We start from the raw sequence: 57193 nt of genomic DNA on the forward strand, positions 1-57193 counted from the left end.
TCAAACTTAGGAATTGCTGGAGCGCCGTGTGAGGTGAAAGTCTCACGCACGGTGTGGAACGGGGGAAAGCCCAAAAGAGAATGGAATCATATCAGATTTTACACTTAGTAGGCTACCTATCGTTATCTTCGGTTTCCTCTGTCATACGGGGGTTAGATCTTTTGAAAACAAAGCTTGCTGTGGTAGGGGATATCAAACGGTCGGGATCGGTTATGTTAGCTGCCACACCCTTATTAAAGAAAGAAGGGATCAAAACAGGAAGTCGTCTTCTCGACATTCCTAAAAGGAAAGATATCCATGTCGTGAATCCATCCATGGAGAGATATATCAAGGCTTCGAACTATATTTCTAGTTTGGTGTTACAGTATATGGATCCTGAAGATTTCCATGCGTATAGCATTGATGAGTTGTTTATTGATGCCACAGCTTCTTTGCATTTATTCGCTCGTACGCCAGAAGAATTGGCCCATAAAATCATCCATGAGATCTATCGCAAAACAAGACTGACAGCTACCGCAGGAATCGCTCCTAATCTCTTACTGGCTAAGGTGAGCTTAGATCATGAGGCAAAGCACAGCCCAACAGGGGTGGCTTATTGGTGATATAAGGATATTCCCTTTAAGTTGTGGTCCATTCATCCGATGAAGGATTTCTGGGGGATCTCGTCTGCTACGGAAAGGCGTTTGAATCGTTTGGGCATTCACTCCATAAAAGAACTGGCTCTTTCTTCTGTAGAGATGTTACGTAAAGAATTTGGCATCCTGGGCGAAGAGTTGCACCAACATGCGAATGGAATTGATTTTAGTCGTATTTCTGATGTGTACATTCCTAGCTCTCGTTCCTTTGGTAAGAGTCAAATTCTGTTTCGAGACTATGCAAATCGAAAAGAAGTGGAATTGTTGCTATTAGAGCTGTTAGACGATGTGTGCTTTCGTTTACGCATGCATCAAGTGGTGGCTCAAACTATCCATTTATCGATTAGCTACAGCAAACAAACAGGTGGAGGCTTCTCCAGACAAAAGAAAATGGGGCGAGCTTCGAATCTAAGCCAAGATATCTTTCCCTATTGTTTAACCATCTTACATACCTTTGATAATGGCATGCCCATTCGCTCCATTGGGATTTCGTTATCGAACACCAGCATTCAAGAAGAGGAGCAAATGAGCTTATTTGATGATATCGATCAGCGTGAAAGAGCCTATGCCCTTGCCAAAACGATTGATGAGATTCGAATGCGTTATGGAAAGAATAGTGTACTACGTGCGTCTAGTCACCTTCCTTATTCAACAGCTCGTTATCGAAACGGCCTTATAGGTGGCCATAAATCATAAGGAGGAAAAAAATATGGAATATAGAGGAATGAAAAAATGGCGCCCTTTTGCTACAATGCCAGAGCAATACATAGGCTTAAAAGAAATGATAAATAAGCAAGTAGAAGTAGCTCAGCCTATTTTAACAGAAGAGCAAATGGAACAGATGAATTTCACTTTGATTGAAGCCCTACATACAAATAAACAAGTGTACCTTACATATTATAAGCAAGACCAATGCATAACAGAAACCGGATTCATTCAGTTTGTTAATACATTAGAGGATTTATTTGTTTTTATAGATGGAGTATTTGGATTAAAACATAGACCGAGGTTAATTGAGTTACTAGATGTTCGCTTTGTTTAAAAAAGAAAAAGCTACCTGAGGCAGTAGCTTTTTCTTAAGAACATCATACTTTGAGATAAAAGGAATTGGGGTTCCTTTCTTTAGTTTGCTCTAAAAGTTGAATTTTATTCTTTTATTTTGAGTAAAAAAATAGAACACCAAAGGGATAATGATAAACTTTCACCATATCAAAAATTTTGAGAATTAATTTGCATAAAAAAACAGTCTCAAAGTAGAAGGCTGTCATCTCAATCTGCTTGATATAATAAAATTTCTTTATAATTTTTCTATAGAAACTCTTTTCATTAGTCGTTTTAATTTATTTTCCGTATCCGTTTCCTCTACTGGTGTGTAGATACTACACCGCAAATCCATATCCCCTTGTACTTGGAGAGAAGTTAAATTAAATAACATTTTTCCTGCTTTCGCATGTCTAAATTCAATAACCATTTCGGGAGCTTTACTCACTTGACTTTCTTTCCATAAGTCTTGGAATTCCGGGTGTAAATGACTCATTTCTTTAATAAACTGGTTGTACCATTCATCACCTAAATAGTGTCCATAATAGGTACGAAAAATAGCAAGAAAACCTTTCGCAAAATGCTCCCAATTGACAGCTAATGCTTTTAATTCTTTTCTGGTGAACACTAATTGAATTAGATTTCTTTGATCATTTGGGATTTGTTCAAAATCTAGAAAAACATGAGCAGCTGCGGAGTTCCAGCCCACAATATGGCAATGGCGATCTGTAACGATAGTCGGGCAATAGGTTAATTCAGCTAGTATTCGCTTTAAAGAAGGGCTAAGCTCTGATTGATCTTTTTTTGAATGAATAATTTCTGACTTTGTTTCTAATGCCAGATCATATAAATAGTCTCTTTCATCGCTATTTAGTTGTAGAGCTGTAGAGATGCAGTCAAGCACAATAGAAGAAACTTTTATATCCCTTCCTTGCTCTAACCATGTGTACCAAGTGGTACTTACCCCTGCTAATTGTGCAACTTCTTCTCTTCGTAATCCTGGTGTCCTTCTTCGGGTTCCAGCTGGTAACCCAATAGACTCTGGTTTAATTTGAGCACGCTTAGCTTTTAAGAATGCAGACAAAGCTTCAAGCCTAGTTTTATCATTCATTTTTAAAACTCCTCATCATACCAATTTACCCTAGTAGTAGTTATACTAGGATAAACAATCCCTTGTAATAGGATAAAAGGACTGTAAAATACAAGTATATTATTGATTTGGAGTGATGAAAAGTGGAAAGAGTTGTGATTACAGGTATGGGACTAGTCTCGCCTATAGGAAATGACATCAGAACATTTTGGAACAACCTAATTAAAGGAGCGTCCGGTATCTCCTCTATAGATACATTTGACGTTACTGACCATAAGGCAAAAATTGCAGGAATCGTTCGAGATTTTGATGCCGATGATGTTTTAGGAAAGAAAGAAGCAAGGCGTTTAGATCGCTTTTCACAATTCGCTTTAGCTGCAGCTGAACAAGCCTGGGCAGATTCTAAGTTAGATCTCAATCATATAGATCCAGAAAGGTTAGGCGTATACGTAGGTTCAGGTATAGGCGGCATTGAAACCTTAATTGAAAATGTTGATGCACTTAGACAGAAAGGTCCAAGGAGAGTCAGCCCAACTCTCGTACCAGGCATGATTTCTAATGCTGCTGCAGCACAAATTAGCATCAAGTGGAATGCAATGGGCCCTTCTATGTCGCCTGTTTCTGCTTGTGCCATTGGAAATACAGCGATTGGGGAAGCCTTTAGACTCATTCGTTCTGGGGAAGTTGATGCTGTGTTTGCGGGTGGAACAGAAGCTGCTATAACAGACTTATCAGTAGCAAGTTTTGGCAATGCTACCGCATTATCAACAAGAAATGACGACCCTACTCAAGCTAGCCGTCCTTTTGATGAAGACCGTGATGGATTTGTCATGTCAGAAGGAGCTGGAATTCTAATCTTAGAATCTCTATCTCATGCTTTAGCTAGAGGAGCAAAAATTCATGCGGAAGTCATTGGATATGGTGCAAGTTCAGATGCATACCATATGGTTGCTACACATCCAGAGGGTAAGGGTGCTTATCTTGCGATGAGGGCAGCTTTAAAAAATGCAAACATATCCCTTGAAGAAATTGATGTTATTAGCGCTCATGCAACAAGTACAAAGGTGGGTGACATTTCTGAAACAAAAGCTATTAAAGAACTGTTTGGAAAACAGGCTTATCAGATTCCAATAACAGCTAATAAATCTATGGTTGGTCACATGTTAGGAGCAGCTGGTGGAGTTGAAGCAATTGCTTTGGCAATGAGCCTTAAGGAGGGCATAGTTCCTCCAACAATTAACTTAGAAAATCCCGATCCATTATGCGATTTAGATTATGTACCAGGTATTGCTCGTCAAGTAAAAATAAATACTGGTTTATCTAATTCATTTGGGTTTGGAGGTCATAATGCAGCTATTGTTTTAAAGAAATACGAGTGAGTATATTTTTATGAAGTTTACATTCTTGATAAAATATAATTGCAAATTGCTATTTAAGTTGGAGTAAAGATAACCAAAATCGAATTCGAATGGTAAACCATTCCATAATTAATTGAATTTGGAAACGAAAAATGATTGATATGGTTTATTTAGCAACAAAAATGAAAGTTTGTCTCCATTCATGCCAAGAAAGCATTTCCTTAAGCTAATTAGAAAAAGTGAACAACGTGAAGGAAAAACAGCAGCAAGAAATAGATCTTGATAAAGTGTAGCTGGTATTTAGGACAGCAAAGAAAGCAGGAATTGGATGGCAGTTGTTATTATTTACTGCATGATTTTAGTAGGACTTATCTTTATCTATGGAGGATGGAAGCGCCTGTATGATGAAATGAGTTCAGCTCCTGACATATGAATAGTAGAAATTCTCTTTGTTATCATCGAGAAAATCTTTAAGATTTCATCAGAAAAACTTATGCATGTATCATTTATGGTTTTCGGGCCTGTATGGTCCTTGTTTTTCCTTTTTGTATTGATTAAACATGTATATTAGAATAAAAAAAGAAGTTACCAAGGGGTGACTTCTCTTTTATTTATCAGTATTACTCTGATAATTCTTCTCATTATATTTTACATTAATCGTTGTCCCAGGCCTCATTGATTTCAAAGAGTCAGTGATTTTTTATTGCTTTTTCCCTTGTTTTTCATATCCATTGTTACTTCTAACAAAAAGAGTAGAAAGACAGCTATAAGCTCCGTCATAGAGTGAACAGTAATACTTCTAATTAGTTCATCAGCCGTATGTATAGCAAACCAAGAAAAACTACAATCAATGACAAACCTTATAAGGAGTTTTCTTTTAGAACTTTCAATATGCTGAGAAAGTGTGTTAATAAGAAAGATTGATAGGAGATCAACTATAAACCCAATAATAAAAAAGAGTAATAGGAATACCAATAAAGATGAAAGTGAATCGTATTATACTCCCATTATTTTAAATAACCCCACAAATCCAAATACAAATGCTCATAACATTAATGAAATAGAATGTCCTTTTTGAACATTATAATATACATATTAGAGGAGGTTCAAATATGCCAGTATTATCATTCTTGCTATATGTCTTTGTAACCAGTTTTACCCCTGGACCTAATAATATTATGGCCATGTTATTTGCTAACAAATATGGTTTGAAAAAGACATTAAAGTTTTGTGTAGGAGTAGGTGCAGGTTTCCTTATAGTCATGTTGTTGTGTAGTTATCTTAATCTTTTACTCAAAAATTCCATCCCAAAAATTGAATTCTTTATGACTGTCCTAGGTGCAGGTTATATGATGTATCTAGCCATAAAAATTATTCGGAGTAGGGGTGATAATGAAAATAACAATGAAGATCGGAATAACAGTTTTTTCATGGGGATGCTTTTACAATTTATAAATCCAAAAGGCATTTTATATGGTATAACAGCTATAGCAACCTTCATCCTTCCATATCACAATTCAAACTTTAGCTTACTAATGTATTCACTATTTCTAGCTTTTATTGGCTTTATGAGTACATTTTGTTGGAGTTTATTTGGTTCATTTTTTCAAAAATTCCTCTCAAAGTATAGAAATCAATTTAATATAGTTATGGCTTTATTATTAATGTATAGTGCAGTCTCAATTCTTATAAAATAAGTTTCTGATTTATATTAAAAATAAAGTTTAATCTTAGAAGAATTTTAACATTGTAAATATTCATTTTATTAAAGAGTCATACTCGCGTTAGGCAAAATAATAACGCCCTATCGGTCGTTATAGCGTATATTTTGTACTTCATTATAGTTGGAGAGAAGGGGTTTCCCTTTTCTTTTTTATTTTTTAAGTAGCCGGGGCAAGCTTACTGCAGCAGCTACATAGTATCTAAAGAATTTCGACCTCATTACCTAATTGGTATCTATTTGGTAGCGTAACACATTAACATTTGTATAATTAAAGCCACCCTGAAAGAGTGGCTTTTTAGAAGGATTTTAGGTTTTTAAGTCCAAATAATAGGTTAATATTGACTTATAGAGCGACTGAAGAGTGTAGAAATATGCATAGCTCCCAGTTTGGACATTTCTGAAACAGAGACTTTAATCAAATCGCTAGTAAGACATAAAATATGATATTCGTTAATATTGAGGTGGTAGGGTTTAAATTGCTCCCAATCATTTCCAATAGCTCTCCATAATGCTTTACTTAATTGCATTAACTTTAAGTTGAATAATAATGCATCCATACACGTATAATCCTGTGACGTTTTTTCCATAATTCTACGCCCTTGTCTAGAGGTTAATTGAAATCTAATTTTATATTAAGTACCAAATAGTAATAAAAGTAGGCTTCAAAATGCTCTTCTAAATGCTTTAATTTAACCAGAGAATTAAAGTAAAATTATTTATTTAACCTTGTTGATTTAGAAGTGAATTGTTCTTTGTTTTTAAACATGTTAACTCCATAACCTGCAAGACCTCCAATAATTGCAGGGAATATCCAACCTAATCCGATATGGTAGAGAGGGAGATAGTAAGTAAATAATTGATCAATACCAGGGATGTGTAAGCCAAAATCATTTAATCCATCTACCAGGCTTACAACAAATGTTAAGAATAGGCTACCTTGGTATACCTCAGCACATCCTTTAAATAAAGAATGAAGGAAAGTCAAAAAGATTAGAACAATTGCTAATGGATAGAGAACTGTTAAAACAGGTACTGAAAAAGAAATTAATTGATTTAATCCAACATTTGCGATTATTGCGCTAAATACAGATAAGCTAATCGCAATTTTCTTATAAGAAATAGATGGTAATAATTTATGGAAATAAGAAGAGCATGAAGTAATAAGCCCTACACTAGTTGTCAGACAAGCTACTGTGATCATTAAGCCTAGTAGTACTCCTCCATATTCTCCAAAATAATAATCAGATACTTTTGCTAACACCGCACCTCCGTTCTCTAAATGTCCAAGCTTTTCTACACTTGAAGCGCCCATATATGAAAGAGCAGAATAGATAGTTGCAAGAATAATAGCAGCAATTCCCGTAGCTTTTAGGCACACAGTTATAATTTGCTTCTTTGTTTTAGCGCCTTTCTCTTTAATTGCATTGATAATAATGATTCCGAAAACGAAAGATGCAAGAGTATCCATTGTTAGGTATCCTTCTTGGAACCCATTAAAAAAAGAGTTTGTTATATATTTCTCTGTAGGTGCTTGAAAATTTCCAATAGGATGAATAAAGGCAACTAGAACTAAAATTCCAATGAATGTTAATTTAATTGGCGTTAAGAATTTTCCGACAATATCGACAATTTTCGCGGGATTGAGAGAAAAAAAGCATGTAATACTGAAAAATATAATGGTAAATACAAGTAAAGCTATAGAACTAGAGCTTTCAGAAATAAAAGGTTTAAGTCCGATTTCAAAAGAGACGTTACCTGTTCGTGGGATAGCAAATAAAGGTCCAATAGCTAGATAAAGAACAGTTGTAAATACTAAACCAAAGATAGGATGTACGCGACTTGCTAATGATTGTAAATCTTCCTTTCCGGAGAAACCAAAAGCTAGTACACCAAGTAAAGGCAAGCCTACCCCAGTAACTAAAAAACCCGCATTTGCTGACCAGATATTTACTCCGGCTGACTGACCAAGCATAGCAGGGAATATTAAATTTCCAGCTCCAAAAAATAATGCAAATAACATTAAACCAATGATTACTATAAAGGAAAACGGTACTTTGTTTGACACGGTGAAACCCCCATTAATAATATTCTTCATAAAAAATTAAATTTTCAGACAACTTACATTACAAATAACTTATCTTTTTTGTATTATAAACAGTCAAATTACATATTTCAATATAAAAAATAAACTTTTTTGAAAAAATTTAAAAAATTATTAATTTTCCGTTTGTTATCCATTATTAAAATAAAAATAATATTATAAACCAGGATTTTTATTCAAAACGCGTACATTAAGTATTATAACAACAAAAATTTTAAATAAAATCATAAATTGTGTTCAAAACGCGTATATTATCCTGTTAATTGATTTAATTGAATAATATGTAAGTAAGTTAAAAAATTTATAAATATAATACTGCGAAACTTATAAAGCTTTTTATTATGAGCTAAACATCTAAAGAAGATCTATATATAATTTCTATAAAAAAATTAGAAAAGAAAAAGATTTCCTTTCTCTTTTTTTATTTAATCTTGTTTTTTTCCTTTCTAGAACTTGAAACATACATACAATGCTCCTGTGATGGATTCTTGATATTTGTATTTTGGTCAATACTTCGATTTGTTGTCTATCTTATAAGACCTATAAAGTGCAAGAGAATAAGGCCCACGAGACCAATTAAGGCGGCATAACACTAAAAAATTTTTCAATTTAATATAGAAAAGCATAAAAACAAAAAAGCGTTAATTGGCTTCATTGCTAGAAATTTCTTTAAGACTTATAATCTCTTAATAATAGAAAGGAGAAAAATTTTATGAAACATTTTAAGTATTACATATTTTTGTTAGTAGGTACGTTTATTATTGCTTTATCCTTTACTTTATTACAGAATCCCAATCAAATTGCCTCTGGCGGTTTAACAGGTGCAGCTCTTATTCTTGGTTCCATATTGCATGTCCCTATAGCTATTGTTTTATGGGTAATCACGTTGGTTTTATTGGTGATTTGTTGTTCTTTTTTAGGCGTGCGGTCTATTATAAAATCGGTGATTGGTTCTTTATCAATACCTTTTTTTTGTTTACCTCACGAGTGAATTACCTCCCCTTACAAACGATCCTCTATTAGCCTCTATCTACGGTGGATTAGGGGTAGGAATAGGATTAGGTTTGGTATTTAGAGTGGGTGGGAATACCGGTGGCTTTACTTTAATTGCTCAGATTTTACATAAGTTGAAATCTGTTAAGCACAGTAAATCCATATTGATTATGGATGCAACTGTTATGATTGCAGGAGGACTTATTTTTTCGCCTGAAAAAGCCTTGTACGCTCTAATTGGGGCATTTTTGACGCGAAAGGCGATGGATATTATTTATGGGAAAAGTAAAGAATTCAAAGTAGCATATATCATATCATCTAAGGAATTTGAAGGGAGAATATCCGAGTCTGCCCTGTATGAATTAGATAGAGGTCTAACAAAATTATCGGGAGCAGGAGGTTATACAAACAATGAAAGAATTATTATGATGACGGTCCTAGATTCCTTAAAAATAAAAGACCTTAGATCTATGGTGCAAAAAATTGATCCTGGCGCGTTTATCATTTTTTGTGAGGCAAATGAGGTGTTTGGTGAAGGATTTGCTCAACCTTTTCAGCCTGCCTCTAGTAAAAAAACGATTTCTTCTAGCACCATTTAGAATGGAGAAAGCCTATATGTATCGAAGCTATAGCAAAAAGAAAAAGGTTTTTATCCTTCTCTTTTTTATTTACCTTGAAGTACCGATAATCAAACTTATGTACACTTTAGTAGAGAGCAACCTTTGAGGTTGCTTTTTTATTAGAATCTTCATTACTGAAAAAATTGATTAAAGTTCTGTAATGAAAATTGAGGACTTTTATTGTTGAATAAATAAGGCTTACGATTTAAGTGAGGAAGGAAAATAAAAAAAAGCTGCCAATAAAGCTAGGCAGCCCACCCTTAAACCTTCTCAACTATTCCTTCTATTTATAAATCTTATAAAAGACTTACTTATTTCTTTTGCTTGTTTGTTGATTTCTCATTATTTTTCCCTTTTTCAGAAGTTGTAATATCCGTATCTTTAACTTGACTTTCTGTTTTCTGATTGTTTACTGAGGCTGTAACCTCTTCAATCTCTTTGATAACAGGAGAAGTTGTCACTTTAAGTTGAGCTTCTTGTTTCTTGTTGGGGGAAAGTTTAACTTTCTCCTCTTTTGGAGCATCAGAAGCAATTGAAGCAGCAACTTCTTGATAACTTTGATCTACGTAATTATCCATGTTTTGATAAATTTCAGAGTCAGCAAGTTCAGGAACCGCGGGAAGTTCTGACTGTTCAATTTGTGCTTCTTCCTTTCGGACAGTATCCTTTATTTCTTTAATCTCTTGAATTTTACGCTTGCCAATGACCACTTCTTCCACAACCACAGGTCTCTTGGTTACTTCAATTCGCTCCTCCATAATAGGAATACGAATGATCTTGTTCTCTGTCAATGGGCTACCATCATACTGACCGTCTATGACCGGTCGACGTTCTACGTAGATTTCCTCACGCATAACCGGAACCTGGATAGTTCGTAATTCTTCTACAATTTCCTTACGAAGTTGTACTTCCCCAGTCTGAACACGTTCTTTCCTTACATCGAGTTGCTCTTCGCGAAGTTGCACTGACCTATGCTCCTCTGTCTCGTGTGGAACCTCGCTAGCCGTAGTATAAGAAGGAATTGTTTGAGTTTCATCCACATCAATTAGGACAAGAATTTTCCCTTCCTTTACATCCATTTCACACTGTTTTGCAGTAAAACTTTGAATGCCCATTCTAACAAGTTTTGAAGTTAGATCCCCAGCTTGTGTAGCAGTAGCCATTCCACCTGTCATCATGGTAAGAAAGCTATCCATCATCACACCTGCCAATGAACTTACAGCTGGCGTTCCAGCTTCTATCATTACATTTGTTTCGACCCCTAACTGTACAGTGTTACTTCTATCCTTTGCTACTACCAATATATCTGTTTCACGATATCCCTGACGTTTTAACCCCTTAATTGCATGTATCGCTTCTTGCTCCGGATGAAAAGTTCCTGCAACTCGTTTTCTCGTTCCCATTCTCCCATCTCCTTAAATTTTAATTAAACGAAAACTTATTTTCATATTTAATTCCACCCTCATTGTGTATATCATGTACCCAGTGGATTTCTATTTAAAACGTGATACGTGTGACTATGTAAATGGCACCTATATTATAAAATGGAGCAAGATGAAGTATAAGTAATATCAATAATAGGGAAAAAGTTAAGTGTTTTTATTGAATAAAGAACAAAATTTCTTTATGAGGAGTAATTTTAATGGATTATGGGCAGCTACGAACAGAGGAATGAAATTTAAAGGTTCTCATATCCAACAAACAAAAGATTTACTTGTTGGATATTTTGTGCAAAATTAGTTAGAACTTTTAATATTGATTAATTATAATAAAAAGGAAAAAACTATGTGTTATTTGTTCCAAGAAGGCGCCATCTTGGGAACAGCATAATACGTAGATTGTCCAAAATTAGTTTTATTGGGGAGAAACAACGATGAATCCTACACATAATCATTTAGAAAGTATAAGAAGGGAAGAAGGACAAAAACAGTTTCTTGAAAAAACCTTGAAGCTCATAGAAGTAGAAAATGGATAATCAACTTTATTTGTGCTATATCTCTCCTTGTAGCAATACTGTACTTTTCCTTTCACGCACCATACGCTTTATTTATTACTGTAATCTTACCGTTCGTATGTATAATCATCCAGATCGTACATAATACGTTAGATAAAAAAATAGAGCTACGCTTAAAACAGGAGCAAAGAAAGAGCATTTTAAACATAAATAAACCCTAAAATTTCTTGTTTAAGCCTTTAATAACTATCATGTTAAAATCCGAAATATTTTCTGGTGATGAAGATAATTTTTAATGGAGGGAGTGCAATAAAATAGGAAAGTTAAGATTAATGAAATAACAAGAAGTAGTTCTATAAAAAACAGCTTAAGACTTAACTTTTTGTGTCCAAATTATTGACTCAAATCCAACCTGTTTAAGACAAATCCTGTGATTAATTCATTAAACTGGTTCCAGCTTTTAGTAGGCAATTGATGACCCTGATGTGGTAAAACAAAGAATTCAGCTTGTTTACATTTATTTTCATAGTCTTTCATATAGTGAGTAGTCCAATCTTTTTTCTCCATCAGATTGTATAGTTAGAATTTGTTGGGAGGGAGCTACATTAAACCTCGGATTAATCGTTATTTCATTCCTCCATTCAAAGTTAAACCGTTCTTGAAGTACAGATATATCTGTCGCTAAAGAAAATCTTCCACACATATTCTCACCTCATATATATTTTAGCAATCATTAAAAAACAAAATCTTCGCTTGAAACCTGAGGCATCCGATTTACGGTTTTGCTACCTATAACATATTCGATAATCTCCTAGCGATCACCTACTGCGGTATATTTTCTTTTTATTAAAAATCTACATAATAATCGTGAGTTTAAAAACATGGAATAAGTTAAAAAATCAATTGTTTCTTATGAATGAAACATTTAAGATCTGGGTTCGTGCATATATAGATTGGAATTCATAGTTTGAGGGATAAATCATGAGAAATTGAGTATTACTGAATATATTTTCCAATAAAGGGAAAAAGATTAAAGTGATTATTCGAAGGAGGTTTTCATTTTGGCAGAGAATAAAGATGTCAATGCTTCAAACAGAGATGATATGAAACGTGAAACACTGACTACACGTCAGGGACATCCTGTAAGAGATAACCAAAACATTCGTACAATTGGAAATCGAGGTCCAGCAACACTTGAAAATTATCACTTTATCGAAAAGATTTCTCATTTTGATCGGGAAGAAGTTCCGGAGCGAGTCGTACACGCACGAGGATCTGGAGCATTTGGCTATTTTGAAACATATGGAAAAGTCGGGGATGAACCAGTAGAGAAGTATACTCGCGCGAAAGTATTTTCAGGTGCCGGCAAGAGAACACCGTTGATGGTTCGTTTCTCTACAGTTGCCGGAGCAAAAGATTCTCCGGAAACAGCTCGGGATCCACGTGGATTTGCCGTAAAAATGTACACGGAAGAGGGAAATTGGGACTTGGTTGGGAACAACCTAAAGATTTTCTTTATTCGTGATGCAATGAAATTCCCTGATATGATTCATGCGTTTAAAGCAGATCCAGCTTCAAACGTGCCAAATCCTGAAAGAATGTTTGACTTTGTTTCGCGTACACCTGAGGCTACCCACATGATTACATTTTTATTCTCTCCATGGGGGATTCCAGCAACATATCGTCACATGCAGGGATCTGGTGTAAACACCTATAAATGGGTAAACGATAAAGGTGAAGCTGTGCTAGTGAAATATCACTGGGAACCGAAGCAGGGAATTCGGAACTTAACACAAGAAGAGGCAAATACGATACAAGCAAAAAACGTGGGGCATGCAACACAAGATTTATACGAAGCTATTGAAAGTGGAGATTATCCAGAATGGGAGCTCTTTGTGCAAATTATGGAGGATGATTACCATCCAGAGCTTGATTTTGATCCCCTCGATGATACGAAACTTTGGCCTGAAGATAAGTTTCCATGGTTGGCAGTCGGGCGTATGGTTCTAGATCGTAATCCAAAGGATTTCCATGCAGAAATCGAACAAGCTGCCTTCGGTACTGGAGTTCTTGTGGATGGAATGGACTTCTCGGACGATAAAATGCTACAAGGTCGTACGTTTTCTTACTCAGATACACAGCGCTACCGTGTAGGTGCGAACTATTTAAAATTACCTGTGAATGCACCAAAAGTGCCTATTCATACGAACCAGCAGCGCGGTCAAATGGATACCCGTGATCCAAAAGAATCTGGTGATAATCCACATATTAACTATGAGCCTTCAATGCTTGGTGGCTTTCAGGAAGAAAGTAAGAAAGATCGTGTTCCACATCAACCAATGTATAATGCGGCCGCAATGAGTGCACCAATTGATCGTCCTAACAACTATGGTCAAGCAGGTCACACGTACCGTAGTTTTGAAGATTGGGAGCGCGATGAATTGATTAAAAATCTATCCGATGCACTTGCGATTTGTGATAAACAAATTCAAGAAACGATGATTTCTCATTTTACGCAAGCTGATGAAGAATATGGCCGCCGTGTGAAGGAAGGTATTGAAAAGAAACTACATGAAATGCAGGATATGAAAACTGCAAACGAGTTGCCTGGTCGTGAGGCAGGGAAATCAAAATATGGACAAGGTACATTAGCTGCAAATGAAGCAACAAAAGATGCTGTAAAGAAAAGTCACGAAGTCGATCCTTATTAGTTGGATTGCTCCATTAAAAAAGGAGGATATGACGTACGGGTATAGTGTAATTTTAAGGGAATATCTTGCCTAAATGTTATGGAGAAATTTTATGAAATTGCCGAGGCTGCATTTTTACCCGCATCTATAAATGAAGCAGAAGAAATGATTCATAAACAAACAAATGAGTTTTTAAAAATGGCTGAGGATGAACGAAAAATGTTGCAAGTGTTTGAGCAAGCTATTGGCATTTCCTCTCTCGTTTCAGAGAAATGGAAAAACATTCAGGAAAAATTTATTCAACGAATTTCACAAGACATTGCCTATGCGCAACGCAATGGATTAGCACGCAAAGAGTTACATAACGAGTTAGTAGCAAGAGGTTGGTTTTTCACTAATGAAATGTACCTTTGGGAAATTGTTCGTAATGAATATGAGCACCCTGTAGAACAAATTGCTAAGAATATCGCGTCTATTTATATTAAAGGACTCTATTTATAATTTTGGTGCGCAAATTGCATTTGTCTGAAACAAGTATATAATATCCCATTAATATTCGACTTTATGAAGCTAATCCAAATAGGTGATGAATGAATTTGACTTGATTTTGGACAGGGGGGTTCCCAAAAAATATTTCCTCATTACTTAACGATTATCTAATGGGTATACTTTCTTTTTTATTTTAATTCTGTTTTCATAATAGAACCCAAATTCTCTTTAGCTTGGTGCCTCTTTTGCACATAAGTCTTCCGCACTCTATAAAAGAAATCTCAGTTCAAGTCATAAATTTGAACTGAGGTTTCTTATTATCCTCGAACGATTGAATTTATTTTTTATTTACTTGACGTCCACTTTTTTTCTGGCTCTGGGAACTTGTGTTGCCAATTTGAAATTCATTACCTAATTCAACATCATTTCTTTTATCTTGCTTCTCTATTTGCTCTCTTGTCTGATTCTTTTTCTGTATCCCTTGTTTTGACATTACTTATCTCATCTCGCTTTCATCTAGTATTGTTTTTAATATGTGCAACTATAAGAAAAAAACATATAAATTAAATAAATAATTTGTTAGTTGCTTCTGAATCAAAGTCCTATTTACCACTAGGCCAACCCCAGCATATAAACAACTGAGCACATTTTACATTACTACCTACTCCTCACCTAATGCAGTAATTTTACTTTTTCAGTTTTAGGGTGGACAGACAAGCTTTATGGGAGTATTTTGATTTTGGAATAAGCGAGAATAGTATTGGGAAAAGGACACATAATTAGTAAAACAGTTACTGTTGTTTAATGTGTCAAGAGATGAAGATTTTACTCATTTTTGGAGGAAGTTGTAATGGAGAAAGATCAAACTTTGAAAAATGCGATGAATGAATGGGCACGTGTAACTCAGGACCCAGAAATTTTAATGACTTATGAAGTAAACCAGGAATTCGAAGTAGATGAAAAATTCACATTAAAAAAAGCTGAAAAACAAGGGGGAAAAAGAGCTGTTAAGAGAGTAGCGTTAAGAATGCTACAAAAAGGTATGGATACCCAAACAATATCTGAATTAACGGAGCTTACAGAAGAAGAGATTGAACAAATTCGTGAATAACGAATGTAAACCGAGGATAGGAAGGAATATATCCAAAACAAAGATTTTATGTTGTTACGATTAAAAAAGGGCTACCTCAAAATAGGAAAGAGGTAGCTTGCTCTACTCAAGCGAAAAATTGAATACATTGGTTGAGTTAAAACAACTAAATTATTTTAACATATATATAATTTTTAGTAAAACGCTATCATTTCCAGTTTTATCAGCTAATTTCCTCTGCTAAAATGGAATCATAGGGATGAAGATGGAAGGGTAGATGAGGCACATGAGTACGAGTTTATTGATAACTTTAGGGGTTATATTTTTGACAACAATAGCTATTGCCATTTTAATTAAGATTCCAGAAGAAGATTACACTGAATAATAAAATAAAAAGCTATCTCAAATAATGAAGGAGATAGCTTTTTTAGTAAGTAATGTTTAACTTACTAATCGACTTGTAAATTATTTTCTCGATTCCATCTCTAATAAAGAGGCATTATTTCAAGTAGCAAAATAAATTGTTTGACTACAAGGTAAATAATAAAGGGATCTTTTACAAATAAAATATTTTCAACGTTATTTTTATATGTAAGATAAAAGGATCTTTTTCCTGGCTTACATTGTTTTTTTAATTTGAACTATATACGATAAAATCCACTACTATTAAGTGTTTTAGTCCATGTATCTAACCTTCTATTTTTATCCTCTGAAATTAATTTTATATGTAATATATCTGACTCTCTTATCCCTAAGATATTCATCTCTTCTCTTAATGTCATTCTTTTTTTTATTTTGATGGTTCGCTCACTTCCATCTACTAAGGTGTAAACTCTGATTTTATTCATGTAACAGCTCTCCCTTTGATCAACTCATCAACAAATAACACAATGATTTTATGAAGTTATAGATTTTACCACAACAAAAACAAGCCCGACTACTATGTTTCTGATTTTTATTCTTCTTCATGTTCTAAATATCATTTTCCTGATTTTGAAGGAACAAAAATAATGAAACAACTCTTCCCCAACTGCCTTTTTATTTAAATAATTATAATCCCTTCCCGTTATGCTTTCTCTTTATAGCTAGTCCATTTTCTTTAAGGGAACCTGTACAAAGATCGATCCACTCACCATAACTATTTTGCGATTCTTCAAGTTCTTGTTAAAGACTTTGGGACAAGGGAAAGGGTTCTATCTCAAGATTTTCGCCACACTCATAACACCCTATAGAATCACCATGAAAATCAACATAATTTATATGAACTATGCTGAAATTTGTTTGTATTAAATAAGCTAGTTGGAGACATTGAATACCGCCTGCTTTATGCTCTATATACTACACTAAAAGTTTTGCAAATCCTTTAATAAGTTTTATTCATTTATCAAAGTTTCCTTTACTACTTAATGTCTCATTTAAAAAATTAAAATTGATTTTATATAGAGGAATTAGATGTATAAAAATTAATTAAAAACAAATACTGTCACTGTCATAAATAAAAAGGAGGCTAGATAAAGGTGGATGCACAAAGAGCACAAGAAATTGCCGATTCAATGGACATGGCCAAAGTAATATATAATGGGAAAAGTATTTACATTGAGCATGTAGACCAACAAAATGGAGTAGCTACAATTCATAACCTGGATGAACCAAATAATAAGCAAAGTGTTTCTATATTTGAACTAACAGAACAATAATTTACTCTTAGAATAAAAAAGCCGTTTTATTTAGGCTTTTTTATTTTTCTCCCATTTTTATGTATAGAGGATGGGAAGAAAAAATAAAGACATCAGAAAAGCTCTCATTAATGAGAGCTTTTCTGATTTGTATGGTTTCTACATATACTCGATAAAAGATGAAACATGTGCAAATATAAACTACCCTATAATCTTATATTTTGTCCAGATTAAAAGATGGCAAAATAAAAAGCTACCTTGGGTGCGGTAGGTTTTTCTATTTTGGGCTGTATATAGTACACACTCTTAGTTAAAGTAATGTCTCTTATAAGAATCAAATACAAAAAGAACCCTTGCAGCAGTAGGGGTCAGATACAGGATTCAGCTAAGGGTTCTTTTGTTTACTATGCAGCTTTTTATCCAAAAGAACCGCCCCAAACACAAAAAAAGCACTCACCAAAGTGAGTGCTTTTTCATTAAATAAACAATCCAACCATAATACCTGTTAAAATAGAGCCCATTGTTGCGACTAACAGCATTTTTAAGCCGAACTTTGCAACGCGTGAAGCTTGTTCGCCGTTGATTGCTTGGATGGTACCAAGAACAATTCCGATTGAGCTGAAGTTCGCAAATGAGATTAAGTAAGCTGATACGATCCCGACTGTTTTTTCAGAAAGGTGAGGCATCATTTTTTGGAAGTCAAGCATCGCAACGAATTCGTTTGCTACTACTTTTGTTCCCATAACGCCACCGGCTCTCATTAATTCATCTGCCGGAATACCCATGATAAAGGCAATTGGGTAGAAGATATAGCCTAAAATATCTTGAACGGTTAATCCGATTACGCCGTTTAATACGTAGTTCACTAATGCTAAAAGACCAACGTACGTCACAAGCATAGCTGCTACGATTAACGCAACGCGTCCGCCGTCTAGTGCTCCGTCACCGATTGCTTCAAACAGCGTGCCTTGCTTAGCAGGCGCTTTAATATCGACTTCATTTTCATCTTCCACTTTTACAGGTGCTACAATAGAAGAAACAATCAAGCCAGAGAATACGTTTAGCGGAAGCGCAATTAATACGTATTCAGCCGGAATCATCTGCATGTACGCGCCTAAAATCGAACAAGATACGGATACTAAAGATGTTGTTGTGACGATAAATAAACGGTTTGGGGTTAAACCTCCGATGTGGTTTTTAACCGCAATCAAAGCCGTTGTATCACCAAAAATCATCGCATTCACAGCTGTGAAGCTTTCAATTTGGGGAAGTCCGGTAATTTTTGAAACAAGTCCTCCAATATATTTGATCCCAAAGGGTAAAATACGAGAGTAGTTTAAAATACTTAATAATGCTGAAACGAATACAATCATAACTAACGTTTGGATAAAGAAAATGCCTTTTCCTGCAAGATCTCCAAACACGAACGAAATTCCGTCGTTACCAAATGATAAGATCTTTGTAAATACACTCGTAATAAAGTCAAGCACCTTGCGACCAATCGATGTATTCATCATAAAAGCAGAGATAGCAAGCTGAATGACAAGCATAACTGCGATGCCTTTGTAGTTGATAAGTTTTTTGTCGTTTGACATTAGGAACGCAACTGCTAAGACAATTACAATTCCGATAATTCCCATTAAAATTGACATTTACTTTTCTCCTTACATGTATTCTATATTTATAAAAGAGGGACGTGCATAGAAATGACTATGTAAATCGGCCTCTATTTTATATAAAAATCAGGACTTTCACGCTAGTTTTAGTAAAAATGGGCAAAATTTTTTAGGCCATTTTAAAAATGACGTAATTGTAAAATAATATTTACTATGTGCTATTATGTAAAAAAACATGCAGAGCTGACATAATAACTTATATTTCGACAGCCTCTACTATCTTAAATCATTTTGAACGAAAGAAAAAGAGGAAATGAAGATATTTTTAATATAATTGTGAAATATTTTTTAAACTTTCATGATATTGCCAAGATTTTAGTGAAATACAGGAAAAATAAGAGCCTCATCTTTAAAATGTGGTAAAATATGACGTAATTAATAAAGAAAAACGGGGAAGGGAGAGGTATGGATGAATCAACGTGAAATTATTCATTTAGCAACCGGCATGCCTGAGCAAATGGAGTATAGTCCTGATAAAGAAATGCGCACAGGCATATGCAAGAAGCAAGTAGACGAGACCTTTTTAGCAAAAGAAGGGTTTCAAGGTGACGGCGTAGCGAACTTAAAGTATCACGGCGGACCGGATCGTGCTGTGTGCGTGTATCCGTATGAGCACTACAAAAAATGGAACGAAGAGTTTGATACGGAGCTGCCAATGTCTGCGTTTGGAGAAAATCTTGTTGTGGCAGGCATGGTTGAAAAAGAGGTATGTATTGGAGACATTTATCAAGTAGGAGACGCCGTTATTCAAGTTACGCAAGGACGAAATCCATGCGACACGATTACAAAGCGAACTGGCGTTAAAGGGATTTTAAAACGAATGATTGAGACAAGCTATACCGGCTATCTTTGCCGCGTGCTCCAAGAAGGAACCATTACGCAAGATGCAGAAGTGAAATTGATTCAAGCTCATCCAAACCAAGTATCCGTATGGTTCACGCTTGATTTATATTTCCATCGTCCAAAAGATGTAGTAGGGATGAAGCGGGCTTTAGAAGTAGCTGAGCTAGCTGAAGACTGGAAGCATAAATTTCAAACGCGCATTGAAAAGGCGCTTTCAGTAGCGCAGCGATAAAAAGTAAATGCCCTCTAATCGTTAGAACGTATCTAACGATTAGAGGGCATTTTTTTCTTAGAAACGTCCGTATCCTAAGAAATGATCTTGATAATAAGAAACGTCTAAGTCAGCTACAGCTACACCGTGTGAACCGGCATGAATCATTTGGCCGTTTCCGATGTAGATTCCCATATGAGATGGACCGCTTGTGTATGTGTTTTGGAAGAATACTAGATCGCCTGGTTGTGGAGACGAAATTTTTGTCGCCATGTTCCAGTAGTTTGCTACGCTAGTACGTGAAATGCTGTGACCGCTATGGTTGAACACGTATGCGATAAAGCCTGAGCAGTCAAAACCGCTTGGTGTATTTCCAGCCCATTGGTAAGGTGATCCTACTAAACTACGTGCAACATTTACTGTGCTTCCAGAAGCCGTGCTTGTTGTTGGAGCAGGTGCTGGTGTGCTTGTTTCTTGTGCTGCAGATGTAGATGTAGATGCAGATGCTGTAGAAGTAGAAGGAGTTGATGTGCTTACACCTTTTACTTGGCTTGTTGTGTTTGGTTTACCTGATGCAATTGTTACATAGCTTGAGCTTTTTGAAATCCATTTGTTTGGTGCAATTTCAACTAAGCCGTTTGCTTCTTTTAAAATAGCAAACTCTTGGCCTTGTGTTGCAGTTCCAACTACTGGAGATGAAAAGCTAGCCTCTTGACGAATATTTAACGCACTTACGTTTACGATGACTTTTTGATTAGTAGTAGTAGTTGCTTGTTGTTGAGGTACGCTTGTTGGCATTACCTTTTCTTGTACGGGTGCTGGTGCAGCGCCTCCGTCATTTGCACTTGCTGAAGTTGTGCTAAATGTTAGGGCAGCGGGAACAAGTAATGCTGCTAACCCCATATTCATAACTGTACGATTTGCTTTCTTTAGCATGTTCTTTCTCCCTTTCCATAACTTGTTTTATTCACAACTGTGAGTCTATCAATCCTGACAGGAAAAGTAAACATCTAATTCCAAATTACGACATTTTGTAACATAGTTTTAATATTAAAGGGCGATATAAGTAGAATTGTCACCTTCTCTGTAATAATTCTGACAATTCATCTAGGTAGAAATGTTTAGGAGATTCATAGATTTATTAGAAAATATGTAAGCTGTATGGGATTTTTCTATTTTTACGTTAAAAAAGAAGGGAAAATCAAAAAATAGTGGCTATTTAGCTACTGTTTCTAGGGGATATAGTTCGATGGTAATATAGTTTACTATCTCATTAAACGAATAACAGGGTACAAATTTCAACTAATGTATATGGAGAGAATACTAAACCTAAATAAAAAAACCGTATTCGCAACCCGAATACGGTTTTTCGTTTATTCAGCGACTTCTGCTTCATTCGCTTTTAGCTTTTCATAAAATACGCCAAGCGAAGTCGTTACATACGGAACGAGCCATAATAACCCAATGCCAAGCGTAATCAGGCTTAAAATTCCCCAGCCGATAAAGCTTAAAAGGAGTAAAAAGTAGGACCACTTGTAGCCGTTCATTAACCGTCTGCTTTCAGTAATAGACTGATTGACCGAATAATCTGGGTTATCGCGGAATACGTAGTAAGCCTGTGAATAGGCAAGACTTTTGATGATGCCCGGAATGATTAATAAAATACTCCATAATACAGTATAAATAATAGTTAGCAAGTAAAGTCCGAGTGTTCTAAAATATAATCCTGCAGATGAAAACGAATCAAACACATTTTTTACACAGACGCTTTCTCCTCTCACTAAACGCAAAAGTACCCAGTAGTAAGAAAAAAAGAGCGGTACGAGCAGCAGAGATACAATATTAGCCAAGGTAGACTGTGAGTATTCGGTTTCGGATCCGCTTGGAAATCCATTGATCAAAAGGTCAATAAGCGCTGGAATACCGGCAGTAACCAAGTACGTAACGAACGTAAGCAGTACGGCGAATCCCCAGCGGTTTTTCAGCGCTGCGAGTGCACCTTGCTTCACTTCTTTTATTCTCATAACTTGATGTCCCCCTCTAGATGAGTTTATACAGTGAATTTAACCTGTATATTAGTCAATATATTAGCGATTTTTGAATATATGAATGCTTGCACCAATAAGTTGGATAAAGATTTTTCAGACTCTTGAAATTTGTGGAAAGCTATTTGAAATGGAAGTATAAGGATATTTCAAGTGAAAGGAGGAATGGAAATGACGCTCGTGTATTTGGTTGTTCTGGCAGCTGTCTATATCTTTCTGGATCTTTGCCTGCGAAAAAAGCTACATACAAAGATGAAAAAAACTATTGGAGAAGCTTTAAAGGAAGGCGTCCGCTGTTTGTCACAATCGAAATGGTGATGCTTGCTGCATTTTTAGTATTGATCTTTGTTATACCTCCAGCTTACGCCTCCGTTTTTATGTTTCTTTTCTTTTTTCTCCTGTACGTACTTCGAGGATTTGAAGAATGGAAGTTTGAAAGAAATCAAAAAGAGCACTACCACTCGTGGTTTGGTGCAACTTTTTTCTTATTTGGAACGTTTATATTAGTGATAACAGATATGTAAAACAAGAGAACGTAAAGAAGTTCTCTTGTTTTTTTATGTAAAGTATTGGACGATGGTTCCTTTCTCCTCTTCTACGTTAATGCGGGCATACGCGCCGTTAATAAGCGTGAGCTGAGGAGGGAGGTGACCGCAGTCGATATCATAGACAACAGGAATATGTAAATCAGAGGCAAGATCACGATACACATCTTCAGCGGTATAAAAATCAACGGGTTCATTAGCGCTGCTTCTCCCGAATAAAATGCCCGAGCAGTTGTCAAACCAGCCCGCTAGCTTAAGCTGAACAAGCGAACGGCGAAGGTCAGCAGTTGTCAGTTCACAGTTGTCAAAGTACCAAAAGGATAGGTAATCATAGTGGCCTCCTTCAAAGGTTTTAGCTTATTTTACCAGAGGGAGAAATCGTGAACAAGTTTATTTTTTATTTGAGTTAAGAGTATTGATAGGTTTTATAAAAAGAATTCGTATTAATAGATGTAAAAGCAAGCGGAAAGGAGCAATACCATGGAAGATGACTGGATCGTTACGTGTATATTGCATAAAAAAGAAAAAGGGCTGGAGCTGTTAATTGATCAGTACGGAGGGTTAATTACGTCCATTGTACGCAAACATTTAGGCACGCTAAAAAGCTATGAAGAAGAGTGTATAAACGACGTTTTATTAGCGGTGTGGCATCATATTCATCGCTTTGATTCGGAGAAAAATACGTTTAAAAATTGGGTTGCCGCTGTTGCCAAGTACAAAGCCATCGACTATCAGCGCAAATACATAAAAACACAGCACGAAGCACTTGGCGAGGCGGAAATTAGTGAAACAGAAGGAGTTCATAACGTTCAAGCAAACGACGTGGAAGAACTGCTGTGTCATTTAAATGAAGGAGACCGCGAGCTGTTTAAAGCGTATTACCTACAAGAAGTGGAACTTAAACAAATTGCTAAAAAGCAGCAGACCACGATCAGCAATTTATACAACCGGCTGTCACGCGGACGAAAAAAACTAAAAGCCATTTTCAAATGACGAATAAGGAGGGATAGGTATGAAAAATCAATATGACTTATTAAATGGGTCTTCTGTAGACTTTGATGAATATGAAGAAATCGAGCTAACAGCAAGCGAGAAAAAACGAATGAAAAAGCGCTTAAAACGTGAAATAAAGCCGGCGCGGAAAAAAGCGCGTCCGCTGATTGCCGCTGCTGTACTGCTGCTTGCTGTGACGCCTGTGATGATGCAAAATGAAACGGTATGGGCATCGGCTGTACGAATAAGTCAGCAAATTGGCCAGCAAATCGAGCTGTTTATGAATAAGCCGGAAGGAAGCTATAGCGGCTATAAAAAAACCGTAAATGAAACCGCAACGGACCAAGGCATTCAAGTAAAAGTAAATGAACTGATGCTTGATGACGGACAGGTACTGCTTGGGTTAACGATTAGCGCAGATGAATTTAGAAGAACCGCCCTAGGTCTTAACCGAAACACGCCAATTCGACCGGGAGAACTGCGCGTGAAAATTGGCAACATGTCGTTTTTTGATTCCGCTTCAAGCATTACAGATGAAACCATAAAAAATAAAGACGGAAGCTGGAACTACTTATATGCACTAAAATTAACGCAAGCGGACACGGACGGAGACGGGAAAATAGATGTTCATGGCTACAACGTGCTAGATCATATTGATCCAAACAAAAACTATCAAATTAGCGCTCAGTTCACAAGCCTCGAGTTTGAAAAGAACCCTGCCCAGACGAAAAGTGGGAACTACCGGGATTCTTATGAAGAGATTAAAGGAAATTGGACCGTACACACAAGCGTAAACGGCTCGAAAATTATTGCTGATACTAAAGTGTATCCATTAAACAAAGAAATTCCGATTAACGAAAAAGGAATAGAAGGCGTATTGTCCATCAAAGAAGTTCGCGTATCGCCCGTTTCGATTAAGCTGCACTATACGTTTACAGCATCAAAAGGAAATGCGCAATTTGGGACACAAGTCGGTGTTACTGTTAAAGATCAAAATGGAAGAGACCTGTTTGAAAGCGGAAGTGGAGGAGGAACAAATACAGTGCTGGAGATGGACGAAGAGTATCGGAATGATAAAGAAGTGGCCATACTTCGGATCGTTCCGTATGTAAGTGATCATGAAAAAGACTGGTCAAAGGATTTAACCTCGGACGCCTTTAATTTGAAGATAAATAACAAAGCACAAAAATAAAAAACAGATGCCTGCTACGTAGCGGGCATCTGTTTTTTTATCAAACATCCATTTTATTTAACAAGCGAAGAAACGTCTGTAATTCTTCATCCGTAAAATGTCCAAGCTTTTCACCATATTCTTTGGTGAGTACTTTTTCCATTTCTTCTGCAAAGGCTTTTCCTTTATCCGTAATCGATAAGTAGACAACGCGGCGGTCTTTTTGACTGCGTACGCGCGTGACGAATTCTCTTTCCATCAGCCGGTCGCTGATGCACGTCATGCTGCTGTTTGAGATGTGCATATGCTCTGCAATCTCAGAAACAATATGCTCGCCTTCTTTATACAGCAGGTGAAGCGCTAAAAATTCATTTAAAGGAATATATGATTTTAAAGTGGGGATAACAGACATCTGCATTTTTTTTGTTTGGTTTCGCATAGTTGAAACCACATCTTGTATAAGTTCATCTCGTGTATTCATAGAGGTTGTGTGCTCCTTTTTCCGTTCAAACAGTTCTTTTTCTCTTCTATTGTACCATATTGTTCATAAAGAGAAGTGGCAGGTTTTTTAGAAGGGAAAAGAGAAGTAGAACATATCTGTTGCGATAGAAAGGGGCTTGAGTGATGGAAAAGGTGATTGAATTTAAAACGACGCTGCTTCCTTTTGATGGAGCAAAAAAGCTCGTGAACGCAAACAATTCCGAAAGTGACTTATTATATAAAGAATATTATGATCTCGGAGACGGCAAGCAGCTGTGCACGCTTGTGTTTGAACGTTATTTTTTTCGCACCGGCGGCAGAGGATCATTAACGATTATTTTAGAAAATGTGTCCGGTCCAAACAAAGTAAAGTGTATTCCTTCAGGAAGCGCAGAAGGCATGTTGAATATTGACTGGGGAGCAAGCAAGGATTTTGTACGATGGGTAGAAAACGCACTGTCTACTTATACGTTGGAAGAACCGCAAAGATAAAAGCAAAGCTGGAGAAGGAAATAAGCTTCTTCAGCTTTTTTGTGAAGCGAATGACGAGTAGAGGAATGAAAAGATGTAAAAACTACTGTAGAAATAAGAACTTTATGTGGACAATGAGCATTTCTTCTCTTTTTAGCGGATAAATGGGTATAATATGAAATTGCAGGAAGTCGCACATTTACATAACAAAGGAGAACATAATGAAAAAGCTCAGCATTGTATTATTCGTTTTAATTATAGCTATAGTAGGCTGTTCAAATGGAAATGATTCAAGTTCAAAAGAAGTCAAAGGAACGATCGAAGCACCCCAATCAATTCAACCAAATGAAAAAGTGAAGCTTGAAGTCCTTGTGACGCAAGGAGATAAAAAAGTTGAAAACGCCGATGATGTACAGTTCCAAGTTGAAAAAGAAGGCTATATCAATCAAGAAATGACAAAAGCACCGCATGAAGGAAAAGGTGTCTATAGCACGGACTATACGTTTAAAGAAAACGGCGAATATACGATTACGGCTCACGTTACGGTAGACGGGGACATGAAAATGTTTACGAAAAAAGTGACGGTAGGCAAGTCTAAAGAGTAGAGCTTACAGATGAAGAAGTGATTTATATAACCACCGTAAAAAGAGAATGCCTCGCGCATTCTCTTTTTTTTATAGATGATACAAAAAAATATATAAATCAGCGATAAGTTCCTCTAGACTAAAAAAGTTTCCTGTGGTAAACTTTTGGTATCATTTTAAGTGAAAACTGAAAATTTTAAATAAATTATGCTGACATGTTCATTTTTCTGCACCAGCAGAATACCCTATTAAAAATCAACGAGCATATTTTTTTACCCTAAAAGTTGGTCTAATGAAAAAAATATAACCTTAGATAAAAAATGAGAAGGGATGAAAAATAGATGGCTAGTGTAAATAATTATCCATTGTCTACATTTACGACAGGTGAAACGGTACAGCTTGAGCGAATCGAGATCGAAGGTGCGTTAAAGCGCCGCTTGTTAGATTTAGGGTTTATTCCCGGAGCCATCATCAAAGTGCTTCAAAAAAGCCCGCTAGGAGATCCTGTTGCCTATCAAGTAAGTCATACAACGATTGGTCTTAGAAAAGAAGAAAGCTCAAAAATTTATGTGAAAAAAGTAGGTGACGACTGTGAGTAAGTATCGTATTGCATTAGCAGGAAATCCGAACACAGGAAAAAGTACGTTATTTAATGGATTAACCGGTCTCAAGCAGCATACGGGAAACTGGACGGGAAAAACAGTAGCCAAAGCAGAAGGGACGTTTGAACATCATAATCAGCTCTATACTATAGTGGATTTACCTGGAACGTATTCACTTTATTCAAACTCGGCGGACGAAGAAGTAGCGCGTGATTATATTTTATTTGAAAGACCTGATGTTACGGTTGTTGTTGTGGATGCAACGGCGATGGAAAGAAATCTTAATTTAGCTCTGCAAGTGATGGAGATGACTGAAAACGTCGTGATTTGTGTGAACTTAATGGATGAAGCAAAGAAAAAAGGAATTGTGATTAACGAAAAAAAGATGGCCGAATCGTTAGGCGTACCGGTTGTACCTATATCAGCTCGCAATAAAAAAGGAATTTCTAATTTGCTAGACGCAATAGAACAAGTTGTACGCGGGCAAGTCAAGCTTAATCCGTACCAAGTGCAGTACACAAAAGAAATTGAAGATTTACTAACGGAGCTAGCTCCTCAAGTTGCTTCTATTGTTGGAAATCAATTTCCTCTTCGCTGGATTGCTTTGCGGGTTCTTGATGGAGATACAACATTTTTAGAAACGATTCAGCAGCGTCAGCAGCAAGACATTGGTCATACAGAAAGGAGGAACAGCGCATATGGGAAATCCGTTAACTCCTGAAAACTCATTAGCGATGGAACAATTAACACGCTATGCTCAGCAGGCAAAAGAAAAAGATCATCGTTCGAATATGGTCGCAAGTATTTATCAGTCTTCGCAGCAAATATGTAAAAAATCAGTCGTGTATGAAGATCGATCAAAGCTTCAGCGCACGGAAAAATTAGATAAAGTCTTCACATCGCCGATCTGGGGATTTCCGATTATGCTTGGCATTTTATCGGTCATCTTTTATATCACGATAGCCGGTGCAAACGTTCCTTCTGGATTAATTGCAGAAGGGTTCAGCTGGGCGGAAGGGTATTTAACAGCTTTTTTTCAAGCGATGCATGCACCAGACTGGCTGCATGGAATTCTTGTGTTAGGGCTATTTCGCGGCACGGGGTGGGTCATTAGTGTGATGCTGCCTCCGATGGCTATCTTTTTCCCTGTTTTTGCACTTTTAGAAAACTACGGCTACTTGCCTCGCGTAGCGTTTAATATGGACCGTTTGTTCAAACGAGCAGGAGCACACGGCAAACAGTCGCTAACTATGGCGATGGGGTTTGGATGTAACGCCGCAGCGATTATGTCGACGCGTATTATTGAATCTCCCCGTGAACGTATGATGGCGATTTTAACGAATAATTTTGTTCCGTGTAACGGCAGATGGCCTACGCTGATTTTGTTAGCTTCTTTATTTATGGCGACCGGCTTTACAGGGAGCGCTAAAACCTTCGTAACGGCGCTTGTTGTAGTGGGGACGGTGTTATTTGGAATCGTTGTGACGCTATTGGTATCGTGGGGACTGTCTAAAACAGCATTGCGCGGGGTTCCGACACACTATACGTTAGAGCTTCCGCCTTACCGCAAACCAAAATTTGTTGATACGATTGTGCGCGCTACGCTGGATAAATCGCTATATGTGCTAAAACGCGCCATTATTGTAGCAGCACCCGCAGCGGTGTTAACGTGGGTACTGGCCAACATCTATATCGGTGATACAAGTATTTTAATGCATTTTATTCAGTTTCTTGATCCGTTTGCTCAGCTGCTAGGACTAGACGGTTATATACTAGCTGCATTTATTATTGGGTTGCCGGCTAATGAAATTGTCGTGCCGGTTCTATTAATGGCTTATTTGTCAACAGGTTCATTAATTGAAATTGAAGATGCGACCAGACTAAAGCAGATTTTCCTTGATCACCACTGGACGTGGCTAACAGCTCTTAACATGATGTTGTTTTCGCTCCTGCATTTTCCGTGCGGAACGACACTTGTTAATATTTATAAAGAAACCAAAAATGCAAAGTGGACGTTTCTAGCTTTTGCGATCCCAACAGTGATTGCGATTGGTGTTACGTTTATTGTCGCTCAAGTGGTGAAAGGATTTAACTTTATTTAAATGTGAAGTGTATATGAAATAAATAAAAATGCAGGGCTTTGCAAAGAGCCCTGCACTTTTTTTATGAGCCGCTGATCAAATAGATTTCTAGTGTTATAATGTAAATAAAATTTATATTTTTTAGGGGAAATGGTAATTTGTATGATATGTGTTTCTTTCATGGTACACATATATTTAACCTCTGGGGGAGAACAACTATGGTGAAAAACAAGGTAGCAGAAACCGTCTGCTGGCTGGCAATCCTTGCTCTCCTTATTCTCAGTATCGTGAATGTCGTTCATAAAGATACAAAACAAACGCTTCTATTTACAAAAGACGAACTCAAGTCTGGAGAAGTAAGCAAGAGCTGGGAGTCATTTCGAAAAGAACAGCAGCTGTCTAAGCACAAAGTAAAAATAGAAGACTTTCGTTTAACGCTAGATAAAGATCAAAACATATATTCTATGCAGTTTACAGTGATAAATCGTTCTGATGAAGACTCATATACAATGCTAGATTACCGTAAGTGTTTTTTATGTGAAACTAAGGCAGAGAATCAGTTAACGGTTACAAGTGAAAAAGTTGATCAGAAGCCTGTTCAATATGACCGATTAATGAACGCAGATGAGTTTTTTTCAAAGATAGAGATTCTTAATAACCAACATTTCTTTACGACTAGTCGTTATGCGTATACGCACCTTCATTCTTCCGGTGAGTATGAGAATACAGGTTATGACGGTCCTTACTTTGTTTTAGATGAGATGACATTAAAACAAATACAAACCCCTAATTCTTCGGGCAAAGATTATACCGGTTATAATATGCAAGTAATTGGAAGTCATAGTTCAGAAGGCTACCATACAAGCGACGCTACTACAAAAACGGTGATGATTAGGTAAGAAGGAATTCTGCAAGTCCTTTTTTGAGGGAGCAACAAAGGATGAGTTTGCGAAAAAATAGTTAAGGGGCTAAAGAGGTTAATAGACAAAAAAGCGCAGATAGAATGCTAAAAGGAGACTGACTGTGGGATTATTTTTCAGCAAAACAGATTCTAAAAAAGCTAGTAAGTATCAAACAAAACTATATTTCGGTTTCACCATCGTCATCATACTGAATGTGATCAACAGCTGGTTTCTAGACTGGTTTTGGCTTTATGTAACAACAAGTAGCGCTCTGATAATATTAGTGGTACTGCTGCTAAAAACACCTAAACATCATTCAAATGAAGAGTGGAAGCAGCTAGAAATAGACAAAGACGAGGCTTTTGAAAACAAAGTCAATCTTTTGATTATAAATGGCCGAAGAGACGTTGACGTTATTAAGTACATACGGAAAGAAAAAAATCTTGGCTTGCTTCATGCGAAGCAGTATTTTGATCGTATTAAAGCGTCAAGGCAATAATAAAAAACGACCTCTGACAAGAAGGGGTCGTTTTTGGATATATAGTTTATTCTTTCTTGCCAACCGTCACTTTTTACGTAAACATCTTCATGTCGCCTTTTATGGTAACATGAGCGGTAATTGTATATTCTCCGTCTTCTTCAAATGTATAGTCGGTGCTGTATGCGCCGCTACTCTGATGTTTTGCATCAATCATTTCTTGATTAATGTATCCTTCTTTTTCAACTTGAATCTGTACGGCATCTGCATTTTCTATCTTTTTGTCCCCTTGTGTAACGAGCACTTTAATAGATGTTTGTTCATTTGCTTTAATCGTTTGGGGCACTTCAATTGTTCCTTTTACTTCCTGTGATTGCTGCTCATTTCCTTTTGAACAGCCGACCACGGCAATGACTAAAACGAGCAGTAGCATACTAAGCTTTTTCATAAATATCTCCTTTTTTATCTTATATCCTGTTAGTAAATAAATGTCTCTATAAAACTTTATCACTGAAGTCATAAAATAAAATCATCACAATGAGTGATTTTTACGAGTGTTCATGTAAGAGAATTGAACATTTTGTTACAAAAAATAGTTTACTATCATAACAAGAGGAGAGGTGCTTTACAGCATTGTGTCTTGCGCTTAGGATTTAAAAAATAATAAGCTAGTAAAAGGAGAGAAAAACATGCTCATACTTTATGATGAGCTGTACGGAGAATTTGAAGCAGACGGCGTTCTTTTAGAACTGATTCAAAGTGACCCCGTGCAGCGGTTAAAAGGGATTTATCAAGGCGGAGCGAGCCGGTTTGTAAATAAAAAATGGAATACTACACGATATGGTCATTCCGTTGGTGTGATGATGCTTGTAAACAGACTAGGAGGGTCTTTGGAAGAGCAAGTAGCGGCTTTATTGCACGACGTTTCCCATACGGCATTTTCTCATGTGATTGATTATGTTCTTGAACAAAAAGAAGAAAATTACCATGAAATGATTTACGAAAAAATAGTGGCCGAGTCGTCTATTCCTCATATTTTAAAGAGCGCCGGATTAAATTGGCGAGATATCTTACTTGATGAAAGCCGATGGACGTTACTTGAACAGAAAGCTCCGCACTTATGTGCTGATCGCGTGGATTATACGCTTCGGGATTTATACGTATGCGGCGAAATTACTTTACAGGAAGTGCATGCTTTTTTGGATCAGCTTGTCGTATTTAATGAGCAAATGGTGTGCAGCAATTTATCAGCTGCAGAGTGGTTTTTGGATGCTTACTATAAAGAAGTGATTGGCTTTTTTATGAATCCCCTTAATATGTTTGGAAATTATCAGCTGACGGAAATCATCAAGCTCGCTTTGCAAAAAGATATATTATCTATGGAAGATTTTCTAAAGCAGGATGAAGATGTGGTTCGCTTGCTGAAAAACTCAGGATATAGGAGGATTGAAGCGATGTTATCTGCTCTTTTTGACAGCAAAGTAGAAAAAGGAACTGCGTCTTGTTATGATGTTCACCAAACGACAAAAATGCGCTGGGTTGATCCTCTTGTTGTCGTTTCAGGTCAGGTTGTTCCTATATCCGAGCTATCTATTAACGCTAAAAGAGTAATAGAGCAAGCAAAACAAACGATAGAAAAAGGAGTATATATCAACATTCACGCTCCGTTGTGAAGGGGAGAAAGCAATTACATAGATAAGGGGATGCAAATTATTATGCATCCCCTTATACCATAAAAAGTTTTGTAGGTCCCCAAAGGAAGACCTTGTGTCTACATCACTTAACGAACTTCATCACGCTTCGCATTCAATTCTTTAATGGTTTCTCCTTCAACTAACAGAGGCTGATAGTAGGTTTCGTTTGGCAAATCTTTTTTGCCCTGGAGCTTTTTAATGATCCAATCCGCCGCGTCGTGTCCCATTTGTTCCTGTGGATGCGTTAAAGTCGTTAAATTAATAGTCGCATTTTTAGCGATGTACGAATTGTCTTGACCAATAATTGACAACTTGTCCGGAATGGAAATACCAAGCTGTCTGCATACATTTACAACTTCTAATCCAACTTCATCGTTATAGCATACAAGGGCCGTCATTTCGTCTTGGTTTTCAGTAAGAAACGTTTTTAAATTAGCATACAAATCGAGCTTTGTTTCCGTATTAAAAGACAAAATATGCTCAGGCTGAAAGCGGAGCTTTGCTTCACCGAGTGCTTTTATATATCCCTTCATTCGGTACTTTCCCTGAAGATCATCCATTTTTGCAATGAGCCCAATTTGTGTATGTCCTTTTGAGATTAATTCGTTTGTGGCAAGGTAGCTTGACTGAACATCGTCTAGACAAAAAAACGGAACGTCCAATTCTTCGTAGTAGGCGTTAATCATTGTAAACGGAACATCTTGTTCTTTGAACGATAAATAATAAGAGATGTTTGGATTGTACAAATTGCTTTTTGTAGGTTCAACAATTAAACCGTCTACTCCATAGGAAAGCATCATTTCCAACGCTTTTTTTTCTTGTTCCACATCATTATTCGTACTCGCGAGCAACAGCGAATAATTATCTTTATTTAATCTGCTTTCAATTCCGCGAATAATAGAAGGGAAAATATAGTCGGAAATGTACGTGGTAATAACGCCAATCGTTTTGTTTGCAGAAGCCCCGCTAGCTTTTGATTGATACTGATTACTTACATAGGTACCAGATCCTTTTTCGCTTCTTAAAAATCCTTCATTCGACAGCTCTAAAATCGCTTTTCGAACCGTATGTCTGCTAACGCTATACGTTTCTTGCATGACTGATTCAGTAGGGATTTGTTCGCCCATGCTGTAATCTCCTGAAAGAATTTTACTTTTTATATCCTCAATAATAACCTGATATTTTGGCTTCATTTTTTCACTTCTTTCGTAGTTGTACACATTCAACTTTTTTTGTGTGTAAAATTTGTATGGACATATTTTATCATGAACATGAATAAATGAAAAGATTTCCCTAGTTTTTAATTGAAAGTAGAATAGTTTAGCAGTTGGATACCGATCGTTTAAAAGTTTAAAAGGAAAAGGTAAGGTATTTTTTATTATTTGTGTGTATATATAATTTTTATATTGACAAATGTACGTACAAATAAATATACTTAGGTTGTTAACAAATTCAAACAGCGTTACATAAAACGGAAAGCGCTTCCTTACTGCTATAGGTATTGTTATGGCTATCAGAAAGGAGATTAAATGTGAAAACAACTCAAGAAAGCATAAAACAAGCAATTGCTAAAGGGAATACTTCACTTGGAATTGAACTTGGATCTACCCGTATCAAAGCGGTGCTGATTGACGAAAATTTTGAAACAATCGCATCCGGAAGCTATGAATGGGAAAATCTCTTGGAAGACGGTTTTTGGACGTACAACTTAATCGATATTATTACAGGTCTGCAAAGAGCTTACCGTGAAATGAAACAAGAAGTTGAACGAAGCTATGGAATAACCATTCGAACAATTGGTTCCATTGGTATTTCAGCTATGATGCACGGATATATGGCGTTTGATAAAACGGGTGAGCTGCTTGTTCCGTTTCGAACCTGGCGTAATGCTACGACAAGCGTGGCAGCAAAAGAATTAACTGAACATTTTCAATTTAACATTCCTGAACGATGGAGCATTGCGCATCTGTATCAGGCAATCATAAATCAAGAAAAACACCTACCGCGAATTGATTTGATTACAACGTTAGGCGGCTATATTCACTGGCTGCTAACAGGCAGTAAGGCACTTGGCATTGGAGATGCTTCGGGGATGTTTCCAATTGATGAACGCACGCAAAATTACAGTGAAGATATGATGAAGCAGTTTGATGAGCTCATTTCTCACAAAGGGTATCCATGGAAACTGACAGATATTCTGCCTACGGTCCATACTTCAGGAGAACAAGCAGGCACATTAACAGCGATAGGTGCGAGCATTCTGGATCAATCTAAAAATTTACAGCCTAGTATTCCGTTTTGTCCTCCAGAAGGAGATGCGGGAACCGGAATGGTTGCTACAAATAGTGTAAGAAAGCGCACTGGAAATGTTTCAGTAGGAACTTCCGTTTTTGCGATGATTGTATTAGACAAAAAGCTTTCAAAAGTCTATCCAGAAATTGATTTGGTGACTACGCCAAACGGCAGTCCAGTTGGAATGGTTCATGCTAATAACTGCTCAAGCGACTTGAATGCCTGGCTCGGATTGTTTCGTGAATTTTCTGAGGCTATGGGGAAAAAAGTGGAATCGGATAAGTTATTTGAAGTGATGTTAAATAAAGCGTTAGAAGCTGATCCTGATGGAGGGGGCTTGCTAAGCTACGGCTATTTCTCAGGTGAAAATATTACCGGAGTAGAAAAAGGACGTCCATTATTTGTCCGTTCAGCAAAAAGTAATTTTAACCTAGCAAACTTTATGCGAACGCATCTTTTTACAGCTTTTGGTGCATTAAAAATGGGGATGGATCTTTTAGTGAAAGAAGAAAATGTAAAGATTCACAGTATTTTAGCGCATGGAGGGTTATTTAAAACTCCGGTAGTTGGCCAAAAAATGATGGCAGCTGCGATTAACACGCCGGTTTCCGTAATGGAAACAGCAGGAGAAGGAGGCGCGTGGGGCATGGCTATTCTTTCTTCTTATATGTTAAATAAAAGTGAGAATGAAAGTTTAGAAGATTTCTTGGATGATAAAGTCTTTAAAGAAGTTACCGCACAAGAAATTTATCCTGACGCACTCGATGTGAAGGGGTTTGAAGCATTTATCAAAAGATATAAAAAAGGCTTAGTCATTGAAAAAGCAGCTGCAGAACATCACAGTGAAGAACGGGAGGAGTTAATGTGCTAGACAAATTAAAAGAAGAAGTATTTCAAGCAAACGTCGATTTACCGAAACATGGACTGGTAAAGTACACATGGGGAAATGTAAGTGCGATTGATCGAGACAGCGGTTTGTTTGTGATTAAACCAAGCGGCGTTACGTATGAAAAGATGCAAGCGAAAGACATGGTAGTCGTTGATTTAGATGGCCGCGTTGTAGAAGGTGAGCTCAATCCTTCATCTGATACACTGACGCATGCCGTATTGTATAAACATTACCCGCAAATCGGCGGTATCGCACATACGCATTCAACGTGGGCGACCATTTGGGCTCAAGCAGGACTTGATGTTCAAGCAATGGGGACTACTCATGCCGATACATTTTATGGTTCTGTCCCGTGCGCGCGCTTTTTAACACAAAAAGAAGTGAATGACGGATATGAAGTGGAAACGGGCAAGGTGATTATTGAAACCTTTGAAGAGCGCGGTTTAGATGTGTTAGCGGTTCCTGGTATTTTACTTCAAGGGCACGGGCCGTTTACGTGGGGGAAAGATGCCAAAACGGCTGTAATGAACAGTGTAGTATTAGACGAAGTATCAAAAATGAATTTCTTTACACAAAAATTAAATCAGCTGGCTGAAGAGCTGCCTCAGCGTATATTAGATAAACATTATTTGCGAAAACACGGAAAAAACGCGTATTACGGGCAAAAACAGTAAAAGACGTACATACAGAAAAGGGGATTATCATGTTAAAAACTACTCAAAAAGAATTTTGGTTTATTGTTGGTTCACAGCACCTTTATGGAAAAGAAGCACTAGCAGAAGTAAAAGCACACGCGCAAACAATGACTAATGCTTTAAATGAAAGCGGTATCTTACCTTATCCGCTCGTGCTGAAGGATTTAGCTGTTAATGCTGATACAATCACAAAGATGATGAAAGAAGTTAATTACCGAGATGAAGTTGCCGGTGTGATCACGTGGATGCATACGTTCTCACCTGCAAAAATGTGGATTCGCGGCACAAAATTATTACAAAAACCGCTGCTTCATTTGGCAACACAATTTAATGAAAGCATTCCTTGGGAAACCATTGATATGGATTTTATGAACTTGAATCAATCTGCTCACGGTGATCGTGAATACGGTTTTATCAACGCGCGTTTGAACAAGCAAAATAAAATCGTAGTGGGCTACTGGGAGCGCCCTGAAGTACAGCAGCAAATTGCACAATGGATGGATGTAGCGGCTGCTTATAATGAAAGCTTTAACATTAAAGTTGCGCGTTTTGGTGACAACATGCGTAACGTTGGAGTAACGGAAGGAGATAAAATTGAAGCGCAAATTCAATTTGGCTGGACGGTTGACTACTTTGGAATTGGTGACCTTGTTCAATATGTAAATGGCGTTACGGAAGAAGAAATCAATGATTTATTTGCCGAATATGCAGACGCGTATGAATTTGTTTACGGTGATTATCGTGTAGAAGATTGGGAATCTAGCGTAAAAGTACAGGCAAGCTATGAAATTGCGATTAAACGTTTTCTTGATGAAGGCGGCTACAGCGCTTTTACCACTAACTTTGAAGATTTGTACGGCATGAAACAGCTTCCTGGTCTAGCAGTACAGCGCTTGATGGCACAGGGATACGGCTTTGCTGGTGAAGGAGACTGGAAAACAGCCGCGCTTGACCGCTTACTCAAAGTGATGAGCCATAATCAGTCAACGGGCTTTATGGAAGACTACACGTATGAATTAGCTCCCGGTCGTGAGTCAGTGCTTCAATCACACATGCTTGAAGTAGACCCAACGCTAGCAACAAACAAGCCAAAACTAATCGTCTCTCCGCTAGGAATCGGCAACCGCGAAGACCCGGCCCGCTTAGTATTTGACGGTAAACAAGGCGAAGGCGTAGTGGTTTCCATGGCTGACTTTGGTACGCATTACAAGCTGTTAATTAACGAAGTATCCGCATTTGAGCCGGAAGCTCCAGCTCCAAATCTTCCGGTGGCGCGCGTGCTTTGGAACATTAAGCCAAACTTCCAAGACGGCGTTAAAGCGTGGATTGAAAACGGAGGCGGTCACCATACGGTACTTTCATTAAATTTAACCACGGATCAAATTGTAAGCTATGCAAAGCTTGTTAATTTAGAGTACGTCATTATTAAGTAAGCATTCTTATTTCCAAGGGAGCGTTGCTTCCTTGGAAATGAAAATATGATGTAGCTTTCACTAATCGTGTGGACTATTCGTGAAAGAAAGTCGTTTTTAAGAAAGAATGAAAGCGTTTTAAATTCATGTGATAGGTAGCAAAACTAAGACAATAAAAAGGGGATATATAATCATGAGTAAAGTATCAAGTAAGTTTATCTTCTTCTTCGGCTCATTTGCCGGTATTTTATTCGGTTATGATATTGGGATTATTGCTGGTGCAGAAGGTCATATCCGTCAAGCATTTCATTTAAGTCCGCTGTGGCTGGGAATTGTTGTTTCGTCTTTAATGGGCGGAGCGATTATCGGTTCCATTTTAAGCGGTTTATTAGGGGATAAGTTTGGACGAAGAAAGTTAATTTTAATTTCTTCTATCATCTTTCTTTTAGGCTCAATTGGTTCAGCCATCGCACCAGAGGAAATTACGTTAACGATTGCTCGCGTCTTTTTAGGTACAGCAGTAGGAACGGCTTCTTCTTTAGTTCCTGCATATATGTCAGAAATCGCACCTGCTAATATTCGCGGGAAGCTTTCGGGTTTGAACCAATTAATGATTGTAATTGGACTATTATTAAGCTATATCGTAGCCTTTATTTTTGAGCCGGTTCCAAACAGCTGGCGACTAATGCTTGGCAGCGCCGGTATTTTTGCGGTCGTATTATGCATCGGTATGATAAAGCTTCCAGAGTCACCTCGCTACTTAATTAAAAATGGGATGGGAGATAAAGCGCGTGAAGTTTTGCGTACGCTTCGTCCCTCAGCAGCTGAAGTGGAAGCTGAAGTGTCTGAAATTGAAAGCGTAGCTGTGCATGAAGAATCAGGCATCAAACAGCTGTTTCATAAAAAATTTCGTTTAGCTTTAATTATTGGCGTCGGAATGGCAACTTTTCAACAGATTCAAGGCGCAAACTCGATTGTTTATTATGCGACAAGCATTGCCCGTCAAGTGGGTTTAGCCCCGCAGGTAGCAGCTGGTTTTACGGTCATTGTTGGGGTAATCTTCGTCGTGACAACACTTATTTTTCTGCAGTTTGTTGATAAATACAACCGCCGTACCATTCTTACGGTTGGCGGAGCGGGAATGGCCCTTTCCTTTTTTACACCGGCTATTCTTGGAGCAGTAGGTGTTAATGAAGCCGTAGTTAACTGGGTTACGCTAATTGCACTTTGCTGCTTCATCCTTTGCTATGCGTTTTCTTGGGCGCCGCTTACTTGGATCATTGTAGGGGAAATTTTCCCGCTTTCTGTACGCGGAATCGGTGCTGGGATTTCGTCTGCCTTTAACTGGACGGGGTCACTGGCAGTTGGGCTTGTGTTCCCTATTTTAGCTGATCAGTTTAGCTTAGGCGTTATCTTTTCAACTTTCGGGATCATTTGTATTCTCGGATTATTCTTCATACGTTTTGTAGTTGTCGAAACAAAAGGACGGAGCCTAGAGCAAATTGAAACGGACATGGCAGCTCGCTCTGAAAGAAATTCTTTGAGTCCGGTTGAGCGTAATAAATACGTCTAATTGTCGTAAACGTTTTAAATGTAAGAATCCTTTGCTATCTCAGCAAAGGATTCTTTTTTTACGTAATGTGAATGATTCATAGATACGATAAAGGTATCTTTTTTTTAAAGTCTTTCTATGATTTACAGTAAGACTTTTGGCATATTCTACATAATTCTTAAAGAAACCTTGTAGCAGAAGGCTCAGTCAAACATTATAATAGATAATGAATGATGATATATCCTCTTTATTTGTCATATATTTGTATTACATATGTAATTGAAGCAAAACATTCACTTGATATACTGTTTAACGACTTAACTTTATCTGAAAATTTACAGTGAAATACCTGTTTATAGAGGCTTAGAACATACACAGCAAATGGAGGAGCTATAATGGCAAACGAAAAGATGAAAGAAGGACTTGATCGTTTTATTAAAGAAGATTTAAATGACCTTTTAGGTAGACTGTTCCCTTTAATGGACCGGGAGTGTGCCGAGGAAAAGAGAAAACTTATTGAAACAGCGGTAGAGTACATTTACTCATCAGGATACCATCAAGGAGCAAAAGACTTAATTGAAACACATCGAAAAGATGATTACAAAATGTTAAGGCAAAAATTAGCGTCAGCACCTCCTGAAAACTGATTTTTTTGAAATTTCTTTTGACAATGTAAATCTAAGGTGTTAAGATAACTCTACATTCAAAACATTATAAAAAATTAAAACTCTTATTGAGAGAGGCGGAGGGACTGGCCCTATGAAGCCCGGCAACCATTTAACGATCCTGTTAAAAAGGTGCTAAATCCTGCAAAGCGTATAGCTTTGACAAATAAGAGAGGATTTCATAGATACTATGCCTCTCTATTACGAATAGAGAGGCTTTTTATTTTATGTAATCCTGTTTTGAATGTAACAATTTTATAAAAATGCATCAGGTGCTGTGTAACGAATGTACGCAGCTTAAAAGGGAAGACCGGTGAAAATCCGGCGCGGTCCCGCCACTGTAATGGGGAGCAACTTATTAACCACTGTTTCATTCTGAAATGGGAAGGGATAGGAAGCGATGAACCTAAGTCAGGAGACCTGCCTGTTGTATGCACTTAAGCTCTACGGGATATAGAGAGGAGTGAGGAATACGTGTTGAGAAAAACAGGCTATCTCAACTCTAGTTAACGATGCGTATCATCTCTCTTTTCATTTCGAAAAGAGAGATTTTTTAGTTTAGCGGAAAAAAAGAAACTACAGGGAGTGGAAAAAATGAGCAGTGTAAAAAGTTCAAACTTAGGTTATCCAAGAATTGGTGAAAAACGAGAATGGAAAAAAGCGCTTGAGCAGTTTTGGGCAGGAAAGCTGGAGAAAGATGTATTTTTGCAAGAAATTGAAGCTCTTCGCCTTGAACATCTTAAAAAACAGCGTGACGCAGGAATTGAATTGATTCCAGTCGGCGATTTTAGCTTATACGATCACGTGTTAGATACAGCGGTTATGTTTGGTTTGGTGCCAAAACGTTTCAATTATGACGGAGGGCCGGTATCGCTTGAAACGTATTTTGACATAGCGCGAGGTACAAAAGGTGCAGTAGCATCTACGATGACAAAATGGTTTAACACAAATTATCACTATATCGTACCAGAGCTTGACGAAGCAAAGCCTGCTCTTGTAGAAAATCGCCCGCTTCAATTCTACAAAGAAGCAAAACAAAAGCTAAATATCAAAGGAAAGCCCGTTATTTTAGGGCCAGTGACATTTGTGAAGCTGTCGAAAGGGTATAAAGAAAGTGAGTTTGAAAAAATAGTTGAACAATTTGTTCCTCTTTATGCGACTATTTTAGCTGAGCTACAGGCAGAAGGCGTCGAGTGGGTACAGATGGATGAGCCGATTTTATCTACAACGCTATCAAAAGAAGACCTGGCGTTGTACAAAGAAGTCTATCAATCTTTGAATGAAGCGGCACCGAACGTAAAGGTTATTTTGCAAACGTATTTTGACAGCGTTGATTACTACAAAGAAGTTGTGTCTCTTCCTGTTCAAGGAATTGGTTTAGACTTTGTACATGACCGCGGAGAAAATCTCACTGCGCTTAATAAATATGGTTTTCCAACTGATAAAGTGCTTGCGGCAGGAGTTATTGACGGACGAAACATTTGGCGTGAAAATTTGGACGAACAGATTTTAACGCTTAGTGAAATTGAAGAAGTAGTATCAAAAGACCGTTTGATCCTACAGCCTTCATCGAGTCTATTACATGTTCCTGTCACGGTGAAAAGCGAAGAAACCATTGATCCAATTTTAAAGAACGCTCTATCCTTTGCAGATGAAAAGCTGAAGGAAATCACGCTGTTAACAAAAGCGGTGCAGCAAGGAAAAGAAACAATACAAGAAGAGATAAATGTAAGCAAACAGGCCATTCAAGCATTAAATCAATCATCTTTCCGAAATCATCAGGACGTGCAAGAAGCGCTGAAGCAACTCAGCTATAAAGCGGAGCGTCAAGCACCGTTTGACGTACGTCAGCGCGTTCAAAAAGAGGCTTTTCAACTGCCGCTTCTTCCAACCACAACAATTGGAAGCTTCCCGCAAACAAAAGAAGTGCGACGCGAGCGTATGAAGTGGCGGAAAGGTGAGTTAAGCAATGAAGCGTATGAAGCGTACATTAACGATGAAATAAAAAAATGGATTGAAATTCAAGAAGACATCGGCTTAGATGTGCTTGTGCACGGAGAGTTTGAACGAACGGACATGGTTGAGTACTTCGGTGAAAAATTAGGAGGCTTTCAGTTTACTAAGTTTGGCTGGGTGCAATCATACGGTTCTCGCTGCGTAAAGCCGCCGCTTATATACGGAGATGTATTCTATCAGCAGGCGATGACGATAAAAGAAACGGTCTATGCGCAATCTCTAACAAATAAGCCGGTTAAAGGAATGCTGACGGGTCCAATTACGATTTTAAACTGGTCGTTTGTGCGTGATGATATCTCGCGCTACGACGTGGCAAATCAAATTGCGCTTGCTCTTAGAAAAGAAGTGGAAGCACTGGAAAGTCAAGGCATCTCGATGATTCAAGTGGATGAACCGGCGCTTCGTGAAGGACTGCCGTTAAAACGAGAAAACTGGGAAAACTACTTGAACGCCGCGGTGTATGCGTTCAAGCTAGCCACGGTATCCGTGCAAAATGATACGCAAATTCATACGCATATGTGCTATTCAGAATTCGAAGAGATTATCGATGCCATCAAAGCGCTTGATGCCGACGTGATTTCCATTGAAACGTCTAAAAGCCACGGTGAATTAATTTATGCGTTTGAAGAACATACGTACAATCAAGGAATCGGACTTGGCGTGTACGATATCCACAGTCCGCGCATACCAAAGCTTGAAGAGCTGACGCGAAACATCGACCGCGCCTTGCAGGTCCTTGATCCTACATTGTTTTGGATTAATCCCGACTGCGGCCTTAAAACAAGAGGAATCAGTGAGACGGTCGAAGCCTTAAAAGTCATGGTTGCTTCAGCAAAGCAAACAAGACAAAATTTATTGCAAAACGTTCAATCGTAAGGAATCAAAAAACAAGCAGTGTAGAGGCTACACTGCTTGTTTTTATAGGGTTTTAAAAGCCCAGAAATATCCATTGACACTTCCCGTACATTTTTGTATCTTTTTAAAGTGTTTTTAAAATCAGGGAGGTACAACATGAGTAACAACAGCACACAGCACGTTAAAATTGTAACAGCTGATCCATCAGCGCTAGGCCTATTCGGACTTGCCATGGTGACACTCGTTGCATCGTTTCAAAAGCTTGGGGTAACCGATGGTGTTTCATTGGTATTGCCATGGGCGATTTTTTTAGGCGGAATAGGACAGTTAATCGCGTCTATTCAAGATTTCAAACATAATAATACCTTTGGCGCAACTGCTTTTGGTGCCTTCGGGTTATTTTGGTTAGGTGTAGCCATGACATGGCTTATTCAGCTTGGAGCATTTGGGGAAGCGCTAGCAAAAGCAGCGGATCCGAAGCAGCTCGCATTTGCTTTTGTAGGCTACTTTATCTTCAGCGTTTTTATGACAGTCGGAGCAATGGGCACTCATAAAGTATTATTTATTATTTTTGTGTTAATTGATTTCTTATTTATCGGATTATCGCTCAGTACATTTGGTGTGTCATATGAATATACGCACTTACTAGCAGCAGTGTCAGAGCTATTGATTGCTCTGTTTTCATTCTATGGATCTGCAGCGGCTGTATTAAATACTCACTATGGTCAAGTTGTGCTTCCAGTGGGCAAGCCGTTTGGTGCATTTATAAAATAATCAAGACGTTCATTAAAAAATGAAGTAGGATTGAATTCTGTATTATGCAGAGGTCAATCCTTTTTTGTTTGAACGTTTTTATATATAGTAGAAAGAGATAGTTATATATAATAGTAGCTTTTAAATGAAAGGAAACGTTCCAATGATTATAAGACAAGTGCAGGAAAATGATTTAAAACAATTAATTACATTAGAAAACAAAGGTTTTACACCTGAAGAAGCTGCCTCAAAAGACGCGTTTATCACGCGGATTAAAACCATGCCTGATACGTTTATCGTTGTGGAAGAAAATGAAGAAATGATTGGATATGTGAACGGACCCGTTATTTCAGCGCCGTTTATCACAGATGATTTGTTTGAAAAAACGATTTCCAACCCTGAGACAGGCGGTCATCAAAGTATTTTAGGCATTGTAGTAAATCCACAGCATCATCATAAAGGAATTGCCAGTATGCTGCTAGGAGCGTTTGAGAAACAAGCGCGGGACAAACAGCGCTTAACGGTTACATTAACATGTAAAGAAGAATTGATTCCTTTTTACGAAAAAAACGGGTATGTGAACCAAGGAGCTGCAGAGTCTCAGCATGCAGGCGTGCAGTGGTTTAATATGAGTAAAAAGCTTTAATTTTCATGAAAAGCACAAGTTCTCCTTTAAGGAATTTGTGCTTTTTTTATTAGGTTTAACGAATGCATATAGTAGTAGGTATGTAAGAGACACTAATTTGTCAAACATATTTGACAAAAACAAGGAAGATAATATAAGATATGGATGTAAAAAGTTTTTTACATTTTAGAGATGAGTGATGAATGGTGGAAAACCGAATTAAAGAACTGCGTAAAATCAAACGAATGTCTCAAGATGAACTGGCAAAAGTATGCGGCGTATCGAGACAAACGATTAATGCAATTGAAAACAATAAGTATGATCCAAGCTTGACGCTTGCTTTTCAACTGGCCGAAGAGCTGGAAGCAACAGTAGATGAGCTGTTTTTATTTAGAAAATCATGATTTAGTTAAAAAGGAGAAGGTAATGTGAAGCAACGATCTTACTAGTAGGCGTTTTGACACTTCTGTCTTATAAGCGAACAATACATAAGTAAGTAGAAGATTAATAATACTTCTATCACTTCATATAAAAAAGATTTACAGAGCGATGGTGGTGAGATGAATGGAAAATCGAGTTGCAGGAGTAGCTCTTACAAGCACGGGAATGTTACTGTTGATGGTAACGTTAATACTTCCTGTTCCGGGATTAATATATAGCTTGCTTGTAGGGAGCAGCATTCTACTAAAGGGATGCGGAACTGGAGTAATAAAAAGATGCATCACCTAAAAGCAGGAGGCTATACAATATAAAACCTCATAGATGCAAAGTGATGTAGAAAAGGAGGCTTCTTTTGAAAAAAAGAGCAGTTATTATATGCGTACTTCTATTTATTGTAGTATTTTACTTTACATATACAGGAAAAACCTATCAGTTAAAAGATGTAATAAAAATAGACGAAACAAACGTTACGCGTATGGAAATAGATACGGACGAAGGGAAACGTGTGGTAGACGATAAAAAGAATATGAAGCAAATCGTACATTCTTTGTCGCAAGTGGAAGTAAAAAAAAGCAAGGAACGCGATCCGAAGTTTGACCAGGCTTACTGGGTAAAAATCATTGAAAATGGAAAAGATGCTTACGGCTTCACAATTTACGATGATGATTACATAAAAGCATTTAACTTTAAAAGTAAAAAGCAATATACGTATACTATCGTTAAAGATCAAAAAATAGACGTTAAAAAGCTGTTTTCAACTAAATAAACCTTGTATTGATAGGGAAAAGTACCATAAGCTTTTTCGAACCTACTAAAAAAGACAGCGCAGGCTGTCTTTTTTTTATTAAAGTAATAGATTGAAAATTTTGATTATTTAAAGCGGAATTAATCCTTGCCTATATAATTAATAAATGATTGTATTAGGTCAATATCAGGGTTAACCAATAGTGCTGGAAGAAGGCCGAATGTTAATAATACAAGAACGTTGGATCCAATAAAGATGCGAAGTGCTTTTTTGATTTTCATGATATTTCCTCCCTTTTTTATATTTTCGTATAAAAAGAGAAAAAAATCAATAGAAATGTGACGAAATTGTGAACTTTTTGTCTAATAGTCACGACTAGATCATAAAAACCCCCTCTTTGTACTAGACAGAGAGGGGGCATTATAAGTCATAAAGTATGTAGAAAAATTAAAAGTACATGCGCAGATTCCCAATGAAACGATAAAGAAAGTAGCATGAAAAGCCAATTAATATACATCCAGCCGCAACAGAAACCCATTTGATATAAAGCTGATTCAGCACTTTTCTAGTTCCAGAGACAATCGTCATTAAGCCTAGGTCATGAATTAAAATCCCCGTTAATATTCCTGCGGCAATCAGCAGGAAATGAAAAGAATGAGAGGATTGAAGGGAATTTGTCAGCACCGTCCCAAACACGCTCAGCCAAAAAATGAGATTGCTAGGAGAAATGGCAACAAAGATACCGTTCACATAAGAAGATGCAAAGGACTTTTTTACATGTTCTCCAGGAGCTGTTATATCATGATCTGCATGCTTAATGCTGTCGTAGCCAATATAGAGTAAAAAAAGCGCTCCTACAAGCCACATAATCAGTTGTATAAAAGGAGCCGATAAAAAAGAAGCCAGTCCAGAATAAAGGAGCACAATTAGTAATAAATCAACCGTCATGCCCCCAAGTCCGACAACCCATCCGTGAAGAAAACCATTTTTTAAACCTTGCTTTGTCATTTCAATCGTCACTGTGCCAACGGGAAGCGCGATGGAAAGACCAAGTAACACATTTGCTAAAAATAACGTCACCAAAAACAAAACCTCTTTCAATCTCGTATCTACTATCGTTCTCCGTTTAATTTGTCTTTCATTATATGAAAATATGTAATAAAATTCAATATTATGAATAAAAAAACACTTCAAGACGTAAGAGGAGGAAAAAAGTAAATGAAATTAGTTTGTGAATCGTTGGAAAAAGAAGACTACATGCAAGAACTTCCAGAGGTGAACTTTACACACCCTTTGATTCAACAAAAGGTTCGTGAACTTAAAAGTGAGTTGCCTCACTCTTCACTAGGGTACATAAAAAAAGCATATGAGTTTGTGAGAGATGAAGTTTCTCATTCATGGGATATTCAAAGTAGACGCATCACGAAAACTGCTTCAGAGGCTTTAGAAGAAAAGGAAGGGATTTGTTACAGCAAGTGTAATCTATTAGCCGCTTTGCTGCGTGCAGAAGGGATTCCGACAGGCTTTTGTTATCAAAGATTGATACTTGGAGATACGATAGACACAGGCTACTGTATTCATGCGTTAAATGCTGTCTACATCAAAAGCGAAGATAGATGGATTCGATTAGACGCGAGAGGAAATAAAGAAGGAGTGCAGGCCGACTTTTCGCTAAAAAAAGAAAAATTAGCTTTTCCAGTAAATCCTGCATCGGATGAAGTGGACTATCCGGTTATTTATACGAAACCTCATAAAGAAACGATGAACGTATTGTCTCAGCACGAAGACTGCTTGGATATGTATCTGCACTTTTTGCCTACGGAGTTAGAAAAAGAGGAGCAGTAGCTGCTCCTCTTCATCAGTCTAAGTCCTCTAACCATATTACATGCTTTCCTGTACGGTGGCCGACGGTCTTTTAAACGCAACAACAAACCACACAATATTCGTGATCAGTAAGCCTAAACAAGAAATCATTACACCTATGATTGAAGGTAAGTTTCCTGAGAAATTTTCTAACCCAAATAAAAACAGAGCCGGCATTAGTAATAGAGTACTAGCAGCTATTAAAAGTCCGATGCTACAAAAAGCGGCCATCACAAATTTTAAGAAATTGATTCCTGCCATATAAAAAGCTAGAGGCAACAAATATAAAAACAGAACCATACCAAGAGATAACCACAGCCCCACTGAACCGAACGTATTAACGTTTGGGCCTGAATCCGCTAGAGGAGAAAGTGAACCAAGAACCAAGATAAAGCAGAAAAATAAGGCAGAAAGTAAGGTGGTAATGACTACACTATTTTTTGTTGTATGATTACGCACTGTTTTTTAACCTCCTTTCCCTACAAATAAGTATATGGATTAATTTTACAATTAAAAGGTTTGTTAGTCACCATTTTTTTACAAAAAACATCTTAATAGGTTGAATAGTAATGAAAAGTAGATGGGTTGAGATAATACACGTGAACATATTTTTTGTGAGGGCCCGGATAGTGGGTTTGGTGCCAGTACTGCGTAAGCAGCGTTTGAATAGGGTGCGAATGAGGGGCTTCCCCGAAATGTCCATAGCAGATGCCGCTCTCTGAATAAGGAGAATACATAAAATCACCTGCCTATTTAAATGAATGTGTTACACGGTATGTTTTTATACTGATTAAAGTTCTTCTACAATGTAAAAAGGGCACAAATAGGTCGTTTGCTACATGAATGTTTATGTACAGTAAAAAAGATCTCTAAAAGAAAGAGGTCATTAGCTAAGCATCTGCATGTTCTTCATTTTGACGCCTTTGAAAATCCAAAAAACGAGTTCCTTGAAACGTCAGCATTCCTTCGTCGCCTTCTGCAAGCCTGCCGTATTCGCTGCCTGAAATAATAAATTCAGAGCGATCGGTGCTTTCAAACTCAAAGGTTACGTAGTAGGTTGTAGACGTGTGAGAATGAAGATGTTCGTGAGCGTGACTGTTGTGGCGGTGGACGTTTGTCCGTTTGCCCGTAATTTTTGCTTTTACAGATAGACGAGGAGACTGCTCATTTTTGCTCCACGTGCTGATTCCTTTAAAAATAGAAAATAAAAAAATGCCAATAATAATAACAAAAAACAGCATAACAAACGTAGGCATTCCGTTAAATAACGCATCGTCTGGAAAAAAAGCGCCTCCGCTTAAGTCATCGGGCGCATCACCTTCAAAAACAATTTCATCTCCCGACGGGTTATTTTCAAATATGATTTCATCTTCAAACATTCGTATTCTCCCTTACTATAAATAAGATTAGTGAATGGAAAAAGTTTCATCTTTGTAGTAGGCTTATGATAGGATAGCTAGTTACTATTCATACATATGAGTGAACAAGGAAAAGGAGAGATAAACATGGGGAAATACAAAGTCGTTATGTCTGGAAAAACGTGGCCAAATGCTTACGAAAAGCTAGCGGAGCACTGTGACATTCAAATGTGGGAAGGGGAAGGGAAAATTCCACAAGAAACGCTGCGCGATTGGCTTCATGATGCCGACGGCTTTTTTAATATCGGGCACATCACAGTGGATGAAGAGCTATTAGAAGCAGCGCCGAACCTGCGCGTTATTTCTCAATCAGGCGTGGGGTATGACAGTGTAGATGTCGAAGCATGTACGAAAAAAGGCGTGCCGTTTAGCAATACGCCAGGCGTGTTAGTAGAAGCAACGGCTGATTTAACGTTTGGTCTCTTGCTGTCGGCAGCCCGCCGCATTCATGAAGGCTATGAAAAAGTGAAACAAGGAAACTGGGAAACGGTATTCGGCGTCGATTTATTTGGAAAAACACTTGGTATTGTTGGAATGGGAGATATCGGAAGCGCCGTTGCGAGACGAGCAAAAGCATCGGGTATGAACATTGTTTATCACAACCGAAGCCGCAAGCATGAAGCAGAAAAAGAGCTTGATGCCGTATATCTTTCGTTTGAAGAACTGCTTCACACAGCTGACTGTATCGTATGCTTAGTGCCGCTTTCAAATGAAAGCAAAGGCATGTTCGGAGAAGCCGAATTTAAAGCAATGAAAAACAGCGCTTATTTTGTAAACGCAGCGCGCGGAGGATTAGTGGACACTGAAGCTCTGTATGAAGCGCTGAAAAATGAAGAAATTGCGTATGCCGCTCTAGATGTAACAGACCCAGAACCACTTCCAGCAGATCATAAGCTGCTGCAGCTTTCAAATGTGTTAGTGACACCGCATATTGGAAGTGCTACGTACGAAACGCGCAATCGAATGGCAGATTTAGCAGTCGAGAACTTGCTTTTAGGTCTTGAGAAAAAGCCTTTAGTGACGTGTGTGAATGAAGAAGTGAATTACAAGTAAGGAGAGATTTTTTGTTAAAAGCATTACAGGTTATTCTTTCTGTTGTTACCGTTGGACTAGCTCTTTATATCATGCTCACTCACAGCTACCAACTCCTTTCGTATTTAAATATACTGCTGGGGTGTACCATGCTAGTTTTAGGTGCAATTGAGTGGCAAAAGAGAAAGAAAAGCAGCGCATGGATTTTATTTTTAGTTGCGCTGTTCAGCTGGTTTGTCGGTATTTACCGCATGACGATTTAAAAACGCTTGGCATTTGCCAAGCGTTTTTTTTAATGAGCTTCTAGCTGTGTTTCTAACACTTTTTCAATAACGGAAGCTACTCCGTTTTCATCGTTCGTTAATGTGACATCATCAGCTAGCGCTTTAATCTCGGCGTGCGCATTTGCCATGGCAATACCTGTTCCAGCCGTTTGAAGCATCGACACGTCGTTAAAGCTGTCTCCAATGGCAATGCTATCATGAAGAGAGCCGCCGAGCTCTTTTACAACATATTTTAATGCGTTTCCTTTTGACGCATCTTTATGTTCAAGTTCAAAGTTATGATCAGCGGAAGATACAAGCGTCATGTCGTGCTGCTTGCTAAAATGATTCCAGCCTTTTTTTCGTTTTTCATCATCAAATGAAAAAGCTAATACGTTATAAAGCTCAGCGTTTGTATTTAAAATATCTTCATAGGATGCGACAAAGGCAAATCCCGTTTGGCTGTATTGTTTAGCTGCCGCGTGATGAAGCTTTTCTTCGTCCACGTTTTTATTGGCGCTTTTTACCCGGTCAATTTCAATGGCCAGCAGCTCTCGGCCCGAGTTTGGCGTATAAATCGCATGTTCGGCAAATACTTCATAATAAAATTCGTGCGCGTCCAGCCACTGAAGCGCTTCTTTTACGTGATGTACATCAATCGGGACAGAATGTCTTAGCTGTCCGTTCGGGTCATGAATAGTAGCTCCGTTTGCGGCAATCACCCAGACATCTGAAAGCTCAGCTTTTTTTAAAATTTCCTGTACGTCGAAGTAAGCGCGTCCTGTGGCAACCACGACTTCAACTCCGTGTTTTTGAGCTTTTTTAATGGCTTCTGCATTGATTGGGCTAATTTCACTATTGCTATTTAGAAGCGTTCCATCCAAGTCTGTAAAAATCATCTTCATATAAAATCTCCCCTTGGCTATTTATACTTGTTTTTGCATGTTTCATCTTGTTTATACTACAATAAACGAAAAAACAATGATAATCAAGCGTTTTTACGTTGTTTTTACAAAAGAAACAAGTATAATAAAGTAAAAAGCAGAAAGAAAACAGGTGAACAAGCAATGTTAAAACAAGAAAGACGCAAACAAATTATGAATTTGCTAGAAAAAGAAGGTCGAATTGTGGCCACTACGCTTAGCCAAACGCTGAATGTTTCAGAAGATACAATCCGCAGAGATCTGCGGGAAATGGATGCGCTTGGTCTGCTGCAGCGCGTACATGGAGGAGCGCTTCCGCGTTCAACGTCTGCGGTTGATTACAAAGAGCGAAAACACGAATTGATGGATGTTAAGCATTCACTTGCTGTTGCGGCACTTCCGTTAATTAAAGACGGACAAGTGCTGCTGATGGACGGAAGTACAACAAATATTCAGCTCGTCAAAGCTTTTCCAAAGAATTTAAACGTTACGGTCATTACAAACAGTCCGTTAATTACCGTTGCACTAGCAGAACATGCTTTTGTAGAAGTTGTTTCTCTTGGAGGAACGTTTCGAAAAGAATCAATGGTCACAGTAGGACAAAGCGTGGTTGATACGCTTAAGCAAATTCGAGCGGATCTTTGTTTTTTAGGTGTGTACGCAATTGATCCTAAAATCGGCATGAGCATTCCGCTGCTTGAAGAAATGCACATCAAAAGCCAAATGATAAAAAGTGCGAGTGAAGTAGCGGCTATTGTGACAGCTAAAAAGCTCAATACGTCTTCAACATACACGTTCAGTTCAGCCAACTCACTAGATTGGCTGATTACAGAAGAACATGTGAACGAAACCGTGTTAAATGCTTACCGCGAAATTGGCATCGAAGTTATCACAAACAAATAGTAGTTTTGGTAAGGAAGTATATGGTAATGTAGAGTAAAAAGGAGCTTAAGCCATGAGTGAACAAGTAGATGTTGCACATGAATTAGCGAAGCTTCAGCAAAGAGTCGAACACCTAGAGAAAAGAGTGGAAAAAGCAGAGTTCAAGCAAAGCGCTTTGCGGCCATTAGGGGAAGCCATACGATCGATTTTAATTGGACTATTCATTGTAGGACCTGTAGCAGCAGTCATTATTGGCGTTCTATCGGCACTATCAGGAAAATAAAAGACCCGTTTCTTTATCGAAACGGGTTTTTTATATTATTTTTTTCTGAAGCAGAGCGAAACTTGGTGCTGACAAAAATAATAATGGCTAACAGAATAACAATTGGCAGCCAAATAATTTCAAATTTATAAGCAGGCTCTGCAAGTGCGGCGATAACAGCTCCAAAGCAGTAAAATACAAGAGACAACGCGCGGAGAATCGCATCGGTTGTAAACGTTTTACGGTAGCGAGAGCTGCGCAAACGCGCCGTTACGTCTTCAAAGAAATTAGCAAGCGTCCCCGTTAATACGGTTGTTGAAATTCCGGCTACGCCAAGCTTTCGAGCAGCCGTTGTTTGAAGGCCCATTGCTGAGCTTAATAAGAAAATAAACAAGTAAGTTAAGTGTAAAGAAGGAGAAAACGAAGATAAAAGTGCAAAAACAAGTAAAATCAATCCTTCAATTCCAAGCGCGATTGTTACGGCTTTAGGCCAAAACGTTTTTTCTTTGTTTCCCACAAGGATCGCAGCGCCTACAACTCCTACAATAAAACCTCCTAAAGCTGTCAGGGAGTGAAAAACAGTGGTTTCAAGGGAGTTTCCGATTGCTAATCCAAGCAGGACGATATTTCCAGTCATATTTGCGGTAAAGATATGACCAAGGCTTAAGTATCCAATCACATCCACAATACCTGCTGTTACGCAAAGAACTAGCAAAATAATGTTTCGATAAGTAGAATTCCTCACGGTAAGTCATCCTTTCTTTTTATACCAACTAACTAGTTTACCGTGAAGGAAAAAATCTGTCCAGAGAGTTGTCTTACAAATTTTTAAGCGTGTCCCATCCAAAAGCTACTTCAGATAGAGATCTGCCATCAATGATAACGTCAGCTCGATCGATTCTTTTTCCGCCAAGAGCTTCATAAAAATGACAGGCGCTGTTTTGTTCAAAAGCCCATGTGAGCATCGTATGTATATTTTGGTTTACCAACTCTTGCGCCACTTCATGCATGAGCGCTTTTCCAATTCCTTTTCGCTGATGCTCTGCAAGTAAATACATTGCAGACAGCTCTCCGATATAGGAAGGGTACTTTTTGGTTCTCTCTTTACCATAAGAAGCAAAGCCGACAATCTGTCCATTTTCTTCTGCAACAAAAACAGAATTTGACTCCAACTGCTTTTTCCAGAGCGCTTTTCGCTTTTCAGCGTTCAACGAATCTAAAAAAGAATCCGGAACAAGTCCTTTATAAGTCGATTTCCAGCTGTTTACGTGTACATTAGCAATGCCTGCTTCATCACCAATTCTGCCTTGACGTATCATATGCTCACCTCGTTTTTTTTTCTATATTTTAACATAATTTTTACGCGGGCATCCCCGATTTTTCCTTTTTTGCTTATATATATAGTAGCCGTTTTACATAACAAAGGAGATGACGTGATGAGTAAATTATTATTAAAAGATCAGCCGTTAATCGTGCTGCCAGCGCTTGCGGTCAAAGTAGGAGTGAACGGAGCGCTGTTTCTTCAGCAGCTTCACTACTGGCTTGAAAAAAGCGTTAACGTGCAGGACGGATACACGTGGGTATACAATACAAATCAGCAGTGGCTGCAGCAGTTTCCGTTTTGGTCGCTTTCAACGATTCAACGCATCATTTCAAAGCTTGAAAAAGAAGGTCTGATTATAAAAGGAAAGTACAATCGCTCTAAATTTAACAACACGGTCTGGTACCGAATTGATTACAAGAAACTAGAAGAGCTTATGCCAAGCAGTGAGTTTGAAGAGCTCGAAGATGTCAATTTGACAGAAGGGAATAGTCAAATTGAAGCAGCGGAGACTGTCACAGTGACGGCTTCATTAACAGAGACTACAGCAGAAAATACAAATCAAATAAAAAGAGAAGAAGACGCGCATGACGCTTACGTACAAACGTTAGAAGCAGCTTTTATTGCTCGAAGAAACCGAGGAGTGTATCCTTCAGCGAGTGATTTGAAGCATATGTACGAAGTTGCAAAAAGCGAAATATCTATAGAAAATGCGCTATCTGGACTGCATGAAGCCTTTGATTACTACGTGCCTAAATACAGAGGTGATACCATTCGAGCATTTGCCTATATCAAACAGCATCTTTTTCATAAGCATTATTTAACATCACAGCGAGCGCTTGCGAATCAGCAGACTGAAAAGCCGCTTTCCTATGTTAATAATAAGCGTGTCATTCGCAAGGAATTGACGCCTGATTGGCTAAGAGAAAATGAAGAGACAGAGCTTCCAAACCATGTTTTTAAAGACGATGCTCATTTTGAAGAAGAAAAGAAAAAGCTTGCTGAAAGTCTTCGTGAGCTGGAGCGGGAATTAAAAAATAATTGAAAATACCACTGGACTTTTATAAGATGAAAGATAGTAAATCTTTTGAATGTGAAAGGTTTACTAGGTAAAAGAAAAGCCGCTTTTAAAGAAGGTGCGCCATAAACATGATAAAATTTTTGTTTTTGCTGTTCATGCCAACAATCTTTGTTTTTTTCGGTTTGTGGCTTATCCAAAATGTGTTGGTAACATTTGTTTGCTTTTACGGCTGGATGTTTATGATTTTATATGCAAATAATAAAATTAACGTAAAAGTAGCGCTTGCAAAAAAATCTCTGTATGTGGGAACTCTTAGCGGAGTTCTATGTGCCGCTGCTATAATTGGAAGTAGTATACTTTTTTCTGGTAAAATCTTTCATGAAGAAAGTATGCAAGGGGTTTTGCAAATATGGGGATTTAGCGGATGGAAAGTTACCATTTTAGCCGTCATTTTGATTTTTATTAATCCTGTTTTAGAAGAAATGTATTGGCGGGTGTATATACAAAATAAAGTAAAAAAGCGTATATCCGTACTTGCTTCAAGTGTTGTTACATCAAGCTTTTATACATTTTATCACGTGTTCATTATTCTCCCTGTTTTTGTTTTTCCGTTTCATTGGATTTCAGTAACGGGCGTCTTTTCAGCAGGTCTGATGTGGGCATATACAAGAGAGCGATATAGCGTCGAAGCGAGTATCATTAGCCATGCGCTAGTGGATGCGTCGATTATGATTGTATATGGATTATATGTAAGATGATGGTAGTATATCAAAAAAACATGAATCGTTATTCATTTATAACTTGTTTTCATGGTATAATAACAATAATAGTAAAATTTTATCAACACATTTGAATTGAAATAATGTATACTTGTAATACAAAGATTGAAGCGTTTACATAAATCGGAATACACACAGTTATACTGGAGCCGATGAACACTAAAAAAAGAGAGAGAGATAATTACTTGGAGGAGGAATAGAAGTATGTTTGTACCTATTGAGCGTAAAAAAGTGTCTAGTCAAGTGCTTGATCAATTAAAAAAGATGATTAAAGAGAAAACGTTCCCGCCAGAATCTCGTTTGCCGTCGGAACATGAATTGTCAAAAATGTTTGGAGTTAGCCGTGCACCAATTCGTGAAGCGCTAAGCGTTCTTTCTGCTAGTGGATTGATTGAATCAAGACAAGGGGGAGGAAGCTACGTAAAGCGTGTAAACTTAGTTGGCATGCTTGATCCAATGACGTTTGAAATGGTTGAAGCAGATCAGGTTCTTGAATTAATTGAAATGCGTATTATCATTGAGTCGCAAGCTGCAAGCCTAGCTGCGCTTCGCCGTACAGATGAAGAACTCATTGAAATTAAAGAATCGTTAGAAGCGTTTAAAAAGACGGTTCACAACAGTGAAGAAATTGGACATGAAGCGGACTATCGTTTTCACCATGATATTGTAAAAGCCGCTCATAATTCATTCCTTCTTCATGCAGTAGAAGATTTAGGTCATTTGTATCGAAAAGCGCTTGCTTATTCGTTAAACAAAAGCCAAAAAGAAAATCGCAAACAAACGGATGCCGACCATGAGCGCATTTTTGAAGCGATTAAAAATGGAGAGCCAGAAGAAGCAGCAGAAGCGGTTCGTGATCACTTAGAGCACGTTCGCCAAAAAGTAATGGTATCTCAATAATAAAAAAAACGATAGCCCGTGCGGTTATCGTTTTTTTATATTATTGAGAGTAAGGAAACAAAACACGTTGAAAACGAAAATTTACGCTTAAGCCGGTGCGAATGTGCCGGTTTTTTTGTGTAAAAGGAGAAAATATCTAATTATACTCTCAAATAATCAGAAAATACAGTATTGTTAATAATTTTATGACGTGGTATTTTATTAACAAATGTTACTTTTATTTACATAATTATGTTAGTAAAACTAACATTGGAGGAAGGGGATGAATGAGATGCTGTCATCAAGCGTCGGGTATTTGATTTTACTGATTTTTGGAGGCGGATTTACGGCCGTTACAATCATGATGCAGCGCCGTCAAGGAAAGGAAATGACGGCTGAACAGTTTAGTACAGCCGGAAGAAATGTAGGGGTTGGGCTGGCGAGTGCGTCCATTATTGCCGCATGGACATGGGCGGCTACGCTAATGATGTCTTCTTCCACAGGCTATCAGTACGGAATTAGCGGACCGTATTGGTATGCAGCGGGAGCAAGCATTCAAATTTTGCTGTTTGCAATTGTAGCGATTAACCTAAAGAAAAAAGCACCGAACGCTCATACGTTTTTGGAATTTATTGCACAGCGCTTCGACGTGAAAAATCATCGTTTAATGCTTGGCTTTGCTCTTATGACAAATATTATTGTGACCGCCATGGTTATTTTAGGAGGAGCCATTGCTTTAAATTCTCTCACCGGAATGAATATTTTTGTTGCCGCTTTTTTAATTCCTCTTACGTTTACCATCTACACCATGATTGGCGGTTTAAAAGCCTCATTTGTGGCTGATTATTTTAACACCGTTTTTATTTTCGTTATTTTATTTATTTTTGCTGCTGCCGTCTATTATAAGTTCGGCGTAACTAGTGTGTACGAAGGGCTGAAAAATCTGCCTTCGTCACAGCATATGCTCACAATGGCATCGGTGCCGGGCCTTCTGTTTGGAATGATTAATATTATTGGGAACTTTGGTACAGTTTTTGTGGATCAAGCTTACTGGCAGCGTGCCATCGCAAGTAAAAACAGCGCTGCGTCAAAAGCGTATATTTACGGCGGAATTGCCTGGTTTTCAATTCCTTTTGCTGTTGCGACTTTCCTCGGCGTAAGTGCGGCTGGTCTTGGAATTGCTGTTGATTCACCGGATTCCATCGCGCCCGTTATGGCGTCACACGTGCTTGGAAATCTAGGTTCTATTTTGTTTTTAACGATGCTGTTTATGGCGGTAATGTCGACAGGAGCGGCTGAATTAACGGCGATTACGAATATTATCGTAACGGACATTTACTTGCGTTCCATCAATCCAAAAGCAAGCAGCAAAAA

The 57193-nt window shown here is 37.7% G+C and carries 62 protein-coding genes, 3 pseudogenes and 2 riboswitches (1 of these 67 cut by a window edge); of the genes and pseudogenes, 43 read left to right on the top strand and 22 right to left on the bottom strand.

Going from position 1 to position 57193, the window contains the following annotated elements; translation table 11 throughout:
* Nucleotides 1-80 precede the first annotated feature (80 nt).
* Genes M3225_RS30000 through M3225_RS06570 form a run of 3 tightly spaced genes read left to right on the top strand, consistent with a single transcriptional unit; the run spans nucleotide 81 to nucleotide 1677 of the window.
* A complete protein-coding gene (locus M3225_RS30000; protein WP_251391893.1) occupies nucleotides 81-602 on the top strand; it encodes a Y-family DNA polymerase in 522 nt (173 codons plus the stop codon).
* A 39-nt stretch (nucleotides 603-641) separates the two neighbouring features.
* Entirely contained in the window at nucleotides 642-1331 is a 690-nt protein-coding gene (locus tag M3225_RS30005; protein ID WP_251391895.1) for a DinB/UmuC family translesion DNA polymerase, read from the top strand.
* A 13-nt stretch (nucleotides 1332-1344) separates the two neighbouring features.
* Nucleotides 1345-1677 (top strand): YolD-like family protein, encoded by a 333-nt coding sequence (locus M3225_RS06570; RefSeq protein WP_251391897.1) that lies wholly within the window; start codon nucleotides 1345-1347, stop codon nucleotides 1675-1677.
* Between the two features lie 255 nt (nucleotides 1678-1932).
* On the opposite strand, the gene M3225_RS06575 is transcribed toward M3225_RS06570, so the two are convergent.
* Nucleotides 1933-2787 carry a helix-turn-helix transcriptional regulator gene (locus tag M3225_RS06575; RefSeq protein WP_251391899.1) on the bottom strand — a complete coding sequence of 285 codons (855 nt, stop codon included), beginning with the start codon at nucleotides 2785-2787 and terminating at the stop codon, nucleotides 1933-1935.
* A gap of 122 nt (nucleotides 2788-2909) precedes the next feature.
* Here M3225_RS06575 and fabF point away from each other — a divergent pair, with 122 nt between their 5' ends.
* A complete protein-coding gene (gene fabF / locus M3225_RS06580) occupies nucleotides 2910-4145 on the top strand; it encodes a beta-ketoacyl-ACP synthase II (protein WP_251391900.1) in 1236 nt (411 codons plus the stop codon).
* 660 nt (nucleotides 4146-4805) lie between these two features.
* Here the strand turns inward: fabF and M3225_RS29885 are convergent.
* Nucleotides 4806-5108, bottom strand: a pseudogene (locus M3225_RS29885) (YrvL family regulatory protein); the annotation flags it as partial.
* A gap of 128 nt (nucleotides 5109-5236) precedes the next feature.
* Between M3225_RS29885 and M3225_RS06585 the strand changes: the two are divergent.
* Nucleotides 5237-5821: a LysE family transporter gene (locus M3225_RS06585; protein ID WP_251391901.1), complete on the top strand. Its 585-nt coding sequence runs from the start codon at nucleotides 5237-5239 to the stop codon at nucleotides 5819-5821.
* Between the two features lie 358 nt (nucleotides 5822-6179).
* On the opposite strand, the gene M3225_RS06590 is transcribed toward M3225_RS06585, so the two are convergent.
* Entirely contained in the window at nucleotides 6180-6404 is a 225-nt protein-coding gene (locus tag M3225_RS06590) for a hypothetical protein (RefSeq protein ID WP_251391902.1), read from the bottom strand.
* 155 nt (nucleotides 6405-6559) lie between these two features.
* Nucleotides 6560-7912, bottom strand: a complete 1353-nt coding sequence (brnQ, locus tag M3225_RS06595; protein ID WP_251391903.1) for a branched-chain amino acid transport system II carrier protein — start codon at nucleotides 7910-7912, stop codon at nucleotides 6560-6562.
* 748 nt (nucleotides 7913-8660) lie between these two features.
* Between brnQ and M3225_RS06600 the strand changes: the two genes are divergently transcribed.
* The gene (locus M3225_RS06600; RefSeq protein WP_251391904.1) at nucleotides 8661-8939 is read left to right on the top strand and encodes a YitT family protein; all 279 of its coding nucleotides are present in this window, start codon (nucleotides 8661-8663) and stop codon (nucleotides 8937-8939) included.
* Nucleotides 8896-9540 (top strand): YitT family protein, encoded by a 645-nt coding sequence (locus tag M3225_RS06605; RefSeq protein ID WP_251391905.1) that lies wholly within the window; start codon nucleotides 8896-8898, stop codon nucleotides 9538-9540. The genes M3225_RS06600 and M3225_RS06605 overlap by 44 nt, the downstream gene beginning before the upstream one ends.
* Before the next feature lie 332 nt (nucleotides 9541-9872).
* On the opposite strand, the gene M3225_RS06610 is transcribed toward M3225_RS06605, so the two are convergent.
* Nucleotides 9873-10964, bottom strand: coding sequence for a YsnF/AvaK domain-containing protein (locus M3225_RS06610; protein WP_251391907.1), 1092 nt, complete (start codon nucleotides 10962-10964; stop codon nucleotides 9873-9875).
* Between the two features lie 1074 nt (nucleotides 10965-12038).
* Nucleotides 12039-12218: an SOS response-associated peptidase family protein gene (locus M3225_RS06620; protein ID WP_251391908.1), complete on the bottom strand. Its 180-nt coding sequence runs from the start codon at nucleotides 12216-12218 to the stop codon at nucleotides 12039-12041.
* Between the two features lie 358 nt (nucleotides 12219-12576).
* Between M3225_RS06620 and M3225_RS06625 the strand changes: the two genes are divergently transcribed.
* Both M3225_RS06625 and M3225_RS06630 read left to right on the top strand, forming a co-directional pair.
* Nucleotides 12577-14226 carry a catalase gene (locus tag M3225_RS06625; protein WP_285885292.1) on the top strand — a complete coding sequence of 550 codons (1650 nt, stop codon included), beginning with the start codon at nucleotides 12577-12579 and terminating at the stop codon, nucleotides 14224-14226.
* A gap of 72 nt (nucleotides 14227-14298) precedes the next feature.
* Nucleotides 14299-14706, top strand: a pseudogene (locus tag M3225_RS06630) (TetR/AcrR family transcriptional regulator); the annotation flags it as partial.
* Between the two features lie 325 nt (nucleotides 14707-15031).
* Here M3225_RS06630 and M3225_RS06635 read toward each other — a convergent pair.
* On the bottom strand, nucleotides 15032-15187 hold the full coding sequence (locus M3225_RS06635; protein WP_195782369.1) for a hypothetical protein: 156 nt from the start codon (nucleotides 15185-15187) through the stop codon (nucleotides 15032-15034).
* A gap of 357 nt (nucleotides 15188-15544) precedes the next feature.
* Between M3225_RS06635 and M3225_RS06640 the strand changes: the two genes are divergently transcribed.
* Nucleotides 15545-15805 (top strand): hypothetical protein, encoded by a 261-nt coding sequence (locus M3225_RS06640; protein ID WP_251391912.1) that lies wholly within the window; start codon nucleotides 15545-15547, stop codon nucleotides 15803-15805.
* Nucleotides 15806-16425: 620 nt separating this feature from the next.
* On the opposite strand, the gene M3225_RS06645 is transcribed toward M3225_RS06640, so the two are convergent.
* Nucleotides 16426-16632, bottom strand: coding sequence for a hypothetical protein (locus M3225_RS06645; RefSeq protein WP_251391914.1), 207 nt, complete (start codon nucleotides 16630-16632; stop codon nucleotides 16426-16428).
* Between the two features lie 669 nt (nucleotides 16633-17301).
* On the opposite strand from M3225_RS06645, the gene M3225_RS06650 reads away from it, so the two are divergent.
* Nucleotides 17302-17481 (top strand): small acid-soluble spore protein H, encoded by a 180-nt coding sequence (locus M3225_RS06650; protein ID WP_251391916.1) that lies wholly within the window; start codon nucleotides 17302-17304, stop codon nucleotides 17479-17481.
* Between the two features lie 455 nt (nucleotides 17482-17936).
* Here the strand turns inward: M3225_RS06650 and M3225_RS06655 are convergent, their stop codons facing one another.
* The gene (locus M3225_RS06655; protein WP_013058262.1) at nucleotides 17937-19112 is read right to left on the bottom strand and encodes a NupC/NupG family nucleoside CNT transporter; all 1176 of its coding nucleotides are present in this window, start codon (nucleotides 19110-19112) and stop codon (nucleotides 17937-17939) included.
* Nucleotides 19113-19545: 433 nt separating this feature from the next.
* On the opposite strand from M3225_RS06655, the gene M3225_RS06660 reads away from it, so the two are divergent.
* Nucleotides 19546-20211, top strand: a complete 666-nt coding sequence (locus tag M3225_RS06660; protein ID WP_251391918.1) for an MOSC domain-containing protein — start codon at nucleotides 19546-19548, stop codon at nucleotides 20209-20211.
* A gap of 57 nt (nucleotides 20212-20268) precedes the next feature.
* Here the strand turns inward: M3225_RS06660 and M3225_RS06665 are convergent, their stop codons facing one another.
* Entirely contained in the window at nucleotides 20269-21126 is an 858-nt protein-coding gene (locus M3225_RS06665; RefSeq protein WP_251391920.1) for a C40 family peptidase, read from the bottom strand.
* Between the two features lie 437 nt (nucleotides 21127-21563).
* Entirely contained in the window at nucleotides 21564-22214 is a 651-nt protein-coding gene (locus tag M3225_RS06670; RefSeq protein ID WP_251391922.1) for a DUF975 family protein, read from the bottom strand.
* A 146-nt stretch (nucleotides 22215-22360) separates the two neighbouring features.
* Between M3225_RS06670 and M3225_RS06675 the strand changes: the two genes are divergently transcribed.
* Nucleotides 22361-22759: a DUF4181 domain-containing protein gene (locus M3225_RS06675; RefSeq protein ID WP_251391924.1), complete on the top strand. Its 399-nt coding sequence runs from the start codon at nucleotides 22361-22363 to the stop codon at nucleotides 22757-22759.
* 33 nt (nucleotides 22760-22792) lie between these two features.
* On the opposite strand, the pseudogene M3225_RS06680 reads toward M3225_RS06675, so the two are convergent.
* A pseudogene (locus M3225_RS06680) lies at nucleotides 22793-23095 on the bottom strand (LD-carboxypeptidase); the annotation flags it as partial.
* Nucleotides 23096-23260: 165 nt separating this feature from the next.
* Here M3225_RS06680 and M3225_RS06685 point away from each other — a divergent pair.
* Nucleotides 23261-23773, top strand: coding sequence for a sigma-70 family RNA polymerase sigma factor (locus tag M3225_RS06685; protein ID WP_251391925.1), 513 nt, complete (start codon nucleotides 23261-23263; stop codon nucleotides 23771-23773).
* A 19-nt stretch (nucleotides 23774-23792) separates the two neighbouring features.
* Nucleotides 23793-24965, top strand: coding sequence for a DUF4179 domain-containing protein (locus M3225_RS06690; RefSeq protein WP_251391927.1), 1173 nt, complete (start codon nucleotides 23793-23795; stop codon nucleotides 24963-24965).
* A 40-nt stretch (nucleotides 24966-25005) separates the two neighbouring features.
* On the opposite strand, the gene M3225_RS06695 is transcribed toward M3225_RS06690, so the two are convergent.
* The gene (locus M3225_RS06695; protein WP_251391929.1) at nucleotides 25006-25425 is read right to left on the bottom strand and encodes a MarR family winged helix-turn-helix transcriptional regulator; all 420 of its coding nucleotides are present in this window, start codon (nucleotides 25423-25425) and stop codon (nucleotides 25006-25008) included.
* Between the two features lie 143 nt (nucleotides 25426-25568).
* Here M3225_RS06695 and M3225_RS06700 point away from each other — a divergent pair, with 143 nt between their 5' ends.
* The 7 genes from M3225_RS06700 (at nucleotide 25569) to M3225_RS06730 (ending at nucleotide 30563) form a co-directional block, all read left to right on the top strand.
* A complete protein-coding gene (locus tag M3225_RS06700) occupies nucleotides 25569-25916 on the top strand; it encodes a DUF6054 family protein (protein WP_251391930.1) in 348 nt (115 codons plus the stop codon).
* A gap of 200 nt (nucleotides 25917-26116) precedes the next feature.
* Nucleotides 26117-26500, top strand: a complete 384-nt coding sequence (locus tag M3225_RS06705) for a FixH family protein (protein ID WP_251391931.1) — start codon at nucleotides 26117-26119, stop codon at nucleotides 26498-26500.
* Between the two features lie 320 nt (nucleotides 26501-26820).
* Nucleotides 26821-27078 (top strand): FeoA family protein, encoded by a 258-nt coding sequence (locus M3225_RS06710; protein ID WP_251391932.1) that lies wholly within the window; start codon nucleotides 26821-26823, stop codon nucleotides 27076-27078.
* The gene (locus M3225_RS06715; RefSeq protein ID WP_251391933.1) at nucleotides 27071-27802 is read left to right on the top strand and encodes a FeoB small GTPase domain-containing protein; all 732 of its coding nucleotides are present in this window, start codon (nucleotides 27071-27073) and stop codon (nucleotides 27800-27802) included. Before M3225_RS06710 ends, M3225_RS06715 begins: the two co-directional genes overlap by 8 nt.
* A gap of 13 nt (nucleotides 27803-27815) precedes the next feature.
* A complete protein-coding gene (locus tag M3225_RS06720; protein ID WP_374109823.1) occupies nucleotides 27816-29183 on the top strand; it encodes a nucleoside recognition domain-containing protein in 1368 nt (455 codons plus the stop codon).
* 197 nt (nucleotides 29184-29380) lie between these two features.
* Nucleotides 29381-30061: a hypothetical protein gene (locus M3225_RS06725; protein ID WP_251391935.1), complete on the top strand. Its 681-nt coding sequence runs from the start codon at nucleotides 29381-29383 to the stop codon at nucleotides 30059-30061.
* A gap of 124 nt (nucleotides 30062-30185) precedes the next feature.
* Complete coding sequence (locus tag M3225_RS06730) at nucleotides 30186-30563, top strand: hypothetical protein (RefSeq protein WP_251391937.1); 378 nt, start codon at nucleotides 30186-30188, stop codon at nucleotides 30561-30563.
* 73 nt (nucleotides 30564-30636) lie between these two features.
* On the opposite strand, the gene M3225_RS06735 is transcribed toward M3225_RS06730, so the two are convergent.
* Nucleotides 30637-30990, bottom strand: a complete 354-nt coding sequence (locus M3225_RS06735; RefSeq protein ID WP_251391939.1) for a FixH family protein — start codon at nucleotides 30988-30990, stop codon at nucleotides 30637-30639.
* A 241-nt stretch (nucleotides 30991-31231) separates the two neighbouring features.
* Here M3225_RS06735 and M3225_RS06740 point away from each other — a divergent pair, with 241 nt between their 5' ends.
* Nucleotides 31232-32215 (top strand): HD domain-containing protein, encoded by a 984-nt coding sequence (locus tag M3225_RS06740; protein WP_251391941.1) that lies wholly within the window; start codon nucleotides 31232-31234, stop codon nucleotides 32213-32215.
* Nucleotides 32216-32322: 107 nt separating this feature from the next.
* On the opposite strand, the gene M3225_RS06745 is transcribed toward M3225_RS06740, so the two are convergent.
* Complete coding sequence (locus M3225_RS06745) at nucleotides 32323-33429, bottom strand: GntR family transcriptional regulator (protein ID WP_251391943.1); 1107 nt, start codon at nucleotides 33427-33429, stop codon at nucleotides 32323-32325.
* A gap of 338 nt (nucleotides 33430-33767) precedes the next feature.
* Here M3225_RS06745 and M3225_RS06750 point away from each other — a divergent pair, with 338 nt between their 5' ends.
* The 11 genes from M3225_RS06750 (at nucleotide 33768) to M3225_RS06800 (ending at nucleotide 45197) form a co-directional block, all read left to right on the top strand.
* A complete protein-coding gene (locus M3225_RS06750; protein ID WP_251391945.1) occupies nucleotides 33768-35399 on the top strand; it encodes a xylulokinase in 1632 nt (543 codons plus the stop codon).
* A complete protein-coding gene (locus tag M3225_RS06755; RefSeq protein WP_251391947.1) occupies nucleotides 35393-36091 on the top strand; it encodes an L-ribulose-5-phosphate 4-epimerase in 699 nt (232 codons plus the stop codon). The genes M3225_RS06750 and M3225_RS06755 overlap by 7 nt, the downstream gene beginning before the upstream one ends.
* 29 nt (nucleotides 36092-36120) lie before the next feature.
* Nucleotides 36121-37545: an L-arabinose isomerase gene (gene araA, locus M3225_RS06760; RefSeq protein WP_251391949.1), complete on the top strand. Its 1425-nt coding sequence runs from the start codon at nucleotides 36121-36123 to the stop codon at nucleotides 37543-37545.
* A 172-nt stretch (nucleotides 37546-37717) separates the two neighbouring features.
* Nucleotides 37718-39097: a sugar porter family MFS transporter gene (locus tag M3225_RS06765; RefSeq protein ID WP_251391951.1), complete on the top strand. Its 1380-nt coding sequence runs from the start codon at nucleotides 37718-37720 to the stop codon at nucleotides 39095-39097.
* Between the two features lie 374 nt (nucleotides 39098-39471).
* On the top strand, nucleotides 39472-39723 hold the full coding sequence (locus M3225_RS06770) for a hypothetical protein (RefSeq protein WP_251391954.1): 252 nt from the start codon (nucleotides 39472-39474) through the stop codon (nucleotides 39721-39723).
* Nucleotides 39724-39803: 80 nt separating this feature from the next.
* A riboswitch (SAM riboswitch) is annotated at nucleotides 39804-39914 on the top strand.
* Nucleotides 39915-39994: 80 nt separating this feature from the next.
* A riboswitch (cobalamin riboswitch) is annotated at nucleotides 39995-40183 on the top strand.
* 152 nt (nucleotides 40184-40335) lie between these two features.
* Nucleotides 40336-42633: a 5-methyltetrahydropteroyltriglutamate--homocysteine S-methyltransferase gene (metE, locus tag M3225_RS06775; protein ID WP_251391956.1), complete on the top strand. Its 2298-nt coding sequence runs from the start codon at nucleotides 40336-40338 to the stop codon at nucleotides 42631-42633.
* Between the two features lie 135 nt (nucleotides 42634-42768).
* Nucleotides 42769-43386, top strand: a complete 618-nt coding sequence (locus tag M3225_RS06780; protein WP_251391958.1) for an acetate uptake transporter — start codon at nucleotides 42769-42771, stop codon at nucleotides 43384-43386.
* Nucleotides 43387-43510: 124 nt separating this feature from the next.
* Nucleotides 43511-44011 carry a GNAT family N-acetyltransferase gene (locus tag M3225_RS06785; protein WP_251391960.1) on the top strand — a complete coding sequence of 167 codons (501 nt, stop codon included), beginning with the start codon at nucleotides 43511-43513 and terminating at the stop codon, nucleotides 44009-44011.
* A 182-nt stretch (nucleotides 44012-44193) separates the two neighbouring features.
* Nucleotides 44194-44394: a helix-turn-helix transcriptional regulator gene (locus M3225_RS06790; RefSeq protein WP_251391962.1), complete on the top strand. Its 201-nt coding sequence runs from the start codon at nucleotides 44194-44196 to the stop codon at nucleotides 44392-44394.
* A gap of 160 nt (nucleotides 44395-44554) precedes the next feature.
* The gene (locus M3225_RS06795; protein WP_251391964.1) at nucleotides 44555-44719 is read left to right on the top strand and encodes a hypothetical protein; all 165 of its coding nucleotides are present in this window, start codon (nucleotides 44555-44557) and stop codon (nucleotides 44717-44719) included.
* Between the two features lie 64 nt (nucleotides 44720-44783).
* Entirely contained in the window at nucleotides 44784-45197 is a 414-nt protein-coding gene (locus M3225_RS06800) for a DUF5301 domain-containing protein (RefSeq protein WP_251391966.1), read from the top strand.
* A gap of 119 nt (nucleotides 45198-45316) precedes the next feature.
* Here M3225_RS06800 and M3225_RS06805 read toward each other — a convergent pair whose 3' ends face one another.
* Together M3225_RS06805 and M3225_RS06810 are read right to left on the bottom strand one after the other, a co-directional pair.
* The gene (locus tag M3225_RS06805) at nucleotides 45317-45457 is read right to left on the bottom strand and encodes a hypothetical protein (RefSeq protein ID WP_013058226.1); all 141 of its coding nucleotides are present in this window, start codon (nucleotides 45455-45457) and stop codon (nucleotides 45317-45319) included.
* Between the two features lie 166 nt (nucleotides 45458-45623).
* Nucleotides 45624-46256: a LysE family translocator gene (locus M3225_RS06810; protein WP_251394348.1), complete on the bottom strand. Its 633-nt coding sequence runs from the start codon at nucleotides 46254-46256 to the stop codon at nucleotides 45624-45626.
* Between the two features lie 138 nt (nucleotides 46257-46394).
* On the opposite strand from M3225_RS06810, the gene M3225_RS06815 reads away from it, so the two are divergent.
* Entirely contained in the window at nucleotides 46395-47021 is a 627-nt protein-coding gene (locus M3225_RS06815) for a transglutaminase-like domain-containing protein (protein WP_251391968.1), read from the top strand.
* Nucleotides 47022-47057: 36 nt separating this feature from the next.
* On the opposite strand, the gene M3225_RS06820 is transcribed toward M3225_RS06815, so the two are convergent.
* Complete coding sequence (locus M3225_RS06820) at nucleotides 47058-47498, bottom strand: DUF5391 family protein (protein ID WP_251391970.1); 441 nt, start codon at nucleotides 47496-47498, stop codon at nucleotides 47058-47060.
* 431 nt (nucleotides 47499-47929) lie between these two features.
* Nucleotides 47930-48418, bottom strand: coding sequence for a DUF2500 domain-containing protein (locus tag M3225_RS06825; protein WP_251391975.1), 489 nt, complete (start codon nucleotides 48416-48418; stop codon nucleotides 47930-47932).
* 126 nt (nucleotides 48419-48544) lie between these two features.
* On the opposite strand from M3225_RS06825, the gene M3225_RS06830 reads away from it, so the two are divergent.
* On the top strand, nucleotides 48545-49510 hold the full coding sequence (locus tag M3225_RS06830) for a 2-hydroxyacid dehydrogenase (protein WP_251391977.1): 966 nt from the start codon (nucleotides 48545-48547) through the stop codon (nucleotides 49508-49510).
* Between the two features lie 11 nt (nucleotides 49511-49521).
* The gene (locus tag M3225_RS06835; RefSeq protein ID WP_251391979.1) at nucleotides 49522-49752 is read left to right on the top strand and encodes a YczI family protein; all 231 of its coding nucleotides are present in this window, start codon (nucleotides 49522-49524) and stop codon (nucleotides 49750-49752) included.
* Nucleotides 49753-49781: 29 nt separating this feature from the next.
* On the opposite strand, the gene M3225_RS06840 is transcribed toward M3225_RS06835, so the two are convergent.
* Entirely contained in the window at nucleotides 49782-50657 is an 876-nt protein-coding gene (locus tag M3225_RS06840; RefSeq protein WP_251391980.1) for a Cof-type HAD-IIB family hydrolase, read from the bottom strand.
* A 162-nt stretch (nucleotides 50658-50819) separates the two neighbouring features.
* Here M3225_RS06840 and M3225_RS06845 point away from each other — a divergent pair, with 162 nt between their 5' ends.
* Together M3225_RS06845 and M3225_RS06850 are read left to right on the top strand one after the other, a co-directional pair.
* Nucleotides 50820-51578 carry a DeoR/GlpR family DNA-binding transcription regulator gene (locus M3225_RS06845; RefSeq protein WP_251391982.1) on the top strand — a complete coding sequence of 253 codons (759 nt, stop codon included), beginning with the start codon at nucleotides 50820-50822 and terminating at the stop codon, nucleotides 51576-51578.
* Nucleotides 51579-51630: 52 nt separating this feature from the next.
* Complete coding sequence (locus M3225_RS06850; RefSeq protein ID WP_251391984.1) at nucleotides 51631-51840, top strand: hypothetical protein; 210 nt, start codon at nucleotides 51631-51633, stop codon at nucleotides 51838-51840.
* Between the two features lie 13 nt (nucleotides 51841-51853).
* Here the strand turns inward: M3225_RS06850 and M3225_RS06855 are convergent, their stop codons facing one another.
* Both M3225_RS06855 and M3225_RS06860 read right to left on the bottom strand, forming a co-directional pair.
* Nucleotides 51854-52564 (bottom strand): YoaK family protein, encoded by a 711-nt coding sequence (locus tag M3225_RS06855; RefSeq protein ID WP_251391985.1) that lies wholly within the window; start codon nucleotides 52562-52564, stop codon nucleotides 51854-51856.
* A gap of 73 nt (nucleotides 52565-52637) precedes the next feature.
* Complete coding sequence (locus tag M3225_RS06860) at nucleotides 52638-53138, bottom strand: GNAT family N-acetyltransferase (RefSeq protein ID WP_251391986.1); 501 nt, start codon at nucleotides 53136-53138, stop codon at nucleotides 52638-52640.
* Between the two features lie 117 nt (nucleotides 53139-53255).
* On the opposite strand from M3225_RS06860, the gene M3225_RS06865 reads away from it, so the two are divergent.
* The 4 genes from M3225_RS06865 to M3225_RS06880 form a co-directional block, all read left to right on the top strand.
* A complete protein-coding gene (locus M3225_RS06865) occupies nucleotides 53256-54185 on the top strand; it encodes a hypothetical protein (protein WP_251391987.1) in 930 nt (309 codons plus the stop codon).
* A gap of 104 nt (nucleotides 54186-54289) precedes the next feature.
* Nucleotides 54290-54919, top strand: a complete 630-nt coding sequence (locus tag M3225_RS06870; protein WP_251391988.1) for a CPBP family intramembrane glutamic endopeptidase — start codon at nucleotides 54290-54292, stop codon at nucleotides 54917-54919.
* Nucleotides 54920-55144: 225 nt separating this feature from the next.
* Nucleotides 55145-55840, top strand: a complete 696-nt coding sequence (locus M3225_RS06875; protein WP_013058211.1) for a FadR/GntR family transcriptional regulator — start codon at nucleotides 55145-55147, stop codon at nucleotides 55838-55840.
* Nucleotides 55841-56102: 262 nt separating this feature from the next.
* Nucleotides 56103-57193, top strand: partial view of a sodium:solute symporter family protein gene (locus M3225_RS06880; protein ID WP_251391989.1) — the 5' portion only. It continues 478 nt past the right edge of the window; only the first 1091 of its 1569 coding nucleotides appear in the window; it begins with the start codon at nucleotides 56103-56105; its stop codon lies off the right edge, out of view.

It is taken from the genome of Priestia aryabhattai, assembly GCF_023715685.1.
In the GTDB taxonomy this organism is placed as follows: domain Bacteria; phylum Bacillota; class Bacilli; order Bacillales; family Bacillaceae_H; genus Priestia; species Priestia aryabhattai_B.

Coding starts and splice junctions, on each gene's coding strand:
- M3225_RS06735 (WP_251391939.1), bottom strand. CDS start 30,990: ATGAAAAAGCTTAGTATGCTACTGCTCGTTTTAGTCATTGCCGTGGTC.
- M3225_RS06600 (WP_251391904.1), top strand. CDS start 8,661: ATGAAACATTTTAAGTATTACATATTTTTGTTAGTAGGTACGTTTATT.
- M3225_RS06740 (WP_251391941.1), top strand. CDS start 31,232: ATGCTCATACTTTATGATGAGCTGTACGGAGAATTTGAAGCAGACGGC.
- M3225_RS06590 (WP_251391902.1), bottom strand. CDS start 6,404: ATGGATGCATTATTATTCAACTTAAAGTTAATGCAATTAAGTAAAGCA.
- M3225_RS06795 (WP_251391964.1), top strand. CDS start 44,555: ATGGAAAATCGAGTTGCAGGAGTAGCTCTTACAAGCACGGGAATGTTA.
- M3225_RS06640 (WP_251391912.1), top strand. CDS start 15,545: ATGGAGAAAGATCAAACTTTGAAAAATGCGATGAATGAATGGGCACGT.
- M3225_RS06780 (WP_251391958.1), top strand. CDS start 42,769: ATGAGTAACAACAGCACACAGCACGTTAAAATTGTAACAGCTGATCCA.
- M3225_RS06690 (WP_251391927.1), top strand. CDS start 23,793: ATGAAAAATCAATATGACTTATTAAATGGGTCTTCTGTAGACTTTGAT.
- M3225_RS06635 (WP_195782369.1), bottom strand. CDS start 15,187: ATGTCAAAACAAGGGATACAGAAAAAGAATCAGACAAGAGAGCAAATA.
- M3225_RS06660 (WP_251391918.1), top strand. CDS start 19,546: ATGAATCAACGTGAAATTATTCATTTAGCAACCGGCATGCCTGAGCAA.
- M3225_RS06830 (WP_251391977.1), top strand. CDS start 48,545: ATGGGGAAATACAAAGTCGTTATGTCTGGAAAAACGTGGCCAAATGCT.
- M3225_RS06745 (WP_251391943.1), bottom strand. CDS start 33,429: ATGAAGCCAAAATATCAGGTTATTATTGAGGATATAAAAAGTAAAATT.
- M3225_RS06610 (WP_251391907.1), bottom strand. CDS start 10,964: ATGGGAACGAGAAAACGAGTTGCAGGAACTTTTCATCCGGAGCAAGAA.
- M3225_RS06860 (WP_251391986.1), bottom strand. CDS start 53,138: ATGATACGTCAAGGCAGAATTGGTGATGAAGCAGGCATTGCTAATGTA.
- M3225_RS06850 (WP_251391984.1), top strand. CDS start 51,631: ATGAGTGAACAAGTAGATGTTGCACATGAATTAGCGAAGCTTCAGCAA.
- M3225_RS06840 (WP_251391980.1), bottom strand. CDS start 50,657: ATGAAGATGATTTTTACAGACTTGGATGGAACGCTTCTAAATAGCAAT.
- metE (WP_251391956.1), top strand. CDS start 40,336: ATGAGCAGTGTAAAAAGTTCAAACTTAGGTTATCCAAGAATTGGTGAA.
- M3225_RS30005 (WP_251391895.1), top strand. CDS start 642: ATGAAGGATTTCTGGGGGATCTCGTCTGCTACGGAAAGGCGTTTGAAT.
- M3225_RS06865 (WP_251391987.1), top strand. CDS start 53,256: ATGAGTAAATTATTATTAAAAGATCAGCCGTTAATCGTGCTGCCAGCG.
- M3225_RS06705 (WP_251391931.1), top strand. CDS start 26,117: ATGAAAAAGCTCAGCATTGTATTATTCGTTTTAATTATAGCTATAGTA.
- M3225_RS06710 (WP_251391932.1), top strand. CDS start 26,821: ATGGCTAGTGTAAATAATTATCCATTGTCTACATTTACGACAGGTGAA.
- araA (WP_251391949.1), top strand. CDS start 36,121: ATGTTAAAAACTACTCAAAAAGAATTTTGGTTTATTGTTGGTTCACAG.
- M3225_RS06665 (WP_251391920.1), bottom strand. CDS start 21,126: ATGCTAAAGAAAGCAAATCGTACAGTTATGAATATGGGGTTAGCAGCA.
- M3225_RS30000 (WP_251391893.1), top strand. CDS start 81: ATGGAATCATATCAGATTTTACACTTAGTAGGCTACCTATCGTTATCT.
- M3225_RS06765 (WP_251391951.1), top strand. CDS start 37,718: ATGAGTAAAGTATCAAGTAAGTTTATCTTCTTCTTCGGCTCATTTGCC.
- M3225_RS06805 (WP_013058226.1), bottom strand. CDS start 45,457: ATGAAAATCAAAAAAGCACTTCGCATCTTTATTGGATCCAACGTTCTT.
- M3225_RS06875 (WP_013058211.1), top strand. CDS start 55,145: ATGTTTGTACCTATTGAGCGTAAAAAAGTGTCTAGTCAAGTGCTTGAT.
- M3225_RS06790 (WP_251391962.1), top strand. CDS start 44,194: ATGGTGGAAAACCGAATTAAAGAACTGCGTAAAATCAAACGAATGTCT.
- M3225_RS06570 (WP_251391897.1), top strand. CDS start 1,345: ATGGAATATAGAGGAATGAAAAAATGGCGCCCTTTTGCTACAATGCCA.
- M3225_RS06695 (WP_251391929.1), bottom strand. CDS start 25,425: ATGAATACACGAGATGAACTTATACAAGATGTGGTTTCAACTATGCGA.
- M3225_RS06720 (WP_374109823.1), top strand. CDS start 27,816: ATGGAACAATTAACACGCTATGCTCAGCAGGCAAAAGAAAAAGATCAT.
- M3225_RS06645 (WP_251391914.1), bottom strand. CDS start 16,632: ATGAATAAAATCAGAGTTTACACCTTAGTAGATGGAAGTGAGCGAACC.
- M3225_RS06685 (WP_251391925.1), top strand. CDS start 23,261: ATGGAAGATGACTGGATCGTTACGTGTATATTGCATAAAAAAGAAAAA.
- M3225_RS06620 (WP_251391908.1), bottom strand. CDS start 12,218: ATGTGTGGAAGATTTTCTTTAGCGACAGATATATCTGTACTTCAAGAA.
- M3225_RS06815 (WP_251391968.1), top strand. CDS start 46,395: ATGAAATTAGTTTGTGAATCGTTGGAAAAAGAAGACTACATGCAAGAA.
- M3225_RS06770 (WP_251391954.1), top strand. CDS start 39,472: ATGGCAAACGAAAAGATGAAAGAAGGACTTGATCGTTTTATTAAAGAA.
- M3225_RS06725 (WP_251391935.1), top strand. CDS start 29,381: ATGGTGAAAAACAAGGTAGCAGAAACCGTCTGCTGGCTGGCAATCCTT.
- M3225_RS06870 (WP_251391988.1), top strand. CDS start 54,290: ATGATAAAATTTTTGTTTTTGCTGTTCATGCCAACAATCTTTGTTTTT.
- M3225_RS06825 (WP_251391975.1), bottom strand. CDS start 48,418: ATGTTTGAAGATGAAATCATATTTGAAAATAACCCGTCGGGAGATGAA.
- M3225_RS06700 (WP_251391930.1), top strand. CDS start 25,569: ATGGAAAAGGTGATTGAATTTAAAACGACGCTGCTTCCTTTTGATGGA.
- M3225_RS06655 (WP_013058262.1), bottom strand. CDS start 19,112: ATGTCAATTTTAATGGGAATTATCGGAATTGTAATTGTCTTAGCAGTT.
- M3225_RS06670 (WP_251391922.1), bottom strand. CDS start 22,214: ATGAGAATAAAAGAAGTGAAGCAAGGTGCACTCGCAGCGCTGAAAAAC.
- M3225_RS06785 (WP_251391960.1), top strand. CDS start 43,511: ATGAAAGGAAACGTTCCAATGATTATAAGACAAGTGCAGGAAAATGAT.
- M3225_RS06575 (WP_251391899.1), bottom strand. CDS start 2,787: ATGAATGATAAAACTAGGCTTGAAGCTTTGTCTGCATTCTTAAAAGCT.
- M3225_RS06845 (WP_251391982.1), top strand. CDS start 50,820: ATGTTAAAACAAGAAAGACGCAAACAAATTATGAATTTGCTAGAAAAA.
- M3225_RS06585 (WP_251391901.1), top strand. CDS start 5,237: ATGCCAGTATTATCATTCTTGCTATATGTCTTTGTAACCAGTTTTACC.